The sequence below is a fragment of the Rhodothermales bacterium genome (genome assembly GCA_041391505.1).
In the GTDB taxonomy this organism is placed as follows: domain Bacteria; phylum Bacteroidota; class Rhodothermia; order Rhodothermales; family JAHQVL01; genus JAWKNW01.
This window is the reverse complement of the sequence record JAWKNW010000002.1, coordinates 346029-403699: the sequence shown is the minus strand read 5'-3', so window position 1 is coordinate 403699 and position 57671 is coordinate 346029. Positions and strand designations below refer to the sequence as shown.

Sequence of the window (57671 nt, the reverse complement as noted above, 5' to 3'; positions counted from 1 at the left end):
TAAACTTGACTGCGTTGTTGACGAGGTTGAGGAGGACCTGCCGGATCCGCCCCTCGTCGCCATGGAGCCAGACGGGGACGTTGGGATGCAGCAGACAGGTAAGGGCGACGCCCTTCTCCCGTGCCCGGGTGTGGAGCAGGTCGACCACCCCGCCCAGCAGCCGGTTGAGATTAAAATCCCGGTACTCGAAATCGATTTTGCCGGCCTCGATCTTCGAGAAATCGAGGATGTCGTTGATGATCGAGAGGAGGGCGCCGGCGGAATATTCGATGGTCTGCGTGTAGTCGAGCTGGTCGTCGTCCAACGTGGATTCGAGGAGCAGGCTCGTCATGCCGATGATGCCGTTCATCGGCGTCCGGATTTCGTGGCTCATGTTGGCCAGGAAATCGCTTTTGGCCTGGTTGGCGGACTGGGCTTCCTGCGCCATCTGGTTCGCGATCAGGTTGGCCAGCTCCAGATCCCGGGCGATCCGTTCGGACCGCTCCTGCATACGTCGCAGTTCGGCTTCCATCGCGACGCGGTCGGTGATGTCGAACCCCATGACCATGATCGGGGCCGCCGGCGACGTACGATAGAAGGTCATCGCGATGTACCGCGGTCCCTCGGGCGATTCGAACGCGATGTCGATCCGTTCGCTGAGGGACTCGCCGCCGGCGAAGGCCTCGATGGCGCGCGTCAAGTCGGGCTTTTCGCCGCAGGCCCCTGCTTTATTCCCGATGAACGCCTCCATCGGCTGCCCGTTCAGCTGCGTGAACAGGTCATTTACGTTCAGATACCGCAGATCCTGGCTCAGGCAGAAGGCGACCCAGGGGGCTTCCGCATGAGACCGGTCTTCGCCCGCCGGCGGATCCAGCGGATAGGCGTTCTGCATACCGGCCGCCGTGCAGGTGAGGCACTGCGGGGAGCGGAGTGGGTCGGGTGTGGGCGTAGACATCGGAGGGAAGCGGAATGAGACCGGTTCGATCGTCGGGCGTAAACTACCCGGATATTCACCGCACTGCCAGGTTATTAGCGTGAGCGCGTATGCGATGTCAGTATCGGCCCGAGCCGGCAAACCTTTACGATCCGGCGCGACCCCCCTGCCGGCGTACCGGTTATGCGGATATTGCGGCGATCCTGTGACAGGTTTAACACGGATGCGTGATGATGTCGCCGATCTTTATGCGTAGCGTTATGTGGGAGAAAAGAACATCTGCGCAAACCATCATGACTAACGCACTACCCATCGAAGAAGGCACCCTGCTCGAGGTCGAGGGCGAACGCTATCGGGTGATTGGCGTCACGGATCTCGGGGTTTCCGATCTGGCTTTGCCTGGCATTCAGCGCTGGGGAACGCATATCCTGACGCTGAAGCGCCACTCCGACGGCCAGCGTTTTGCCGCGACCCTGTACGATTCCGGCAAGATCGGCCTTCCATACCCGTTCAAGGGGCACGACTGACGGCCGGCGCGCCCTCGATCACTGCGGTGATCGCCCGGCGCGCTGGGAGGACCCCGCCCTGGCTTCGCGGGACGCCTTGAACCGCCACGGCCGCCATGTTCCGGCCTGCCGATGAAAGCCACGCCGGCGCGAACCCGCCGATCGTTCGCGCAACTTGTCCGGTTTCCACGGCCCGCGCACCCCGCGCGTCCGCCGGGTTTTGCGCCTGGCTATCAGCCAGCTAACAACAGCCTGTAGCCCTGTCTGCCTGCCGGCACGAGGCACGTCTTGCCGGCAAAATACCCCTTCGCGGCGTGTTTTTCCGGTCCCGCCGACGTGCCTGAAATCGCCGTTCCGGATGAAGATTCGATTCACACCATGCGTCCGAAACTGTATCAAAACAGCCGGAATCTTGTGACAACTTCACCATTGATGTGTGATGTGGTCCGTCCGATATAAGGTGTATACTGCTTACGTGCAATCATCAACCAAGTACCAACAATCCGACATGAAGTACAATCCCAATGACCCGTGGGAACGCGCGGCAGTGGGGCTGTTGTTGGGTATCATCGTGCTTCTTTTGGTGACGATCGTTTCTGTGCTCTTTTAGACACTTTCGAAAATGCGCGGCACGAAGGGATTCGGGTCGTCGTCGTAGGATTTGTCGCCGTTAGTTCGTTTGTCTGTTGCACTCCAGAAGGCCATGCGGCTCGGGGACCGGTTCAGCCCGGTGTTCGACACCCGTCCCCGATGCGCATCGTTGGAAAGAGCGTGACGGCGAGCCCGGCGTGAAGAGCGGGAGACAACATCATGGGTAAAGGGTAATAAAACCCGTTCCCGGTGTAATCATGGCTACACCAGGGACGGGTTTTATTGTTTGGTGCCGGGCGTGGTCGCCGGGCCGGGATGCGGGAAGGGCCTGTGGGCAAAGGATGCCGGCGCCGATGGAAAGAATTTCCTCGTTTGCGGCGTCAGGATGCGGTCACGGGCAAAAAAAAGGACATTTTGTACGTGGCATACCGTTCGCTCAAGCCTGATTCAGCTTAATCATGCGAACTCCTGTATACCACGAGCCTGGTCCGGAAACGGAGCGGGCTCGTGTATTTTTGTAGCCTCCGTTCACGCGGCGGGCTTCTTTTCCAGGATCAGATCCAGCAGCTGGATGAGGCGCGCGCGCAGGTGCCGGCGGTCGACGATGAAGTCGATAAATCCGTGCTCCTTGAGAAACTCGGCCCGCTGGAAGCCCTTGGGCAGCTCCTGGCCGATCGACTCGCGGATGACGCGCGGGCCGGCGAACCCGATCAGGGCGCCGGGCTCGGCGATGTTGAAATCGCCCAGCATCGCAAACGACGCCGTCACGCCGCCGGTCGTCGGGTCCGTGAGCAGCGAAATGTAGGGCATGCCGGTCTCATGGAGCTGGGCGAGGTGCGCGCTGGTCTTGGCCATCTGCATGAGGCTCAGCGCCCCCTCCATCATGCGTGCGCCGCCGCTCTGGGAGATGACGAGGAGCGGGACGCGCTCGGTGTACGCGCGTTTGATGGCGCGGCTGATCACTTCCCCCACCACGGACCCCATGGATCCGCCGATGAACGAGAAGTCCATGGCGGCAATCGACATCCGGTGGCCGCCCACGTTGCCCATGGCGCCGCTGGCGGCGTCGCTCAGGCCGGTCTTGTTCTGCGCGGCGGCGATGCGGCCGGCGTACGACTTGCGGTCGACGAAGTCGAGTGCATCGACGGCGCTGAGTTCGGTGTCGTACAGTTCGTAGACGGAATCGTCGAACAGCAGATCGAAGTATTCCCGGGCGCTCATGCTGAGGTGGTGCCCGGAATTCGGGAAAACGAGGGCGTTCTCCTGCAGCACGCGCGCGTTGATGATCTCGCCTGTTTCCGGATCCTTGGCCCACTGGCCCTCCGGCACGTCGTTCTGTTCGCTTTTTGTGGTGCGGATGCCGGCGTCGGTGCGTTTGAACCAGCTCATGCGGTGCGTGCGTTTTGATGAAACAGGTGTGGGTGAGGCGGGCTGCGAACGGGCAGCCCCTAAGGTACGACGTTTTAAGTTAAGACAGGTACCGGGCCGGCGTTGGATTTTGTGTTGAGGCCGTCGCACTGCGACCGCGCGCCCTGGGGCTTGCAGCTACCGGTCAGGTCGCTTTGCCCCCAAAAGGCAATCGATCGAACAGCGTCCCCCTTTTCTCCAAGGGGATGAAGTCTTTCAGGTAAAACGGCTCGAAGGATGCCAGATCCTCGAAAGCGCCCTGTCGCCAGCGCTCGAGTCCGCGCCGCGCCACCGTGACGGGCGACGGCGCAATGCCCGGCACCAGACGCGTCGCGTCGCCGGCGACCGCGCGGCAGCCGGCTTCGATCGCCCGCGCGCCCTCGCCGATCACCCACAGGGCGCCCGGATAGGCGGTGGGCATCACGGCCGGTGTCTCAGCGACGGCGAGCGCGCTCGCCGGGACGGTCTCGGCCATCCCGCCCCCGTCGAGCGCCTCAAAGACGCCGAGATAGACCTCGTCGCGCCGCGAATTGAGCGCCACGGCCATCCGGTCTCCCGGCTGCGTGAAGGGCAGGCACACCCACGCGAGGGCCTCCAGCGTAGGGATCCCGATCAGGGGGATCCCGCGCGCGAAACACAACCCTTTGGCCGCGCTGACCCCGATCCGCAAGCCGGTATACGACCCCGGACCCATCGAGACGGCGACGGCGTCGAGGTCTTCGGGGCGGACGTGCGCGTAGCGGAGGGCGTCCTGGATCAGGGCGGGCAACCACTCGGCATGCGAGCGCGGCGTTCCGAGGGTCTGGGCGACGAGCACCTCCGCGCCGCGGGCGAGCGCCACGCCGCAGCTGTCGGTGGCGGTCTCGAGGGCGAGCAGGAGCGGGTCGTCGGTGGGCACGATGTGCGTGGGATGGATGGCGGGCATGAATGCGGGGGTGCTCTAACGATGCGGGCAGAAAACGGTGCCCTTGCCCCCGGCGCGCGGCGCGGCGGCGCCCGAAAAAAACGCGATTTCGCTGTTCACATAATCTCCTTGATTCTTAGATTCCCTGGCGTATACTTACAACCGGTCGCGGCGTCTATCGGGCGCCGGCGGCATCCCGAATTGACATGCGAGGACAATGAACCGGCCGGCCCGGCGAGGGCGATGCGCCGGTCGTTCCAGCGATATGCCATCAGCGGAAACGGATCGAGGCGCAAAAAAGCGCTTCCCGTTCTTTTTAGCGATACAGCGTGGCTCTTCAGCCGGCCCATCATGCCGGCCGCCTCGCGGGCTGACCGCGGAGCCTGGGCCCGGGGAATCATATGGAGGATGACTATGAAGGTTTACGACGTTGAACACATCCGCAACATCGCGTTGGTAGGGCATCAGGGGAGTGGCAAGACGATGCTGACCGAAGCGATGCTGCTAAATAGCGGCGCGGTCCAGCGCATGGGCTCGATAGCGGAAGGGACCACGGTCAGCGACTATCATCCGAGTGAAAAAGAGCGCCAGATGTCGGTTTTTTCGTCGCTGGTGCATGTCGACAACAACGGCGTCAAGCTGAACGTCCTCGACGTGCCGGGGTATCCGGATTTCGTGGGCGAGATGATCATGGCCCTCAAGGTGGCCGATACCGCCGTTTTTGTGATCAACGCGGCGGAAGGCATCCAGGTCGGCACGGAAACGGCCTGGAAGGAGGCGGAAGAGCATGGGATCCCGGCCATGTTCGTACTCAATCAACTCGACCGGAGCGAGGCGAACTTTCGGGACCTGGTAGGCCAGATCCGGGAACGGTTCGGACGCGGCGCCGCCGTGGTGCAACTGCCCGCCGGCCCCGGCTCGCGCGGGATCATCGATGTGCTCCTCATGAAGCAGCTCACCTTCGGCGCGGGCAAAGGGGAGGTGAAGGTCGGCGAGATCGATCCGGCTTTTAAGGAGGAAGCCGATCAACTCCACAACGAACTGATCGAGAGCATCGCCGAAAACGATGAGACGCTGATGGAGCGGTACTTCGAACAGGGCTCGCTGTCGGAGGATGAGATGCGGCACGGCCTCCATGTCGAGATGCTCAAGCGGCAGCTCTTCCCGATTTTTATCGCGAGCGCCACGGAGAACATCGGGGTCAGCCGGCTCATGCAGTTCATCGCCAACGTGTGCCCCTCGCCGATCGAGATGCCGCCGGCCGCGACGGATTCCGGCGATCCGGTCAAAACGACCAGCGACGGCCCGCCGGTCGCCTTCGTGTACCGCACCATGGCGGAAGCGCATGTGGGCGAGTATTCGTTCTTCCGGGTCTATTCGGGAGTGCTCGAACAGGGGATGGACCTGGAGAACGCCCAGACCGGTGCCACGGAGCGGCTCGGCCAGCTCTACGCCATCAACGGCCACGAGCGCGATCAGGTCGCCAAAATGTTCGCCGGCGATATCGGCGCGCTGGTAAAGCTGAAAAACACGCACTCCAACAACACCCTGCGCGCCAAAGGGAGCAACGTGGCGATCAAGGGCATCACCTTCCCCGAACCGCGGTACGTCACCGCCGTGCGTCCGCAGAAACAGGGCGAGGAAGACAAGCTCGCGCAGGGCCTGCACGCGCTCTCCAACGAAGACCCGTCGCTCGTGGTGACGCTGGATCCCCATCTGAGCCAGATGCTGCTCGGCGGACAGGGCGAAATGCACCTGGCCATCGCCCAGTTCAGGCTCAAGAACCGGTTCGGCGTGGACATGGAGTACATCAAACCCAGGATCTCGTACCGCGAAACCATCCAGAACACGGCGCGCGCGGCCTATCGCCACAAGAAACAAACCGGCGGCGCCGGCCAGTTCGCCGATATCTCGCTGCTTGTCGAACCCTATAACGGCGACTTCAAACCGCCGGCGGACATCTCGGTCCGCGGCGAGACGGTCCTCGAAACGGCCTGGGGGGCGAAGCTGCATTTTGTCGACGCCATCGTCGGCGGCGTGATCGACATGCGGCGGTTCGCCGGCTCGATCCAGAAAGGCATCCTCGAAGCGATGCAGCGCGGCCCGATCGCCGGCTATCCCGTGGGCGACGTCCGCGTGGTGATCTTCGACGGGAGCATGCACGCGGTCGACTCGAACGACGCGGCGTTCAAGACCGCCGGCCGGATGGGATTCCGCGACGCGTTCCGCCAGGCGCAGCCCGTCATTCTCGAGCCGATCTGCACGCTCGAAGTGATGGTGCCCGGCGCCTACACGGGGGAAGTCATGGGCGACCTCAACGTCCGCCGCGGGCGCATCCAGGGCATCGAGGGCGAAGGCGTGTTGCAGAAAATCGTCGCCCAGGTGCCCGAGGCCGAGCTGTACCGGTACGCCACGATCCTGCGTTCCATGACGCAAGGCCGCGGCCTGCACAAGGCGTCGTTCCTGCAGTACGAACCGATGCCCCGCAACATCCAGGACAAGGTCACCAAAGAAGCCGAAGAAGAGGTCGAGGCGTAGGGCCACGCTATTTCGTGTCCCCCCGACAGGGGGATCGTGTCCCGGCCCGCTCCTCATGTCCGGGCAGAACATGAAAAAGCCTGGCAGGTCAAACCTGCCAGGCTTTTTTCGTCAAGTGTGTCATTACGTGGCGCGAGAGAGACTTGAACTCTCGACCTCCGGGTTATGAATCCGACGCTCTAACCAGCTGAGCTACCGCGCCCTGGGCTGCCGAATCGTGCAGCGTGCCTATAATCGCCCGGACGGAGGATTTTGTTTCGTCTCCCACCCATTCCTCGGCATTTTTTGTAATTTCCCGTCGTCACGATCCGCGTCCTGCGGCCGTGCCGCCCGCACATGTAACCCGCACCTTCCCCATTCGCATGGCCTGGAGTTCGATAATCGGTCAGGAACGCGCCGTCGATGTGATGCGGCGCGGCCTGGAGCAACAGCGCCTCGCGCACGCCTATCTCTTTTATGGCCCGGAAGGCAGCGGAAAACGCGCTGCCGCCATCGAGCTGGCGAAGGCCCTGCAATGCGAACGCGATCAGCCGGAAGCCTGCGGGGAATGCCTCCCCTGCCAGAAAGTGGCGCGGCTGATCCATCCCGACGTGCAGGTGCTGTTCCCCTACCCGGGCGACGTCGACGAAACGGAAGTGGCCGAGCGCCTGCGTTTGCTGGCCGAAAACCCGTATGCGGTAATCGATTTTATCCGCCGGCCGTTCCTCAACGACGCCTCCAAGGTGTCGAACAAGCAGGCGATCTACACGGTGGCGCGCATGCACCAGGAACTGCGCCGCTCGATGAGTTTCAAGCCGGTGGAGGGCCGGCACAAAGTGGCGATCCTGACCGACGTCGAGTTCATGCGCGTCGAAGCCGCCAATGCCTTCCTCAAATTGCTCGAAGAACCGTCGCCGCGGACCGTCTTCATCCTGATCACGTCGCGCACGGACAAACTATTGCCCACCATCCTGTCCCGGTGCCAGCGGCTGCGTTTCGACCCGCTCTCGAACGAGGCCATCGCCGCCGCGCTGGAAAGCCGGGCGCAGATGCCGCCCGACGCCGCGAAGATGCTCGCCCGCATGTCGAACGGTTCGTATTCGGCCGCACTCGAACTCGCCGGCAACGAGGAACTCCTCGCCCATCGCGAGCAGGTCGTCGAATTCATGCGGCTGGCCTACACCGGGCACATCGACAAGCTGTCCGACCGCATCGTGAGCCTCGGCGCCCTCGGCCGCGAACGCCTCAAGGGATGGCTCATCCTCCTGATGAGCTGGATCCGCGATTTGCTGCTGTTCCGCCATCAGCGCGAACAGGCCCTGCTCGTCAACAGCGACCAGGGCGAGACGATCCAGAAATTCTGTGATGGCGTGCCGCGGGCAAACCTGGAGGCCATGATCGGGTATGTAGAGGAAGCGATGGCCCTCATCGGGCGGAATACGCACGTGTCCCTGACGCTGACGGTGCTGGCGCTTTCGCTGCATAACGCGATGCACGGCCGGCCCGTCGAGCGCCTCTACGTACCGCTCGCTTCGCCCGAGGAGGCGCTCAGCTAGCAATTGGCGCGGCCAACGGCGATATTGCCCTGCCTGCGTCGCGTCACCCGGCGCGTCGAAGCGCACATCGTGAACCTTGATCCCAATCATCGTGGCTTGTAGTTCTTGCAGCAGTGGAGGTGGATGCGGCAGCCAGGGCGGGTGCGGTTCCGGCAAGGCCGGCTCGTCCTCGTGCCCGTCGATGCAGGCCTACGACTGGCTGACGGATCTCGGGATCGTCACCGCGCCCGTCGTGTACCCGCTCGTCGAAATCGCTTTCAAAGGGGGGCGCAAAGGGGTCTATCGCAACGCCGAGAATCTCGAACTGCAGACCGGCGACTTCGTCATCGTCGAAGCGGATCGCGGGATCGATTTCGGATCGGTGCACCTCGTCGGTGAAATGGTTCGGCTGCGGATGAAATCGAAAGGCCTCGACGAGGAGCACGAATTTCCGGGAATCGCCCGGCTCGCCACCCTGAAGGACATCGAACGGTGGGAGGCGATCAAGGAGGAGGAGGCGGAGGCGTTTCTGGTAGGCCGGCGGACGATCGACCACATGAATCTCCCCATGAAGCTCGTCGATGCGGAGTGGCAGTTCGACCAGAAGAAGATCACGTTTTATTTTACCGCCGACCATCGGGTCGATTTCAGGGAGCTGGTGCGCGAACTCGCGCGGCGGTTCCGGACCCGCGTCGAGCTGCGCCAGATCGGCGCGCGCGACGAAGCCGCGCGGATCGGCGGCATCGGTTCGTGCGGGCGCGAACTCTGCTGCTCGACGTGGTTGCAGGACTTTAAACCGGTATCCACCCAGGCGGCCCGCGTCCAGAACCTGCCGCTCAACCCGGTTCGCCTCAGCGGCCAGTGCGGTCGACTCAAGTGCTGCCTGAACTACGAACTGGAGCAGTACATGAGCGCGCTCCGCTCGTTTCCCGCCGTCGATACCCCGATCACCACGCACCAGGGAGAGGGCATCATCCAGAAACTCGACATCTTCCACGATCGGGTATGGATCGAGCATGCCGACGGCACCTGGGAGGATCTGTCGCTCGATGAGGTGACCGCGATCCTCGGTGAACAGCCGCCTCGCCCGACGCCGGCGAGTCCGCGCCGCGCCGTGCCCGCGCGTCTGCCGCGCCGGCCCCAGGGAGGAGGATAAAGGGGGCTACAGCGTCTCCAGCCCTTCGATCCCGCTCAGGAGGTCCTCGGGGTTATCCCGGATCAGCGCGAGGATGGCGCCGTGGGGGACGATCACGTAGTCTTTTCCGTTGAGCGAGATCTCGATCAACTCCTTCCGCAGGAAAAAGGCCAGGTCGCCCGGGCGGGCCTGCAGGGGGAGATACCGGGCGGCGTCGCGGGACGGAGCCCATGATTCCGTCTCCGAGTATTCCGGGTTGGGGATCACGTAACCCGGACCCGTGCGCACGACGCGGCCTATGCTGACGCGTTCCTGATCGGTAACCGTAGCCGGCAGATACAGACCGGATTGCGTCTGCTTTTCTCCATTCTCGGGTTCGATGAGCACCCGGTCGCCAACGATGATGACCTCTTGCATGGCAGCGATAGAATACGGCTACAGGGATGGTTTGAGGGGGGACCGCCGCGCCGGATGGGGCCGGCGTTGGGGGAAAGGGACGCCATTATACACATCGCGCCCGTCAGTTACCTCCCATTAAACGAAAACGCACAACCCGGATCACAGGTTGTGCGTTTCGATGCTCAGTCCGCAGGATGCCGTTAAAGATGAAAGACTACATAGAGCAGCAAACCAACGACACCCACACCAAACATCATGACTCGGATGAGGCGATCGACAGGGTTTCGCATGTGATTACTTGTGCGTGCGGTGGGTGGTGTACGGTGAACGGGTCGGTGAGGTAGTGCCTACTAATGAAACGGGGTATAGGCATATAGTCAACATTATATGCACTATTTCTTTGTGAACTATTCGCTGAAGCAGCACAAATAGACGCACTTTTACCGCATTCACCCATGCGCCGCCGGCTCAAACGGACCGAGCCGGCCGGCCCGCTACCAGTCGTTCTCTTCCTTCGTGATGTCCATTTCCACGGGCGTGGGGTAGTTGGTCGTGAAACAGGCGTTGCAGTAGCCCTGCGACGTGGAGTGGGCCTGCTGGACGGCCGTCATCATGCCCTCGACCGAGAGGTACGCCAGTGAATCCACGCCCAGCCAGCTCGCCATGCTGTCCATATCGTCGAACTGATTCGCGAACAGCTCTTCCTGGCTCGGGAAATCCATCCCATAAAAACACGGGCTGATCACGGGCGGGGAAGACACCCGGAAATGCACTTCCTTGGCGCCGGCTTCCCGGATCATCCGGACGAGAAACTTGGAGGTCGTGCCGCGCACGATCGAGTCGTCCACCAGCACCACGACCCGGTCCTTGAGCACGCCTTCGACGGTGTTGAACTTCAGCCGAACGCGGGTGTCGCGCCGATCCTGGCCCGGCGCGATAAAGGTGCGGCCGATGTAATGGTTGCGGATCAGGCCGATTTCGTATTTGCAGGGGTATCCGAGCTTCTGGCACTCGGACACATAACCGAGCGTGGCGGTGTTCGACGAGTCCGGGACGGCGATGACGATTGGCGGTTTTTCACCGGGCGCCACCATCGGTACGGGCGTTTCGTGCGCGAGCTGCTTGCCGAACTTGCGGCGCACCTTGTCGACCATCTCGCCGAAGACCTTGGAGTCCGGCCGCGCGAAATAGATGTACTCGAAGATGCACTGGCTGACGCCGTACTTCTGGGGCAGCTGGTAGCTGCTGAACGCGCCCGATTCGCAGCCCTTTCGGTCGATCACGAGGATCTCGCCGGGCTGGACGTCGCGTACGTATTCGGCGCCCAGCAGGTCGAGCGCGCAGGTCTCGCTGGAGACGCAGTAGGCATCGCCGCCCTGGTCCGCCGGCTTGCGGATGATGCCGAGGACGAGCGGGCGGAAGCCGTTCGGGTCGCGCACGGCGATCAGGCTGGAGTCCGTCAGCATCAGCAGCGAGAACGCGCCTTCGAGCTGCGTCAGCGCATCGATGATCTGGTCGATCTGCTTCTTCCGCCGGCTCTGGGCGATCAGGTGCAGGATGAGCTCGCTGTCGCTCGTGGTCTGGAAGATGGTGCCGCGCTCGCTGAAGGCGTTGCGCAGTTCGCGCGCATTCGAGATGTTGCCGTTGTGCGCAAGCGCCAGGTTGCCGTCGCGGTAGTGCACCTTGAACGGCTGGATGTTCGCCCGGTTGTTCGAGGAGCCGCTCGTCGAGTAGCGATTGTGCCCGATCGCCGACATCCCCAGCAGCTTCGTGTCGAAGATGGCGGGGTCGTTGAAGACGTCGAGCACCAGCCCGTGGTCCTTGTGGATCGGCATGATCCACCGCTTCTTGTGCTCGTCGAACGTGGAGGTTACGATCCCCGACGCTTCCTGGCCGCGATGTTGGAGGGCGTGAAGACCGAAATAGGTGAGCTGCGCGGCGGAGGGTGTGTTAAATACGCCGAAGATGCCGCAGGACTCTTTGATCTGTTTCATACAACGAAGGATTTATCCTCGGTGGGCGGTTTAACGTGAACCAGCACGCGGCCAATGCGGTGATTTTCCACCGATTCGATGCGCATGGTGAGGCCGTCGTAGACGATTTCGTCGCCGACGCTTGGGATGTCGCCTGTGAGGTGGAAGATCAGCCCGCCGAGGGTCTCAAAATCGTACTTATCGACGTCGAGTTCAACATGCAGCAGCTCCATTAAATCATCGATGTGGATGCGGGCATCGACGTAATGGGTGAACTCGTCCACCTGCTGGTGCAGCGCTTCCTCCTCGTCGTCGGTTTCGTCGCGGATGTCGCCCACGATTTCCTCGAGCACGTCTTCCATGGTGATCAGGCCGGCCGTGCCGCCGTACTCATCCACCACGATCGCCATGTGGATGTTGTGTGCCTGAAACTCGTTGAGCATTTCAACGAGCGGTTTGGCGTAGGGGACAAAAAGGGTCTTGCGGGCGATGGTCCGCCAGTCCGGCGTCTTTTCCCACTCGCCGGGCTTCAGAAAGGGGAGCAGGTCCTTGACGTAGATGATGCCGAGCATGTTGTCCAGGTGCTCGTCGTAGAGCGGAAGCCGGCTGTGGCCGCCTTCCAGCAGCAGGGCATAGGCCTCCTCGAGCGTCGCCGAAACGGGCATGGCGTTCATGTCCATGCGGCTCGTCATGATTTCGCGGACCGTCGTGTCGCCGAAGTCGAGAATCGAATGGATCAGCTCGCGCTCTTCCTCCTCGATGGAACCCTGCGCCTCGCCCAGGTCGGCCATCGTCTTGAAATCGTCGTCCGAGAAGTAAGGACGGTCGAGATGGCCATAGCCGACCACCTGCTCGAGCCAGGCCGCGAGGGGGCGGGTGATCGGGCCGAGCAGCGCGTAGGCGCCGGACATCAGCGGGGAGACCATGCGCGAAAAAACGATGGCATGGCGGGAAGACGCCCATTTGGGCAGGAGATAGACGCCCACCGCGACGAGCGCCGCGATAATCGGCAGCTGCATGGTGAAACTGAGCACCCGCGGCGCGTTGAGCAGGTGGCCCAGGTAGGTGAGCAGCGACGACGTGGCCAGGACGAGCGCGATCTCGAAGAGGGCGCCCAGGCTTTGCAAGGTGAACAGGACCGGCGTCCGGTTCTCGATCAGGGCCAGCACCCGCCGGCTGGCCGGGTCGTCCACCTCGCGCAGAAACTCACGCGCCGTGCCGTTCAGCGCACTCAGCGACCGCACCGAAGCGGAAATCAACGCCACAATGATCCACACGCCGAAGACGGCGCCGATATTCGCTACAACGACCTCCCATTCCAGATCAGGAGGGAAAACGTGCGGGAAAAAAAGGCCGGCGATCGAAAGAGGGGAAGAATCAGCGTCAGGATCCAAGGCCTAGAGGAAGAAGCTCCTGGGATAGTTCAAAAAACGGCGATGACCCGGTGCGAACAAACCCGTCGACAGGGTCGAGAGAAACGATAGCCGCGGGGTGGGTGTTCCGGAGGAAGCGCAAGGATCGAGGTTCAACGTTCAAGGTTTTGCATGCGGCCACCTCAAACGTTGAACCTCGATCCGTGAACCCTAGAAATATTGCCCCGTCACCACGATGAAAATGAGCACCGCGAGGACGGCGAGGGGGCAGAGGTAGCGGATCAGGAATGACCACGCCGGCGAGGCCGGCAGGCGGTATCCGCCTTCTTCGAGCGACGCGAGGGCCTTCGGGATGCCCCATTTCCAGCCCACGAACACGCAGATCAGGATCGCGCCGATGCTGAGGGAATAGTTGCCCCAGATGTTGTTGTTGATCGTCAGAAAATCCCAGGCGAACAGGCCGCCCGGGTTGGCTTCCGATTTCGCGCTGAGCAACGCGCTGCCGCCCTGCGAGAGGGCGGAGGGCACGGCGAGCAGGAAGCAGATGAACCCGAGGACCCACGACGCCTTCTCGCGCGTCCAGCCGCGCTCGTCGACGAAATAGGAAACGACGACCTCGAGGAGGCTGATGGTCGATGTAAGCGCCGCGATCGACAGCAGGAAGTAGAAGGCGATCCCGAACAGGGTGCCCGCCGGCATGGCGTTGAAAATGGTCGGCAGGGTGATGAAAACGAGGCCGGGGCCGCCCTGCGGATCCATATTCTGGTAGAACAGCGCCGGGAAGATGATCAGGCCGGCCAGGATCGCGATCATCGTATCGAAAAACGCGACGATGATGCCGCTCTGCCAGAGGTTGGTCTTCTCCGGGAAATACGACCCGTACGTGATCATCGCGCCCATGCCGAGGCTGAGGCTGAAGAGCGCCTGGCCGAGCGCGCTCATCGCCACGCCGAAACTGATCTTCGAGAAGTCGGGATGGAAGAGGTAGATGAGCCCGTCCATGCCGCCCGGCAGGGTGATCGAGCGGATGGCGAGGACGATGAGGACGACGAGCAACAGGGGCATGAGCACTTTGGACGCCCGTTCGATCCCCCCCGAGACGCCGCCGCGCACGATGAGGATGGTGAGCACCAGGAAGAGCGCCGTGTACAGGATCGCCGGCCCGGGAGATGCCACCAGCTCCGCGAAGATCGCGCCGCTGGCGGCGCCGCTCGTGGCGCTGGCCAGCCCGCCCGTGAACGCCTTCACCAGATAACCGAGCGTCCAGCCGGCGACGACCGAGTAGAAGGCCAGAATGCCGAAACCGGTGGCGACCCCCAGGCCGCCCACCGCGGGCCACAGCGATTTGGGCACCAGCGCCTTGAAGGCGCCCACCGGGTTACGCTTCGTCGCGCGCCCGACGGAGAGTTCCGCCAGCATCACGGGAATGCCGATCAGCGCCACGAACAGGAGATACAGGAGCACAAAGGCGCCGCCGCCGCCTTCACCCGCCGTATAAGGGAATCGCCAGATGTTGCCGAGGCCGATCGCCGAGCCGGCCGCCGCCATGACGAAGCCAAGTTTGGAACTCCACTGTCCGCGGTCTTCTGATGAGATCGCCATACCTGCTACCTGATAGTGAGGGTGGGTGCAAACGGATGCCGGCGGGGGAGATGGGCCGGCGTTGCTGCGGAAGTGCCTTCCCGGGATGACATCCCAGCGGAAAGCCCCGGGATGTTACTCGCCGGGGGTAGATAAAATCAAGCTAAATCCGTGTGCACCGTCGTCAGGAAGCGGTCAGGCGATCTGCGCGGAGAGTTCGTCCTCGAAAAGCAGGGCGCGCAGGTCGTCCGCGCGGCGATGGGTGCAGAAGCCGGCCAGGGTCCGGAGCTGGGCGTCGAGTTCGCTCCGGCTGCTCGCGGCCGGGCTGCGCAGCCCGATGATGTCGCGATGGGTGGTCGGGACGGGCTCTTCATAGTCCTCCCACAACATCTCCTTGATCTTTTCGCCCGGGCGTATGCCGATGTAGTCGAGCGCGATCGGTCGCGCGCCGGCCGGCGTGAGCCGCTCGATCAGCCGTTCGGCGAGCCACTTGATGCGCACCGGCGGGTCCATCCGCAAGGTGTAAACGGGCGCGTTCTCCAGCAGCAAGGTCTCGAGGATGAGGGTGCACGCGTCGTGCACGCTCATGAAGAAGCGCTCCATGGCTTCGTGCGTGACGGTGACCGGGCCGCCATGCAAAATCTGCTGCACGAAGACGGGCACCACGCTCCCCAGGCTGCCGAATACATTGCCGAAGCGCACCGTCTTGGTCCGCACCGCGCCGCTGGCCGCGCGCATGTAGCGCTCGGTCCACCGCTTGGTGGCGCCCATGAAGCTGGTCGGCTGGACGGCCTTGTCGGTCGAGATGAAGATGAATTGCTCGGCGCCGTACGCCTCGCTGAGGCGGAGCAATTCCACGGAGGCGAGGGTGTTGTTCTGGAAGGCCTCGATGGGATGGGCCTCCATCATCGGGACGTGTTTGTAGGCGGCCGTGTGAAAGACCACGTCCGGCCGAAACGTCTCGAACAGATGGGTCATGGGGCCGGCCTGCCGCACGTCGAGCAGGTGGTACGACAGGTCGGAACGGTGGCGAACGCCGTGAACGGTCTGCTCGAGCTGGAACAGGTTGTATTCGCTAAAGTCGACGAGGGCCAGTTGCCGGGGGGCGAGCTGGAGCAGCTGGAGCGTCAGTTCCCGGCCGATCGAGCCGCCGGCGCCGGTCACGAGAACCCGGCGGTTGCCAAGGTACTCCCGGAGCCGCGCCGCATCGCAGGCGGCCGGCGGGCGCTGGAGCAAGTCCTCAATCTGAACCGGTGAGGGCAGGTAGAGATCGGCGAGATGTACGGTCGACATGCTGGCGGGCGCTCGATGGCGCATATGGGGGATGCAGTTCGCGCAGACAAGCTACGCAATATGTCGGTCATCCGACAGAGAGGAACTTCAGGGAGACGCCGGAACGATCCGGGCCGATCGGGTGCCGTACCCGCGGCGACGCCTCAAACCCTCACCGGGGCGTGGATTCGATACGATCCAGGGGATGCCTGGGGGCGGGTCGGTCCGAACGGCTACCGGCATCGACGCGCCTCGTGTGGTCGCTTCACGTGCAAATCATGTTCCTAACTGACGGGTGGTGGATGGATGATGGGATGTGGGATTTGGGGATGCGGGATGCGGGATTTGGGGATGCTGGATGCAGGATGCAGGATAGTTGCCGACAAGCGATGCTTTTGACAGGAGATCCCGTATCCCGCATCTTGCATCCCGCATCTTGCATCCCGCATCTTGCATCCCGCATCCCCCATCCCCCCTAACGGATCCTGGCATTCGTGCGCTCCGGGTCGCCGGCGGCCTCTACGATCCGGGTGAAGGCCTCGGCGAGGACGCTGCGGTCAAACAGGTCTGCCGCCGCGCGCCGGCCGCGGGCGCCGGCTTCGGCGAGTGCCTCCGGGCGTTGCAGCGCGCCCTCGATACAGCGGGCCAGCGTCAGCGGTTCCGCGGGGCCGGCGTACCAGCCGCAGCCGTGGGTTTCGACGAACGCGCGGGTCCAGCCGGGGTTCGTGACGACGACCGGGGTGCCCATGCCCAGGCTGTCGAAGAACTTGGCGGGCGAGTTGGCGGCGAGGACGGGCAGGTCGTTGAACGTGACTACCGACAGGTCGGCCAGGCCGAAATACGCGAAGATCGCATGGCGCGGCGCTGCCGGCAGCACGCGAATCGCGTCGGGGTGCCGCCGGCCGGCCTGCTCGAGGGCCGACCGGTAGTAGCCATCGCCCAGAAATACAAAGCAGGTGTCGCCCCGCGCCGCCAGCTGCTCGGCGGCGCCCAACAGGGCGGGAATGCCGTTCGCCCGGCCGAATGTGCCGGCATAAAGCACCACGCGCCGCTCCCCGATGCCGAGCTGCCGGCGCAGCGCCGCGACCGCCTCCGGCGTGGCCTCGGCGGCGAGGTCGAAGTCGGTCCCGTTGAGCAGCGTCGTGAGTTTCGACGCGGGGATGCCGACGCGCTCGATCGCCGTCTGCATGTCCGGCGACAGGGGGATGATGTGCGCGGCGGAGCGGTACATCCGTTTTTCGAGGCCGTAGAGCCGGCGTTGCAGCCAGCGATTCCGGATGGCGCCCATCTCGATGGGAAACGCCGGCCACAGGTCGCGCACCTCGAATACCCACGGCACCCGCCGAAGGCGCGCCACCTGACCCGCCACCCAGGCGGCGGAGAGCGGGGTGGAGGTGCCTACGATGACATCCGGTCGCGGGACGCGCAGGCCCCGGGCGAAGGCGCCGACCGCATACGAAGCGTAGGCGCTCAGGCGGGCGCGGATCCCCATGGCGTTGTGGTAGGGGGCGTGGATCCGGTGGATGGTCACGTTGTCCGGCGCCCAGGGATATCGCCGGGTCTGGCGACGCTGGTCCCAGACGTCGGACGTGATGACGTGGACCTCGTGATCCCGCGCGAGCCGGCGGATGAATTGATAGTGCCGTCCGGTGGCCGCGCAGTCGGGATTGTGGTAATACTGGTAAAAAATGAGGATGCGCATGGCGTCAGCCGGGGAGGGGGCGTGCCGGCACGCCGACCGCCGTGCGATGGGGAGGCAGGTCGGCGGTCACGACGGCGCCGGCGCCCACGATGGCGCCCTCGCCCACTTGCCGGCCGGGAAGCACGACGGAGCCCGTGCCGAGTTCGGCGGCTTCCCCGATGCGGACGTGGCCCGAGACGTGGCATCCCGGGTGCAGCGTGGAAAAGGCGGCCAGGGTCGCGTCGTGCCCGACGGTGCAGTTGACATCCACGATCGCGTGCGGTCCGAGCGTCGTGTTCAGCATGAGCACGGCTCCGCGAAACAGCAGGCAGCCCGGGCCCAGGCGAACGGAAGGGTGCAGGTGGACCGAAGGATGCGCCAGCGTGGCGGCGCGGGTGTCGGAAAGGCGGTGGTCGTGGTGGATGCGCCGGCGCGTCTGCGAGGCGCCGAGGGCGAGGACGTAGTGGACGTCCGGGTGCTGCGCCAGCCACGCGATGTCGCCGAGGACGGGCAGCCCCAGAACGGTCTGCCGCTGCAGCTCCGGGGCGTCGTCGAGAAAGCCGAGGAGGTCAAACGTTCCGCCGGCGGCACAAATTTCCTGCGCCAGGACGGCCGTCTCGCGACCGAGTCCGCCGGCGCCGACCACGACGAGGGAGGGCATACGCGGGTAGACAAACGAGTGAAGCGCGCCCGGTTGGCGCGCCGTCCCTCTACGCCGCGCGCGCGCCGGGGTTCGCCCGGGGGGTAAAATCGCCGTTTTTCCCGCCGATGCCATACGCGTCGTCGGCCGACAGGAGGGCCAGCGGGGTGCGGAACAGGATGCACAGATCGAGCGCGAGGCTGGTGCGGCGCACGTACTCGACGTCGATGGCGATCCGGGAATCCCAGCTCAGCGCGTTGCGGCCGCGCACCTGGGCCCATCCGGTCAGTCCGGGGCGGACATCCAGACGCACCCGCTCGGTCGGGCCGTAGTGCGCCACCTGGCTCGGTACCGTGGGTCGCGGGCCTACGAGGCTCATGTCGCCGCGGATGACGTTCCAGAGCTGCGGCAACTCGTCCAGCCCCCAGCGACGCAGGAAGACGCCGGAGCGGGTTACGGCCGCCAGCGGATCCGTCAGCGCGTGCGGGACGGCGTGCAGGGTGCGGAATTTAAGGATTGTGAAGGGCCGGCCATGCAGGCCGATGCGCGTCTGGCGAAACAGGATCGGTCGGCCGCTATCAAGCCAGACGACGCCGGCGATAAGGGCCAGAAGCGGCCATAGGAGAAGCAACAGGGCCGACGCGATCAGGACATCCAGCGCGCGTTTGAAAGGCGCGTACAACGAGGTGCGATTCACGGAGGGTACGACAGAATCGGGTGACAGGAGAGGGACAGTTCGATATGATGTGAAGTCGGGCAAGGATTGAGCCGGGATTGGTTCAGCTTCTGGGCCCTGAGCGGTGCTGCGGCTGTTTTACATTTTCTTTACAACGCCGTGCGTTGCGGCCGCCGGCACGCGCCGTGACTGTCCAGTTCATCCTTTGTTCGTCCGGTTTTTACGAGGCTGCTGAAAACGCGTTTTTCAGCGCGCGGGCAACGTGTTCGACCTCGCTTTCCCGCAGGGTCGAATAAAAGGGGAGGGCAAGCGTCCGCGCGCTGATCGATTCGCACCGCGGGAAAGCGCCGGGGCGGTAGCCGAAGCGCTCGCGATAATACGGTTGAAGATGGATCGCTGGAAAGTAGGGCGCGCAGCCGATGCCGGCTTCCTGCAGGTGCGCCATCACCCGATCCCGCAACCCCGGCTCCGAATCGGGTCTCAGTTCGATGACATAAACGAACCAGCTGCGCGTGGAGCCCGGCTGCTCGGCAGGCCGGCGAAAGCGGTCCGCCAGGCCGGAAAGGGCGTCATCGTACCATGCCGCGACCTGCCGGCGCCGGCCCAGCAACGCGTCGATCCGCTCGAGCTGCGCGCAGCCTACCGCGGCAGACAGCTCGTCGAGCCGGTAATTATACCCGAGGCGGACATGCTCCATGTGCGCCGGCGTGCGCCGGCCCTGGTTGCACATCGAGCGGCACGCCTCCGCCAGCGCCGCGTCGTCGGTGGCGATGCAGCCGCCTTCGCCGGTGGTGACGGGCTTGTTCGGATAAAAGCCGAACGCCGCCGCATGCCCCCAGGCGCCGATGCGCCGGCCCCCGATCGATGCGCCCGGCGCCTCGCAGGCGTCGTCGATGAGGAGCAGGTCGTGTCGCGCGGCGAGGGCTTCGAGGGCGGGCCAGTCGGCGGGCTGGCCGAACACATCCACCGCGAGGATGGCGCGCGTCGCCGGCGTGATCGCCGCCTCGATCTGGTCGACGTCGATGCCGTAGGTGTCCGGGTCGATGTCCACAAACCGCGGCGTCACGCCTTCGTAGAGCAGGCAGTTCGAGGAGGCCACGAAGCTGTAGGGCGTGGTCACTACCTCGTCGCCGGCTTCGAGGCCCAGGCCGCGCACGATGAGGTGCAGCGCCGCCGTCCCGCTGCTGACGGCCACCGCATGCTTGACGCCGCACAGGGCGGCCATTTTTTCCTCGAAGGCGGACAAATAGGGCCCGAGGGCGAGCCGGCCGCTATCCAGCACGTCGGCCACATACGTTTTTTCCAACGCGGAGATGTCGGGCCGGGAGAGGGGGAGCATGGGGCGGAGCATGAGGGGGGAGGTTTAAAGTCCAGGGGGAAGGTACCGCAATTCTATCGCCGCAGTCTCATGGAACCATTGATCTGAAACGTTGAACCCGTCTTTGAACCCCAAACCGTGGACGTCAAACCTTCAGGCTGAAACCATTCCGCCCCGGTGCTGCTTGAAATCCCGTTTCGTACCGTCAGAACCCCGCGCGGTGCCGTCGGATTCCATCCGCGCCGATTGCGGTTCATCCCGTTTAACGTTTCAGCATCCATGGCCACCTCTCCTGCGTTCCTTTCGGCACTCGACGAACACCGCCGCGTCATGGAACGGCTCGCCGATCAGGCGGCCTTTATCGAGCGTATCGGCCGGGATGTGGCGGAACGGGTCGGGCGTGGCGGGAGGGTGTTCTGGATGGGAAACGGAGGCAGCGCGGCGCAAAGTCTTCACTTCGCGGCGGAACTGGTAGGGCGTTTCAAGCGTGAACGGGCGGCACTTCCCTCGCTCGCATTTTCGGCAGACCCTTCCGTGGTTACGGCGATTGGGAATGATTATGGTTTTGATCAGTTGTTTGCGCGGCAAGTGCGTGCATGGTGCCGAACGGGGGATGTCCTGATCGGTTTATCGACGTCAGGCCGCAGCCCGAATATTCTGGCTGCCTTTGAGGAGGCGGCCTCCCGTAATGTGTATACCGTTGGCATGACGGGGCGAACCGGAGGCGATCTGATCGACTGTGTAGATGCCTGTCTGATGATTCCATCCGACGATACGGCCAGAATTCAGGAGGCGCACCTGCTTGTCGGGCATTATTGGTGCGATGTGGTCGAACAGGCCGTGTCCGACGCCGTGCAAACACCTTGACACGGATACCTCGATGTGTTTGCCGTTCCAGGTTGCCCGTTTATGGTCCAGGGATTCTTTGCCTGAAACGTTGCCCGATGCGCGTTGAACCGTTCGCGGCGTCCGACAGGATGGCCACGAACGCACTCAGGGCCTGCTCTCCAGGATGATCCGGGGCGCTGCAGCAGGTGCAGCGCGCCCCCTTTTTTTATATCGTTTATTGATAACGCTTTACTTATGTACAACGGAATGTCCCCGATTTCCTCTGTTGTATCCACACTCGCCGTGATGGCGGGGTGCGTACTGCTTTCCCTGAGTACGCCCCGGCAGGCCACCGCCCAGAACATCCCGCAGAGCGTGCAGCGGGAGTTGCAGGACCGCGGCATCACGGCGGATGAAGCCCGGCGCGAAGCGCTGCGTCTGGGCATCGACCTGACCAACCCCGAGGCGGCGATCCGCCGCGCCCGCGAGATCGGCGTCCCGGAGGCGCTCGTCCGCCAGATGGTGCAGGCGGTGCAGGAAGAGGAGCGCCAGGAACAGGCCAACAGCACCCGCAGCTCCGTGGATCGCGAGGTGCCGATCATGTTCGGGCCGCCGACGCTGAGCGCGGAGACGCTCGTGTTGCCGCCCATCGATCCGTTTTTTATCGCGCCTAACACGAGCGAGGAGGATGTCGAGGAGGCGCAGCGCCAGCGCGACCGCAAGATCCAGAACGACACCCTCGTCGTGCGCGTGCCGCTGCGCGACGAACTCTCCGGCATCCGGGTCGTCGAGATGATGCTCCTCAACGACATGTCGGCCGATACGCTGTTTGCCTTCGAGGTACGCCGCGTGCTGGGCAGCAAGTTCGAGGGCAGCTGGCAGGGGCTCTTCGCCGTGCCGCACGACGCGGCGAACGGCGACTGGGGGCTGTACGTGCTGGCCATCGACGAGAGCGAAAACGACAACATCATCGAGACCGGGGGCATCGTGCGCATCACGCGCGACGCGACGGAACTCGTCCCGCAGGACTCGATGGCGGTGAGCGACAGCCTGCCCTATTTCGGCTATGACCTGTTCGCGCTGCGGCCCGAGAACTTTCAGCCGCTCTCGATGGGACCGGTGGATGAAGGGTATCTCATCGGCCCGGGCGACGAGTTGCGCCTCATCATCTTCGGGTCGACCGAGTTTCAGCAGGATCTGGTGGTCGACAACGAGGGCCGCATCTTTGTCCCGAACGTGGGGCAGCGCACCGTCGCCGGCACCCGGCTCGACGAGCTTCGCGAGGACCTCCGCGTCTGGCTGTCGAAAAACTACGCCGGCCTGACCACGGAGCCGCCGGAGATGCTGATGGACCTCAGCGTCACCCGCCTGCGCCCGGTCAGCGTGTTCGTCCTGGGCGAAGTGCCGAGGCCGGGGCGGTTCCCGCTGCCGAGCAGCTCCTCGGTGTTCAACGCCCTGTACGCCGTCGGCGGGCCGCTCTTTTCGGGGAGCCTGCGCAACGTCCAGGTGATCCGGCGGGGCAAGGTCGCCTATGAGGTGGATCTCTACGACTATCTCCTCAAGGGCTTCTCCGACGCCGATGTCCGGCTCCAGACCAGCGACAACATCTTCATTCCGCCGCGCGGCGTCACCGTGTCGCTGTCGGGCGAGGTGCATCGGCCGGCGATCTACGAGCTCCGCAGCGGCGAGACCTTCGCGGACCTGATCGGATTTGCCGGGGGCCTCAAGCCCGAAGCCTACACGCGCCGGTTCCAGGTGGAGCGCGTCGTGCCCTTCGCCGAGCGCGAGGACCCGATGATGGTGCGGAGGGTGCTCGACTACAACCTGGGCGACGTGCTCGCCGGCGCAGAGAACGTCGAACTCGAGGACGGCGACCAGGTCACCATCTTCTCCATCCCCGAAGCGACCAACGTCGCCGCCCGCAGCCGCGTGCGTTCCGTCAGCGTCGGGGGCGCGGTCTTCAACCCCGGCCGCTACGAGCTCTCCTCGGACCTCCAGACCGTGCGCGACCTGATCATGGAAGCCGACGGCCTCACCGGCGACGCGTACCCGGACAAGGTGGAACTCATCCGGCTCACGCCCTCGCTGAAACAGGAGGTCATGTCGCTGAGCCTCGCCCAGATCCTCCAGGACGCGCCGACCCAGAACCTGGTCTTGCGGCCGCAGGACAGCCTCTATGTCTTTGCGCTGTCCGAGCTGCGCGTCAACCCGATGGTCAAGATCTCCGGCCAGGTGCGGCAGCCCGGCTCCTATGAGATGCTTGAGAACATGACGGTGACCGATCTCCTGTTCAAGGGGGGCGGTCTGGCCGATCCCGAATACCTGAAAACGGTCTTCACGGCCCGCGCCGACATCTTTCGGAAGAGCCCCGACGGGCGGACGGAGCAGATCATCCCGTTCGACCTCGGCGAGGCCCTTCGCGGCGGTCCGGTCGCCTCGATGCCGCTGGAGCCGGAAGACGAGATCCGCATCTATCCCCTCGAGGTGGAAGTGGTGCGCGACCGCTACGTGCAGATTTCGGGAGCCGTGAAGCAGGAAGGCCAGTTCCGCTTCCGCGACGGGATGACGCTGGAAGATCTGATCCTGCAGGCCGGCGGCTTCGAGGACAACGCCTTCTTCCAGGCGGTGGAGGTGACCCGGCTCGACAAGGAGCGGCAGAACGGCGAACTCGCGATGGGCATCGAGGTCCCCCTCCTCGCCCCGGGCGCCGTCCAGGGCGATTTCTACAGCTTCGGCGTGGTGGACACGCTCCAGGCCTTCAACGAGGCCCGCAAATTCAAGCTGCAGCACCTCGACCGCGTGTATGTGCGGACGAACCCGGTCTACAAGCCGCAACAGACCGTCATCCTGACGGGCGAGGTGCGTTTCCCCGGTGAATACACGCTGCTGCGGGAAAACGAGACGCTGGCGGAGGTCGTCCGCCGCGCCGGCGGCATCCTGCCCACCGGCTACCCGAAAGGCGGCCGGCTCTACCGGGACAACCTGCAGGTGATCGCGCGGATCGACCGGGCGCTGAGCGGTTATCGCGACGCCGACATTGTCCTGCTGCCCGGCGACCGCATCACGATCCCCGCCCAGCCCAACACCGTGGCCGTCCGCGGCAACGTGGCGATCGAGGGGTTGATCAAGTACGAGCCGGGAAAACGGGTCAAGTATTACCTCAACCGCGCCGGCGGCCTCCGTCCGGAGACCGAGGCCGTCCTGCTCACGCAGGCGTCGGGCGCGACGTTCCGCGTCCAGCGCGGGCTGTTCAAGTCGAACCCCGTGGTGGACGAAGGCGCGCAGATCTTTGTGACGAAGAAGCCGCCCCGTGAACCGGGCGAGCGGATCGACATCGGCCGGACCATCGTTGACACCGTAGGCATCATTTCCAGCACGCTCACGATCGTCGTGCTGGCCCGTCAGGCGTTCAAGTGACGCGCACACCCGACGCCGGTGAACCGGACATTCCTATGACTTCCCCAACCCATCCGACAAACGGCAGCGCCGCCACGCCGACCCCTCCTGCCGAGCAGGAGGTGTCGATGCTGGACATCCTCCTGGTGCTGACGCGTCACCAGCGGATCATCGTCCGCTCGGTGATCGTGTGCGGCGCCCTCGCCCTGCTGTTTGCCATCTTCGCGCCGTCGCAATACACCGCGTGGTCGAAGGTGATTCGCGAAGTGGAGAACGATGCGATGTCGCGCAACATGGGTTCGCTGTCGCTGCTGCGCGGGTTCGGCCTGAATCTGGGCGGCGCCACGACCGGGCTTACCGCGACGGCCTATCCGGAAATCGCGATGAGCCGCGAGGTGCGGCTCGCGGTGGTGCGGGACACGTTCTACTTTCCCGATGTCGATGCCCGCATGACGTTTGCAGCCTACAGCGAACTCGAGCCGGGCATCGGGGAGATGCTTTTCGACTACACGATCGGGCTCCCGCGCACCCTGAAGCGGTTTCTCCGCCGGTATCTGATCCCGTCCGCGGCCGGCACCGGCGGGGCGGTGCTCGAACACTACCCGACGCGCGAAGAGGAGGAGGCGATGAAGGAGATCTCCGAACTCGTTTCCATCGGGGTCGATGAAGAATCCGGCCTGATGACCCTCGCGGCGCGGACCGACAATCCGCTGCTCTCCGCCCAGCTCGCCCAGAGTTTCGTGGATCACCTCGTCACACGCGTCCGGGAGATCCGCACCAAAAAATCGCGCGAAGACCTGCTGTTCATCGCGCAGCAATTCAAGGCCGCCGAGGATTCGCTGAAGCAGGCCGAGAACGCCCTCGCCGCTTTCGACGACCGCAACGTCAACCCGCGCAGCGCCCGCCTCCGTACGGAGCGCGACGGGTTGCTGCGCCACGTGTCGTTCAAGTCCGAGCTATACAGCGACCTGCAGGCCCAGCTGACGCAGGCGGAGATCGACCTGCAGCGCAGCGAGCCGGTGATCACCGTGCTCGAGCAGCCGGTGCCGCCGATGGAATCCTCCGGGCCGCAGCGCACGTTGACGTTGATCCTCGGGCTGGTCGTCGGCTTCATCGCCGGCATCGGGCTCGCGTTTTTCCAGTCTTTTCTCGAACACCAGCGCGCCGACGCTTCCGAACGCGGTAAGCTGGAAGAAATCCAGCAGACGCTGCGTCCCGGCGCCTGGCTCCGCCGGCTGCCCTTCCGGACGCGCCGCAAGGCGATCGACCGCTGACCGGATCGCGTCGCTTTCGGGCGCGCATCCACGACGCTTCACGCACCTCTCGCGTCATGAAATTAAGGACCCTCAGTAAGATCGTTCAGGGCTACCAGGCCGCCGTGCCGCATCCGAAACAGCGGCTGCCCCGGGTGATCCAGTTTCCGGTCAACGACATCTGCAACTCCCAGTGCCAGATGTGCCACATCTGGAAGCAGAAACTCGACCGGCAGATCACGCCGGACGAGGTGCGGACCGTGCTCGGCAACCCCCTCTACCGGGAGGTGACGTCGATCGGCATCAACGGCGGCGAGCCTACGCTGCGGAAGGACCTGGGCGAGCTGGTGCGCGCCGCCATCGAAACCCTTCCCCGCATCGAGCGGATCAACCTGATCACGAACGCCATCGTCAAAAAACGCGTCAAGGCCGCCATCGACGAGCTGGCCGGCGTGTGCGCATCGCGCGGCGTCCATCTCGACGTGATGGTCTCGCTCGACGGCATCGGCGAGGTGCACGACCGCGTCCGCGGCATCAAGGGGAATTTCGAGGCGGCCGTCGACGTGCTGGACCATATCCGGGGGCACGCCGGCGTGCATTCGTACCGCATCGGCTGCACGGTCATCCGCGAGAACGTGTACCATGTCGAGGACGTGCTCCACTGGTGCCGGCAGCGCGACCTCTACGCGCGGTTCCGGATCGGCATCCCGCATCAGCGGCTGTACGGGACCGATATCGTCGACCCCTTCGCGCTGGGGTGGGACGAGCGGTTCCATTTCGCCAACTTCCTCGACTACCTCTACCATCACTACGAGCAGCACGAGGGGCGCCGCGCGTTCTACCGCAGCCTGCGCGACCAGATCATCTACCAGAAACCCCGCACGGCCGGCTGTAGCTGGAAAAGCGAAGGCGTGACCCTGCTCTCCGACGGCGGGCTGGCCTACTGCGCCGTCGAGAGCGACACGCTCGGCGACGCGATCACCGGCGACTCCGAAGCCCTGTACTGGTCCCATGCCGACCACCTGAGCGCCATCGTCGAGACCAAGTGCGCGACCTGCCTGCACGACTATGAGGGCATCTCGGACCGCGCGACCTACGTGAAGGCCGTCGGCAAATCGGCGATGAAGTCGCTCCCGGGGATGCTGCCCGTGGCCGCGCGCGCCACGGCGGGCCGGCTGCGCGCCCAGGACGAAAAACGACGCCTGCAGCGCGCCCTGGCGACGGCCGGCGGACCGCGCGGCACGACCGCCTCGCAGCGCGTGCTCATCTGCGGATGGTACGGCACCGAAACGCTGGGCGACAAGGCCATCCTCGGGGGGATCGTCGATACGCTGCGCCGCACCCACCCCGAGGCCGAGGTGGATGTGGCCGCGATAGAGCCCTACATCACCGAAAACACCCGCCGGCAGATGCCCGAGTTGCGGCTGGGCGAGGTGCTGTCGCTCCCGGAAGCCCGCGCGAAGGTTCGCGACGGCCGGTACGGGCTCGTGGTGATGGGCGGCGGCCCGCTGATGGCCGGCGTGACGCAGTGCATCGACATGCTCGAACTGTTCGCGCTCGGCCGCGCCGCCGGCGCATCGACGCTGGTGGCCGGATGCGGGATCGGACCCCTCGGCGGCGCCCAGCGCAACGCCGTCATCCGCGCCCTGCTGGATACCGCCGATCGGGTGGTGCTGCGCGACCGGAAGTCGCTCGCCACGGCCCGCGAGGCGCTGCGCTGGGATGGGGAGGCGAGCGTGATGCTCGACCCCGCCTTTTTGTGGATCGACGCCCGGCAGGCCGAAGCCCCCGCGACGCCGGGGGACGACGTCCTGCTCGCGCTGCGCGAGTGGCCCGTCAACGAATACGCGGCGGAGCTGTCCGCCGAGGAGGCCGAGCAGGCGCGCGCCGGCTTCGAGCACGAACTGCTCCGGTTCGCCGATCTGGCCGCCGAAGGCATGCCCGGCGCGGTGCTCACGCCGTTCTGCATGCACAAGCAGGCCGTCGGCGGCGACGACCGGATGTTCTTCCGCCGGCTTCTGGCCGACCGACCCGACGTGCTCGGCCGGCTCGACGACCGCCACCGCGCGCCGGCGGACGACCTGGCCGCGTTCCGGTCGAGCCGGCTCGTCGTGGCCATGCGGTTTCACAGCGTCGTGTTCGCCATCGCCTCGGGCCGGCCGTTTGTGGCCATCGACTATACGCTGGGGGGGAAGATCGCCGGCCTGCTGGACGACCTCGGGATGTCCGACCGCCTCATCCCGCTCACCGCATTCAAGGCGGAGTACGCGCTGGAAGCCGCCCGCAACGCGGCGCCCGCACCGTCCATCGCCGCGCACATCGAATCCTCGCGTCGGGCGCTGTCCGACGCCTTCGTCTCCCTGATCTCGTGAACGTAGTCCTGGTCAATGCCGATGACGGAATCGGCGGCGCCGCGCGCGCCTGCTACCGCCTGCATCGCGGTCTGCTGGCGCAGGGCGTCGACTCCACCCTGCTCGTCCGTATCAAACGCGGCGACGACGACACAGTGCGCGGCCCAAAAGGGTTTTTCCGGACCAGCGCGGCGCGCCTCCGTCCGTATGCCGCCGCGCCGCTGCTCCGGCTGAGCAGCCACGAGATGTCCGGCGTCCACTCGCTCAACGTCGTCCCGACAAACATGCTGCGCCGGATCACCGCGCAGCGCCCCGACCTGGTGCATCTCCACCTGCTCAGCAAGGAGACGCTCAGCATCCGGGAAGTGGGGCGGATCGCCTCGCCGGTCATCTGGACCCTGCACGATATGTGGACCTTTTGCGGCACCGAGCACTACACACGCGACGATCCGGGCGCGCGGTTTCGCACCGGGTACGAGCGCGGAACGCTGGAGCGCGTCCGGCGGGGCATCGACCTGGACCGGTGGACGTGGAAGCGGAAGCGCCGGCACTGGGACACCGAGCGCATGACCGTGATCACCCCGAGCCGCTGGATGGCGGACTGTGCGCGGGAGAGCGCCCTGTTCGGCGCGTCGCGCATCGAGGTCATTCCGAACGGCGTCGACACGCAGGTTTACAAACCCATCGATCGGCAGGTCGCCCGCCATATCCTCAACCTGCCGGCCGACCGGAAGCTCATCCTCTTCGGCGCGATGCGGGCGACGAGCGATCGCCGCAAGGGGTTTCAGTACCTCAAGGCCGCACTCGAGCGCCTGGCGGCGACGCCGGTCGGGGGCGAGGTCGATCTCGTGATTTTCGGATCGTCCGCACCGCAATCTCCCGACTCGTTCGGGCTGCCGGCGCATTACACCGGCCGCGTCAGCGACGAGGTGACGCTTTCGCTGCTCTACGCGGCGGCCGACGTGTTCGTGGCCCCGTCACGGCAGGACAATCTCCCCAACACCGTCGTGGAGGCGCTCGCCTGCGGCACGCCGTGCGTGGCCTTCCGCATCGGCGGGATGCCCGAGATGATCGCGCACGAGGAGAACGGCTATCTGGCGGAGCCCTTCGATCCGGACGACCTGGCGCGGGGCCTGGGATGGGTGCTGGAAGATGAGACGCGCGCCGGCCGGCTGGCGGAGCAGGCGAGGGCGACCGTGTTGTCCACCTTCACGATCGAACAACAGGCGAAAGCCACGAGCGCACTGTATCGCGAACTCATCTGACGGCCCGTTCTGATGGCCCGTTCTGGCGGCCCGCCCGCCATCCGGGCACATTTTGCCGTTCATTTTCGCAGCGCAACCTCTTTACGACGACATCATACTGGATCCTGGCACCATTTTTTCAGGCCATTCGCCTACCCCATCGCCGGCGGCTTTGCACTTCCCCCGTCCTTCGTTGAGCCGTCCGCCTGCCCTGATCGTAAGCTGTTGTGATTGTGTTCGATATGCCGCTGAAAGCCCAGTTGCGCCGCCATCTGCGCAAACCCTTGATTGCCATCGCCAATACCATCGATCCGCTCTACGTCGATGTGTACCGCGTCATCAACCGGTATCCCGGCGCCATTCCGCCGCTCGAAAACCGGCGACGGATCGGTGGCGGCTCCATCGGGAAATTTATCGGCGCCGGCCTGCGGTGTTATCTGCCGATCAAGGAAGCGCTGGCTACCCATCTGGAACCGCCGGCGTGCGAGCGCGTCGTGTTGGACTTCGGCGCCGGCGTGGGGCGCACGCTGCAGTACACGGCGCGCGAATTCAAGCACCTGCACGCTACCGATGTCGACGCCACGGCGATTGCCTATCTGAAACGCGCCTTTCCGGATGTCGTCGTGTCAGTGAACGACTATACGCCGCCGCTCGATTACCCTGGCGGCTTCTTCGACGCGATTTATTCTGTCTCATTGTGGACGCATCTCCCGCTTCGGGACCAATTTATGTGGCTGAAGGAGTTGTACCGCCTCGTAAAACCCGGCGGCATCGTCCTGATCACGACGCACGGCCTTCGCGGCCTGGCCTCGCTGCGCCGCAAGTCCGAGCAGTGGGCGGGGGTATCGGACGCCGAACTCGAGAAGTACGGGACGATGTACAAGGAATATCCGGACTTCGACACGAACATCGCGCATCATCCCGGAGTAACGTCGAGCTACGGCATGTCCGCGCATTCGCCGGCGTACATCCGGCGTGTGTGGTCGCGGCTTTTCGAAGTGCTCGAGATCCGGGAGGGCGTCATCGACAACGTGCAGGACCTCGTCGTCCTGCGCAAGCGCGATCCGCGCCGCATGTATCAACACCGTCTGGAAAGCGGTCGACCTCGGTACGCGCTTTCCGACTGAAAAAGGCTCTTCTACCTCAACATGTCCGCCTCCCCAGCACCGACCCTATCGATATGGACCCCGCGTGACGATGCGCGCGCCCTGTGGTTGCGGGGACTGGTGTTCATGATCGTGCTGCTGCAGCTGAACCAGCGGCCGGCGATGCTCCAGGCGATCGGCGAGGTGATTTTTCTCGCCGCGTTCGGGTGCATGGCGCTGTTCGTCCTGCTCCGGTATCCGTTCACGATCACCCCGCGGAAGCGTTCGTTCATCCTGCTGAGCGGGCTGTTCTGTTTTTACCTGCTCGTGCAGGGGATCATCCTGCAGACGGGCGTCTCGATCCCGACGATCAACAACCTGATCTTCATCATGATGTCGGCGCTGGTCGTCCTCTTCGTAAACGCGGAGAACTGGACGGTCATGCTCAAGGCCTTCATCTACCCCGTCCTCGCCTTCAGCATCTCGTACGCGATCACGGCGGTCCTGCTGCTGGGCCTGGGCCGGCCGCTGCCGAGCCTCGCCATCGCCTCGTTCACGCTGGCGCAGGTCCAGTCGCACTACGACATGACGATCTACTTCCCGTTTTCGCCGGCGCTGGGGCTGGGCGACGTCAAAGCGCTCGGGTTTTCGCTGGCCCGCGCGACGGGGTATTACCGCGAGCCCGGCATCTACCAGATCCTGGTCTCGATGAGCTTCTTCGGGTTGAACTACCTCGACATCCGGTACAAGCGGATGTGGAAGACGCTCCTGCTCTTCAGCCTGCTCTTCACGTTCTCGACGGCCGGCTTCGGCGCGTTCATCGCCACGGCGTTCTGCTACTACGTGCTGGCCGGGCAGGGCGAGGGGAAGCGCGCTCGCTGGTGGGCCTCCCTGGCCGGCGCGGCGGCGCTGGTGCCGCTCGTGCTGTGGTTTGTGTTCACCGACAAGTCGTTCGGGTTGCTCCGCAAGCTCCAGTTCGCCTCGGGCACGGTGCGGGTGGAGCGGGCGTCCAACGCGATGGCCTACCTGATCGATCGCCCGCTCGTCGGCGGCGGGTACATGAACGCGGACATCTCGAGCATCAACTTCATGAGCGTCGTCGGGCAGATCGGCGCGATCGGCGTGCTGCTGTTCGCCGTCCTCGTGATCGTGCCGAACTGGAATTTGCTCAAACGGCGGGACCCTGTGCTGGTTTTGCTGGTTCCTGTGTTCCTGACCATGCTTTTCTCCCAGCCGCTTTTCGACAAGCCGCTATTCTTTCTTACGCTGGCGCTCGTCGCCGCCTATCCGCGTGACGCCACGCCGTCGCGGCCGCGCTGGTTGAAGCCGGCGCCTGCATCCTCATGAGTCCGATCCGGTTTTCGATCATCACGGTCACGTTCAACGCCGCCGCCACGCTCGAGCGCACGCTCCGCAGCGTGCTGCGCCAGACGCCCCCGCACGATATCGAGTATCTGATCGTGGACGGCGGCTCGAAAGACGGTACCCTCGACCTCGTGCGGCGTTACGCGGACCGGCTCGCCGGCTGGACGTCCGAGCCCGACCGCGGCATCTACGACGCCATGAACAAGGGCATCGCCCGCGCCACGGGGGACTGGGTGGGCCTCGTCAATGCCGACGACTGGCTCGCGCCGGACGCGCTCTCGACCGTCGCCGAGGCGGTCGCCCGGCGCCCGGATGCCGGCGTCATCGTGGGCGGACTCGTGCGCGTGACGGAGGACGGGGCGATGGGCACGGTGGTGCCGCCGCCGGCCCGCTTTTCGTGCCTCCAGCCCAACAATCACCCCGCCACGTTCGTCCGCCGCGACGTGTACGAACGCCTCGGCGGCTTCGATCTGCGGTACGCGATCTCGGCGGACCTCGAGTTCATCCTCCGCGCGCAGCGCGCCCCGGATGTCCACGTGGAGACCATTCCGACCGTGCTCGCCTACATGACATCCGGCGGGGCCTCTTACGGTTTTTCCGGGGTGATGGAGGCCTGCTCGATCGAGCGCACGTATTTCGGCGCCGGCAACGCGACGCGCCTGTTTATCCGCAAGATGGTCCAGAAATCCAGAGCCCTCGCGCTCAAGGGGCTGCTGCCCGCCTCCGCCTTCGAGCGTCTCCAGCGCGTCTGGTGGCAGCAGCGCCACGCCACCGCCTATCCCCTTTCCGAGGACGAACGATGCGTGTGAGCCATGCCGGCCCGCCGCACGAGTAGCCTATGTCTGATCCTTTGCACACCGACGACGCGCCGCGCGTCCTGTTCATGGGGCCGCTGCCGCCGCCCATCGGGGGGTACGTCTCGCTCTTCGTCGCGCTGCTCGCCGCCTGGAAGACGCGGACGGGCGCCGAGCCTTCCGTCGTGAACACCTCGCCGGGCCGCGTCAAAAGCCACCCGGGCATCGGCAACGTCTACGACGTGATGCGCGGGTTTCAGATCGCGATCAAGCTGTTCGAGGCCGCGCGCTCGCACGATGCCGTGGTGTTCGTCACCACGACGGGGCTTTTCCAGCGGATGATGCCGGTGATCCGGTTTGTCCGGCGCCGATTCGATATCCCGTTTTTCCTCTGGTTCAGCGGGGGCGTGGTGCACGATGTCATCCGCGCGTTGCCGCCGGCACGGCAGCGCCGGCTGCTGGCCGATCTGGGCGAGATCGACGGCGTGATCGTCGAAACGGGCCAGGTGCTGGCCGGCATGCGCGGACTGGGGCTGGAGCGCGTCATCGCGATCCCGAATCCGCGCGTCGTCGACCGCGACGCGTTGCCGGCGCCCCGGAGCCATCCCGCATCCCCCGATGGCCTGCGGCTCGTCTTTTTCAGCCGCATTGTGGAGGACAAGGGGATTTTTGTCTTGCTCGACGCCGTGCGGCGTCTTGCGTCCGAGGGCGTGGCGCTGGCGCTGGATATCTACGGCACCATCGACCCCGAGTACACGATGGCGTTCGAGGTGGCCTGCCGCGACACGCCCGGGGCGCGGTACCGCGGCGTCCATCAGGGCGACGCGCCGGCGCTGCTTTCGAGCTACGACGCGGTGGTGCTGCCGACGTGGTTTCCCCGCGAAGGCCACCCCGGCGTGCTCGTCGAGGCCATGATGGCCGGCGTGCCCGTCATCACCACGCGGCACATGGCCATTCCGGAGCTGGTCGACGACGGTGAGAACGGCGTGCTGGTGGCGCCGAACGATGTGGCGTCGCTCGCTGACGGCATCCGCCGGATGGCGGCCGACCCGGAGGCCCGCTTCGCGATGGGCGCCGCGCACCGGCGCCGGCTCACGCGGCACGACGCCGGCGAAGCGGCTGGCAAGCTTCTTGAACAGATCGATCGTGCGCGGAGTGTGAGGGCGCTCGCGGGCAGATAAACGTCACGGCAGTACGGTGCGGGCCATGGAGCCGGCGCCTCATTCGGCATGAGAATCCTCTTTATCGGAAATAATTTCCCACCGGAAACGGCGCCGCTCGCCCAGCGCCTGTTCGAACATGGCCGTCAGTGGGTCGATGACGGACTGGATGTCACGGTGATGACGGATGTGCCGAATTTCCCCGAAGGGGTCGTGTACGAAGGCTACCGCAACCGCTACACCCGGGAGACGATGGCCTGCATCGACGTGGTGCGCGTGCCGCTTTACGTGACGAAAAACGCCGGCACCCTGAAGCGCATCGCGAGCTTTATCAGCTTCATGCTTTCGGTCATCTGGTACAGCCGCAAGGTGGAGGAGCGGCCCGATGTGGTGGTCGCCAGCTCGCCCCAGTTTTTTTCGGCGATAGCCGGCCTGTTCGTCGCGCGGTTCAAGCGGGCGCCGTACGTGCTGGAGATCCGGGACCTGTGGCCGGAATCGATCGTCGCGGTCGACGCGATGTCCCGCAATGCCGTCATCCGGTTTTTTGAGCGCATCGAGGCGTATCTGTACCGCAAGGCGGATCATATCGTGGTGGTGACGAACGCCTTCAAACGCTTCATCGTGAACAAGGGCATCGACGGCGGCAAGATCACGGTGCTGAAAAACGGCGCCGACCTGGAGGCGTACGGCCGGCCGCTCGACGCGGACGAGCTGGATCGGATACGCACGGAGTTCGATCTGCACGGGAAGTTCGTCGCCTCGTACATCGGCACGATCGGGATGGCGCATCGCGCCGACCTGCTGCTCGAAGCGGCGCAGCGGTGCACGGATCCCGACATCGTCTTCCTGGTGATGGGCACCGGGGCCGAGCGGGAAGCGCTGGAAGCGCGCCAGGCCGAGCTTCAGCTGCCGAATTTTCGTCTGATCGCGAAACAGCCCAAGGAACGCGTCGCCTATTTTCTGGCGTTGACCGACGTCAGCGTGGTGCATCTCAAGGCTACGCCGCTCTTCCGAACCGTGATTCCTTCGAAGCTGTTCGAGGCGATGGCGATGAAAAAGCCGATCCTGCTGGGCGTCGAGGGTGAGTCCCGCGAGCTGGTGGAGGAGGCCGACGCCGGCATCGCGTTCACGCCCGAGGATGCGGACGGATTGCTCGCCGGCGTGGAGCGGCTCCGCCGCGATGCCGCGTTGTACCGCCGCCTCGCCGAACACGGACACGCCTACGTCCATGCGCATCACGACCGTCGCGTGCTGGCCCGGCGCTATGCCGAACTGCTGGCCGATGTCGCCGGCGTGGACATCGGCGCGCCGGTCGAAGTCGCCTGAGTTTCCCTGTACGCTCCCCATATGCGCCGGCTCAGGGCCAACCTGACCGCCTGCGAACCAGCCAACCTGTAACCCGTCACCTTTCCATGAAAGTTTTTAATGTTGTCGGCGCCCGTCCCAATTTCATGAAAATCGGTCCGCTGCACCGCGCATTCGAGCAAAACGGCGCGTTTGAGTCGATCATCGTCCACACCGGGCAGCATTACGACGAGCGGATGAGCGACGTATTCTTCACGCAGCTCCAGCTGCCGGAACCCGATATTTATCTGGGGGTGGGAAGCGGGTCCCACGCGGCGCAGACCGCGCGCATCATGATCGCGTTCGAGGGCGCGCTGATCGAGCACAGGCCCGATCTGGTGCTCGTCGTGGGCGACGTAAATTCGACGGTGGCGTGTACCCTGGTGGCGGCGAAGAGCGGCGTGCCGGTGGCGCACGTGGAAGCCGGCCTGCGGAGCGGCGATCGGACGATGCCCGAAGAGATCAACCGCATCGTGACGGACAGCATCTCCGATTATCTGTTCGTCACGGAGCAGAGCGGGCTGGATCACCTCCGCCGCGAAGGCATTGCCGACGAGAAGGTATTTATGGTCGGGAATGTCATGATCGATTCGCTTGTCCATTTCAGGGAGACCGCCGCCGCGAGTCCGATCCTGCAGGATCTGGGGCTCCGCCGGCGCCATTACGCCCTGATGACGATGCACCGGCCGTCGAATGTCGACGACGAGCAGCAGCTGGCCCTCGTGGTGGAGAGCATCGAGCTGCTGTGCGCCGTGCTGCCGGTCGTGATGCCGATGCATCCGCGGACGCGGAGCCGGCTCGAGGCCGCCGGCCTGATGCGTCGGCTGGACGCGCTGTCCAATCTGGTGCTCACCGAACCCCTGGGTTACCTGGAGTTCTTGCGTCTGATGGACAACGCGTCGCTGGTCGTTACGGACTCGGGCGGAGTGCAGGAGGAGACGACCTTCCTCCAGATTCCGTGTCTTACGCTGCGCGAAAATACCGAGCGCCCGGTGACGATCGAACTGGGCACCAACGAATTGCTTCCGCTGGATCCGCGGGTTCTGCGTCGTCGGGTGGACGCGATCCTGACCGGCGATGTCAAACAGGGGCGCATCCCGCCCCTGTGGGACGGCAACGCGGCGACGCGCATCGTCGATGCGCTGGAGCAGGTGCTTCGGCCCGTCGCCACGTGAACCGCTGTTCGGGCGCGATCCGGTCGGAAAAAACGTACCTGTTACGGAAGATTTGACCCCGGGAAGCCGGCGTAGGGGCGTGTCCGTCGCACCGGTGTACAAAGGGATACCCTTTCGTACCACGGCGCAAAATAGGCCCGATACTTGATTGACGGCATGCGCGCTATAGGGAAGGATACCGATCCGGGCGCCGGCTATCGATAAAAATGGGGCGTTTTTGACCTGTTCTTTTAATCCTATCCTTATTTCCGCGATACCCTAACAGGTGCTACGAATTCACAACAACCTTCGTGTTGGGATTGCTGGGGTGTCGTCTGTCTAAAGCGCGTGCGCTTGCTAGCTCGTCGGCGAGCCGACTACACTCGACAGTCAATACGAATCTCAAAAATACTGATCATGAGATGTCTTATCACCGGAGGCGCCGGGTTTATTGGAAGTCACCTGGCTGACTACCTGATAGCCCAGGGACATTATGTGCATATCATAGACAATCTGTCGACAGGTCGCCTGGAAAACGTGGATCACCTGTTGCATCACGAGCGATTCGAGTCGACGATTGCCGACATCCTGGATTACGAGGAACTCGAGAAGCACGTCGCCCGCTGCGATCAGATTTACCACCTCGCGGCCGCCGTCGGCGTCCGGCTCATCATGGAGCAGCCGGTGGAGACGATCGTCACGAACGTGCGCGGCACCGAGAACGTCCTCATGCTCGCCAGCCAGTATCGCAAGAAGGTGCTGGTCGCGTCGACTTCCGAAGTGTACGGCAAGTTGATGGAGAACCGGGGCGACATCGAGCAGCTCAGCGAAACGGACGACCTGACGATCGGGTCGACGTCCAAGCGCCGCTGGGCCTATGCCTGCTCGAAGACCATCGACGAATTTCTCGCGCTGGCGTATGCCGACGAGAAGAAGCTCCCGGTCGTCATCACCCGTTTCTTCAACACCGTGGGCCCGCGCCAGACTGGCCGCTACGGGATGGTGATTCCCAATTTTGTGCAGCGCGCCGTAGCCGGCGAACCGATCCAGGTATACGGCGACGGCGAGCAGTCGCGTTGCTTCACCTATGTGGGGGATGCCGTCCGCGCCATCGTTCAGCTGATGCAGACGCCGGCGGCGGAAGGCGAGGTGTTCAACATCGGCGGCAGCGAGGAGATCACGATCAATGCGCTGGCCGAGCGCGTCCGGCAGCTCGCCGGCAGCGATTCGCCCATCGAACACGTGCCCTACGAACAGACGTACGGCCCCGGATTCGAGGACATGCGCCGCCGCACGCCGAACATCGCCAAGCTGCGCGCCGCCATCGGCTATGCGCCCTCGTACACGACCGACGATATTCTGGTCGATGTGATCCGCCACTTCCAGCAGGCGGGTAAAACCAAACCGTCCCACGCCCCTGTCGCGGCGTCGTCGAAAGAGCCGGCTGCCAAGCAGCACGCCGGCGCCACGATGACGCCCGTCGAGCTCTAGGATGGCCGCTCATTCACCCGTTAATCCGTGAGAGTGACCTGAAGATGCTGCCCGACGCTCTGTTGCCCGCCGGACTGACCTGGTCGACCTGGCCCTGGTTCAGCGGTATTGCCGCGTTCCTCGTGACGATCCTCGCTACGCCGGCCGTCATCCGCCTTGCGCACGCGCGCAAGTGGGTGGCGCAGCCCAAGGCGGACCGCTGGCACGAGAAGCCTACGGCGTTGATGGGCGGGATCGCGTTGTACGCCGGTGCGGGCGTTTGCCTGCTCGGTCTGGCGGTATTTTCACTCCCCTGGTCGATCTGGATCGGCGCGACCCTCATGTTCGTCACCGGCCTGGTGGACGATCTGATCAACATCCGGCCGGCGACCAAGCTCGTCGCCCAGGTGCTGGCCGCGGGCGTGCTGGTGATCGACGGCTTCTCGTTCGGCGTGGGTTGGCCGGCGTGGGTGGGCATCCCGGTGACGTTCCTCTGGCTCATCGGCATCACGAACGCGCTCAATCTGCTCGACAACATGGACGGCCTCGCCGCCGGCATCGCGGGCATCGCGGCCATGATCCTCGCGCTGTTTTCGAGCATCTCGGGAGATCTGGTCGGGTTCAGCGCCTCGATGGCGGTGACGGGCGCCGCGGCCGGCTTCCTGGTCTTCAACTTCAAGCCGGCGCGCATCTTCATGGGCGACAGCGGCAGCCTCTTTCTCGGCTACATGATCGCCGCCATGAGCCTGGTCGCCCAGTCGCATGCCGCCACGGAAGCGTCCTCCATCGCGATCACGCTTGTCAGCGTGCTCGTCATGGCGATCCCGATCTTCGATACGACGCTCGTGACCATCGTCCGCAAGATGTCCGGCCGGGCGGTGTCCCAGGGCGGGCGCGATCACAGCTCGCACCGGCTCGTCTTCCTCGGCTTGTCGGAGCGGCGGGCCGTGCTCACGCTGTACGGCATCAGCCTGCTGTTCGGCCTGACGGCGCTGACCGTCCAGTACGCCGACGTCCATGTGTTTTATGCCCTGATGATCGTGCTCGGCGTCTCGCTGGCCGTGTTCGGGGTCTTCCTCGCCAGTGTGGATGTGTACGGGGCGCGCGAGGAACTCGGGTTTTTCTCGACGCGCGCCTACGTGCTCAGCGACCGGTTTTTCGCCGTGCTCCACACGGTCTTCGGGCGCAACTGGAAGGCGTCGTTCGGCGTCGCGACCGACCTGCTGCTGATCGTCGCCGCGTATTTCCTGGCGCACATGCTGCGTTTCGAGGACGGCATCGGCTCGATGGCACTGGCCGAGATGAGCCGGGCGCTCCCGGTCGTGATCGTCGCCAAGATCAGCGTGTTTTATCTGCTGGGGCTGTACAACAGCATCTGGCGGCACGCCGGCGCGCCCGAACTGGTGCGCACCGCCACGGCGTCGCTCGCGGCATCGCTCGCGGCGTATGTCGCCGTGCGCTGGCTGTCCGCCTCCGCCCCCTTCACCCCCGCCGTCGCCGTGATCGACGGCATGATCACCACGTTTTTTGTTGCGGCCGTGCGGTTTGGTTTTCGCGGGCTGCGACACTACCTCTCGTCCAAGCGCGAAGCCGGCAAGCGGGTGCTGCTCTACGGGGCAGGCGACGCCGGCATGATGACACTTCGCGAACTCAGACAGAACGCCGACCTCGGCCTCGTGCCGATCGGTTTTATCGACGACGATCCCCGCAAGCACGGCATGATGATGCAAGGCATCCCGGTCGTGGGCTCCTTTCGGGATCTCGAACGTATCATCTCGGCAAAAAGGCCAGAAGCCGTGCTGATCACCGCACACCGGATGACCCATGCGCGTAAGGCCGAGATCTGCACCGCGTGCACCGATCTCGGTGTTGAGTGCCGGGTTTCGCAGCTCAGCTTTCGGACGCTTGCCGAGCAAGCAAATCACACGACCGCTGTCGATTTCTGATTCGACGGCACCCGCGGAGGTCTCACCAGCTTCCGTTTGACATCATCTCTTGGTCTAAACTACAGGTTCGAGGTATTATCTATGCCTGCGAAAATCGCCGAATACTCGCCCTCCACTGTATCCTTACCGAAAATGGGTCACGCCCGAGATCTCTGGGAAAAAATCGAAACCAAGCAGGCGCGTATCGGGGTTGTGGGCCTTGGATACGTCGGCCTGCCGCTGGCGGTCGAATACGCGCAACGCGGGTTTTCGACGCTCGGCATCGATCTGAATCGCGAACGGGTGTTGCGGCTCAACGCCGGCTCGAACTACATCCAGGACATCCCCGACGAGCAGATTGCCGCCATCGTGGAGAACGGCTCCTTCATCGCGGAGGACGACTTCTCGGCCGCCGCCAGCGTCGATGTGTTCTTCATCTGCGTCCCGACGCCGGTCACCGAACACAAGGATCCCGACACGTCGTACATCGCGTCCGCCTCGGAGGCCATCGCGAAGCATATCCGCCCCGGCCAGCTGGTCATCCTGAAGAGCACGACCTATCCGGACACGACGGAAGGGCTCGTCAAGCCGATCCTCGAACGCGAGGCTGCCAAACAGGGGCTCCAGCTCGGGCGCGACTTTTTCCTGGCCTTCAGCCCGGAACGCATCGACCCCGGCAATACGCAGTTTACGACGGCCAACACGCCGATCGTAGTGGGCGGCGTGACCCAGGCCTGCACCGAAGTGGCCTGTTTCGCGATGAAGCAGGTGGTGGCGCATGTGCACCCGGTATCGAGCCCGAAAGTGGCCGAGATGGAAAAGCTGCTCGAAAACACGTTCCGCTCGGTCAATATCGCCCTCGTCAACGAACTCGCGCGTCTGTGCGACCGGATGGGCGGCATCTCGATCTGGGAAGTCATCGAGGCCGCGGCGACGAAGCCGTTCGGCTTCATGCCCTTTTTCCCGGGCCCGGGTCTCGGCGGCCACTGCATCCCCATTGACCCGTACTACCTCTCGTGGCTGGCCCGCCGGTACGACTTCGAGACGAGCTTCATCACGCTCTCGGCGCGCATCAACGAGGAGATGCCGTTCTACGTGCTCGACGCCGTGATCCGTTGCCTGGCGCACCAGCCTGTGCGCATGGAAGATGCGAAAGTGCTCATCATGGGCGTCGCGTTCAAGAAGGACGTGGACGACACCCGGCATTCGCCGGCGCTCAAGGTGATCGAGCTGCTCCACAACAAGGGCATCACGAACATCGACTACACCGACCCGCATGTCGAGACGCTGCGCGTCGAGACGGGCAAGACGGTGCTCGACCTGAAGTCGGTGCCGCTCTCGGAGTCGATGCTGCAGAAGTACCACACGGTGGTGATCCTCACGCAGCACAGCGCTTTCCCGTACGCGATGATCGCCGAAAACGCCCGCGCCATCGTCGATACCCGCAACGCGATGCAGCACATCCCGCATAACCGCGAGAAGGTGATGCTGCTGGGCGGCGGAGAATTCTAGGACGGGCCGTCGTGGAACGTGAAATGGGGTTCTGCCGGTCACTCGCGTCCGGCAGAACCCCATTTTTTATGGATTACGACGATCGACCGGTCCCCATCGAAAACCATCCCGCCACCTCGTCGGCGTCGTAGCGGTCGTCCTTGTGGAGGAATTCGTTCCGGGAGCAGACGTACGTGTAGTCGCCCTTCCATTCGTCGATCCGCATCACGATCGTTTCGATGGCGTCGAGGATGTAGACGAGCTGGGCGTCGGTCAGGGTGGGATGCAGCGAGAGGCGCACCCAGCCGGGTTTGGCGGACAGGTCGTGGTGGTTGAGGATCTGGTCGAGGATGGCGTTGGACGTGTCCTCGTCGAGGTGCAGCAGGTAGTGGCCGTAGGTGCCGGCGCAGGAGCAGCCTCCGCGGACCTGGATCCCGAACCGGTCGTTGAGCAGGCGGACGATGAGGTTGTAGTGGATGCCTTCGACGTAGAACGAGACGACGCCGAGGCGGTGTATGTGCGCATCGGCGAGGATATGCAGGCCGGGAATCTCGCGGAGCCGGCGGAAGGTGGTTTCCAGCAGTTCCTCCTCACGGGCGCGCATCGCCGCCGTGCCCATCGCCTCCTTCAGCCGGATGGCGAGCGCGGCGCGTATGGTCTGCAGAAACGCCGGCGTGCCGCCGTCCTCGCGGGCCTCGATGTCGTCGATAAAGCTGTGGACGCCCCAGGGGTTGGTCCAGTTGACCGTGCCGCCGCCGGGCTGGTCCGGAACGCGGTTGTGATACAGGCGCTTGTTGAAGATCAGCACGCCGGGCGTGCCGGGGCCGCCGAGAAATTTGTGCGGCGAAAAAAACACCGCGTCGAGCTGCTCCATCGGGTCGGCCGGGTGCATGTCGATATCGACATAGGGCGCCGAGGCGGCGAAGTCCACGAAACAGTACCCGTTGTGCTCGTGCATGATGCGCGCGAGTTCGTGGTACGGCGTCGTGATGCCCGTGACGTTCGAGCAGGCGGTGAACGAGCCGATCAGGAGCGGACGATCGGCATAGTCGCGGATGATGTGGCGCAGCGAGTCGGGGTTGACGAGCCCGTCCTCCCGGGCCGGCATCACCACCACGTCGGCCAGGGACTCGAGCCAGGACGTGTGGTTCGAGTGATGCTCCATGTGCGTAACGAAGACGACGGGGCGTTCGGCGGGCGCGAGGCGGATGCGCGACTGCATGAGGTCCGGCACGCGAAGGCCGAGGATGCGCTGGAACTTGCTGATGGCGCCGGTCATGCCCGACCCCACCATGATGATCGCATCGTCCGGGCCGGCGTGGACATGGGCCTTGATGAGGCGCTGCGCCTCATGGTAGGCGCGGGTCATCGTCGTTCCCGTGACGCTCGCTTCCGTATGGGTATTGCCGACCATCGGGCCGAACAGGGCCGTCATGCGGTCCTCGATGGGCTGGTAGAGCCGTCCGCTGGCGATCCAGTCCGCATACACGAGCGGCTGGTTGCCGTAGGCCGACTCGAACCGGGCGTCGTAGCCGACGATGCCCTGGCGGAAGGGCTCGAAGTGCGCCTCCAGCGACGAGGCGGTTCGGGGCGCTTCCAGGGTTTGCGATGCAGAATGCGGCATAACGTGCGGTGGCCTGTGGCTGAAGGGCGCGGAAAAGGGGGCGCTCAGGGCGCTATCGGAACGCAAGATACGTACGACGGACGTGCTTCGCGTGCGCGGATGAGCGACGGAGCTATGCGTCTTTCGTTTCAATGCGCGTGTCGCGGGGAATATCCGGCGCGCCGGCGACCCGGTTCGGGCACAATTGCTGCTACGAAGGGGAGGCGACGCCCGCCCATGCGCCCAAGCATCGGGAATCATGATGGATCGTCACGCGTTTAGAGGCGGCGCTCGCATATCCATGCCGCATTCTCATCCGGTTGTTCGCCCTTCGTGGTCGTTCTTTTCTGCCGCGTGCCGGCTTGCACGGCGACGCCGGATGCCAGATGTTTTTGCCTGACGTCGTGCGCGGAGCGCGCCGTTTGCAGGCCTCGTTCGGCGGCGAACCGCCGCCTACATCCAGTCTACCCGTTCATGGCGATTACGCACATCATCGACGACGCCGAAGCCCTCGCGGAGTGGGATCGATTCCAGATGGAGTCGCCCCGCGGGCATTATCTCCAGCTGTCTTCCTGGCTGAAGAGCTTCAGCCGGTACGGCTTCGACGCGCACATCATCGCCGAGCGGGACGCCGCGAGCGGGCGCATCGCCGGCGGCATCGGCATGCTCCGGTTTGGCCGGCCGCCGTTTACGCTGATGTCGGTGCCGATGGGGCCCACGGTGGATAGCGACCGCGAAGACGCGGTGGCGCCGCTGCTCGACGAGGCGCTGCGGTATGCGCGGGAAGAAGGCGCCTTTTTGCTTCAGATCAAGTACCCGCACGCCGATGCCCATGCGGATCCGGCCCTGCTGGAACGGATCGAGCGGCCCTCCGGCATGCTGCCGCGCGCCGGCTTCCCGTTCAACCTCGTTTCCGCCCCGAACCAGCTCCTCTGGATCCCCTTCGACACCCTCCCGGCCGGCGACGGCTGGCAGGATGCCCTCTTCGAACAGTTCAACAGCGGCACCCGCCGCAACATCCGGAAGGCGGAAAAGAGCGGACTCGTCCTCTCGGAAGCCCGCACCGAGGCGGAGTTGCAGGCAGCCTACGCGCTGATCGAGCAAAACGGCGTCGAACAGGGCTACAGCACGCGGACGTGGGAGCAGTTCGGCACGACGCTCGTCGAGCAGGTGAACAAGGGCGAGGCCGTGGTGCTTGTGGCCACCCGGGAGGGGGAGCCGCTGGGCACGCATTACGGCGTGGTCGCCGGCCGGCGCTACAGCTATATCATGGGTGGCACCGTGCGCACCGAGCCGGATTACAAGGTCGGCCACTTTCTGCACTGGAACGCCATCCAGCGCGCCCACGCGATGGGGTTGCGCGGGTACGACTTCACCTCGGGCGGCAGCCCGGGCGTCATGCGGTTCAAACTGGGTTTTTCCCCGACGCACGTCCCGTTCGTCGAGCCCGACTATGTCGTCCTCTCGCCGGTGCGGTTTGCCGTGTTCTCGCGCGTCTATCCGTTCCTCCAACGTCACAAATCGTCCGTCGCCCGCGTCGCCTCGCGGCTGCTCGGGCGGCAGACCGCCTGAGCCGATGGAACACCGCAACGCACCCTTCAGCGCCGCGCCCCGGCCGGAGGTCCGGGCGACGATCACGCGCCCGGAGGGCTCCGCCGCCGTCGACGTCGCTGTCGACGTGGCCCCGCTGTCGCTCCGCACCCAGCAGTACCGGTTCCTGCTCGACACGTCGGATGCCGCCCTCGAGCGGGTGGACCTCACGGTGTTCATCCCCTGCGACCGGGCGTTCAGCCTGACGGCCGAGCGGACGCTGTCGCAGCTGCACGACGCCGTCGTCCCGCCGTTTCCGGTGGGCTGTTTTCTGGTCGTCGTGCGCGAGGGCGCTACCTGGCAGGTCGACCTGCCGCGCTGCCCGCAGATGCAGTTCCGCCCCGTGTCCGGCGGCGTCGAAGCCGTCTGCGTGGCGCTCGACAAACGGGGCGCCGGGCTGCATTTCTGGGGGATGGAGAAGCTGGCGACGCACGCCGGCTCGCTCGACCTCGAGGTGCGGATCCATGCCATCCCCGAGGTGGAAGACTGCGTCTGGGTCGAACCCTATCCCAACGGCGCGCTCGCGGCCATCTGCCTGACCGATCATGCCGACTGGGACAGCGCCGAAAAGATGCGGCTCCTGGCCGACCTCTTCGAGCCGCATGGATTCCGGCTGACCAAGACGGTTTTCCCGGCGAGCGATCCCGGCGACCATCCGTACGGTCTAGGGCTCGACGACCCGGCGTATCGCCGGCAGATCGACCGGCTCCATGCGCAGGGGACCGAGATCGCCTATCATTCGTTTTCGCCTTCCCGCCGGCCGCCGCCCATCGAGGCATGCCGCGCCCGCATCGACGTGATGCGTGCTTACGACGCGGTCACCTGGATCGACCATAGCGTGGGGGATTACCTGCTCTCGCGCACGGGCCGGCTTCCCGGGGGGGAAGACCTGGTGGCGCTGTTGAGCGAGGCCGGCGTCGTCAACTACTGGTCCTACAGCGACACGTGGGAGAACCCATCGACGAACCTGGACATCTGGGCGGTTCGGCCTCCCGGCGACGCCTACCGGGACGCGATGGCGCTGGCGTCGCGCAAGGAACGGAAGGGGCCGGCGCAGCTGGCCTATCTGGCCACGATTCCGGTCAAGAATGGCTGCGGCCCCGTGCAGTACAAGGCGGTGGCGCGCAATCCGCTCAGCCCGGGAGCCTGGAGCCGGTTGCTCGCGTACCGGAAGGCCCTGCGGCGCTACCATGCGTCCCCGATGGCGCTTTACGATTTCGGGGGGCAGTCCGTCTTGACCCGTTCCTCCACACACTGGATATTCGACACCGTCCTCGTGAATCATCTCGCCATCCAGCTCGCGACGGAGAGCCTCGAAGATCTGGTCCGCAGGAACGGCTTGCTGCTCGGTCACTGCTACGTGGGGTCGATGCCGTCCTATGGCGGCAGCAACGTGTTCGTGGGCACGGACGATGCGCCGGCGATCCATCCCCGTTTCGCCGAGGCCGTCGCCGAGATCGGCCGGCGCCAGCGCATCGGCGAAATCGTCGCGCTGCCGTTCAACGCGCTGCGCGCCTCGCTCGACGCGTTCGCCAGGACGCGCCTCGTCCATACCGACGAGGGCTGGTCGGCGGAGGGAGGCGGGCTGGCGTTCGCCGGCCGCCGCAATCCGCGTTTCGAAGGCGCGACGCTCTCCCGCAGAGGCGACGTCATTCTGGCCACCCTGCCTGCAGACCAGGCTTTGCAACCGGAACAGAACCCATCATGAGTGCCTCGTTTTTGAAAGGCTTGCGGCGTCTGCGCAGGATGACGCCGGCCAGCGCGTTCCGCCTGCTGCTGTTTCGGCCTATCGATTTTTTACTCTACGAGACGACGAACCCCCTCGATGAGGTGGCGGCCGTTGGGGAACAGCCCGAGATCAAGGTCTTCGCCGGCAGCGCGCCGCCGCCGCTGGCCTCCCGGATGAACGAGCGCAAGATCGCCTACGCCATCTTCGATCAGGGCCGGCTCGTGCACGAGAGCTGGGTGTCCTTCGATACGCTTCTGCCCTCCCAGTTCGGCTTCGATCCCGAGATCCCGGTCATCGGCGATTGCGCCACCGACGCCTCGTACCGCGGCCGCCGCATCTATCCCTATGTCATCAGCCGCATACCGGCGGACCTCGCGACGCGGGGTATCGGCCCCTCCGCCTACGTGCTCGTCGCCCCGGACAACGAGGCCTCGATCCGCGGCATCGAGCGCGCCGGCTACGTGAAGCGCGCGCGGATGCGCGGCTGGCGGGTGCTGGGTTTCATGATGGCGCGCAAGATCACGCGCTACGCCGAGACCGACTCAGCGCCGCAGGAAAATCCCCGCTGAATACGCCGGCGCCGACAGGATATTTTGCCCCCTCGTGGCCCCTTCCACCGACGCCGAAAAGCCCACGCCGCCCCGGATCGCCACCGCCGCTTCGAACGCATAAACCAGATACCGCTGGTTGTTGCCGTAGAGCCCGCCGGTGCCGCCGGTCGTCGCCGCGTCGCCGTTGCGCAATGGCTCCAGACCCCGCAGTTTCGCGATCAGCGTGAGTCGTCCGGCCACCGTATACCCCGCTTCGGCATCGTACCGAAACTCGTCCGAAAAGCCTTTCGTGCGGTTGTTCATGCCGGCCTGGACGGCGACGTAGGCCGGCGCGGGATAAAACGAATGCCCGATCCCGACGGAGAGGTACTGATTGAACTCGCCATCGCCCGTGTAGAGACCGTTCGGCTGGGTATGATCCCCCAGCGGCAGGCCGGCCATCAGGCTGGCGCTGGCCACCGTGTTGCCGATCTGAAAAAGCCCCAGGCGTATGCCGACATCGGCATCGGCGACGCGCGTCGTGGCGGCGCCGTCGAAAAACACGGCGCCCGTCTCCCGACCGATCTGTCGATTCAGGGTGAGCCGCTGGAGAAAGGGGATGTAGGCGACGGCGGTCAGGCGGTCCGACACGCCGTATTCGCCGTAGAGGCTGAAGGTGTAGTCGGACAGCGTGGGGATGGCGATGCGCGTGCCGTCGGGCTCGAAGTAGTTGGTGGCGCGGACGAACCCGAAGCCGAACTTGTAGAATCCCTGGCCTTTGCGCTGCGTCCACGGGCCGGCGGACGCCGGCACGGACGCCACGAGGCTGGCGAGGAGGACGAAACCGATGATGCGATACATGGGCATGGATGTCAGATCAGGCGCGCGAAGCCGAAGGTCACGTTGAAGGGGAGGCAGTGGATGATCACGTAATCGTAGTCGGTAATGCGGATGTTGGGCGGGAGGGCGTACGTCTGGGTGCCGGCGGTGGCCTTGAGCCGGCCCACCTGCAGGCTCGTCGCCGTCACCGCGCTGCTTGTGGAGAGGTAGACATACAGATCCGGACCGCTGCTGCTGGCGAAATTGTCGCCGAAGCGGAGCTGGAGCCCGCCTTCCGGTCTGGGCTCGAGGATGGCGAGGCCGCCCACGTTGTAGCTCGTGCCTTCCCGCGCCTGGAACGAGCCGTTCCGGGCCGGAGCGAGAACCCGCAGGCGCGCCGGCGCGCTCTCGACGCCGTCCACCGTGGCCACAATCGTTGTCTCTCCCGTGCCCAGGGTGCGCGCGTTGCCGCCGAGGTCGATCTCGGCGATGGCGGCGTCGCGGGTGCGCCACGCGACCGTGCGGCCGGCGAGCGGCTGGTCGAGGACATTGAGCACCACGGCCGTGTACCGGATGCCGCCGCCTACCGTCACGCTCGTGTCGGAGGGCGTCACGAGCACCTGCGCCACGGCGTTCGGGTCGCCCACGACGGTGAGCAGCGCCTCGGCGCTCGCTACGCCGCCGGCGGTCGCGACGATGCGCGTCTGGCCAGCGCCGAGGCCTGTCGCCACGCCGTCTGCGCCGATGGACGCCACGTCGGGGTCGGAGACGGACCAGCCGATGGGCGCCGGCGACATCGTTCCGGTGCTGTCGAAGTAGACGGCTTCGTACCTGACTTGGTCGCCTACCACGATGGCTTCCGAAACCGGGGTAAGCGCGATGTACGGATCGACGAATTCCAGCCGCTCGTCGAGCAGGTCCGTGCCGATGCAGCCGGCGAGGAGGCCGACCGGGATCAGCCCGGCGAGGCAGCGTCTGAGAAGGCGGGATGTTCTGGGCATACGGCGATGGATGGCGAAACGGATGGGCCAAGCATACGGCATCCGCGGCCGCAATGAATCACAAAACCATAACATCCGCGGCCCTGGAAGAACTGCCGGCTGGTGGTGGCGGAATGGACCGCCGCAGCCTCAGAGCCGCTGGTTGACGACGTTGTTGTAGATCGAACCGAACGTGAACCGCAGGCCGGCGTCGACCGAGAACGAGAAGTTGGTGGCGAGCTGGCGCCGGCGGAGCAGCACCTCTTCGAGCGTGGCGCCGCCGGCGGACAGAAAGAGCTGATCGTGGATGATCTCGGTCTGGACGCCCACGAACAGCGACAGGCCTCTCGTGATGCGGAGGTCGGCCACCGCCTCGATTTCGATGCTGTTTTTGGTCAGGTCGTGGAGGAACTGGTTGGCCTCGACCTGCGCGAAGATCTCGCCCCAGGGCTGGACGAAGTCGGCCTGGATGCGGAGGCTGTGGAAACCGAGGGTCTCGGAGGAGCGGCCGAAGAGGGTTTCCTCGAAATACGTGTAGTGCTGGACGCCGGCGAAATACGCGATGGCCAGCACGCGGCGGTCGGATTCGAGCCACGGGTACAGGTTGTATTCGATGGCCGGCGCGATGCTCGCCTGCAGCTTGAGGTTGCTGAACGTGGTCGAGCCGATCTCGCCGATGAGGCCGGTAGACCATCGCGCGTTGAGGCTTTTGACGGCGGTATAGTCGCTGTCGAACTCGCGCGAGGTGCTGACGATGGTTTCCTCGTCGCTCTCGAAGCGATCCTGCTGGATTTCCATGTCGAAATCGATGATGGTCTTCCATGCCTCCGTGATGCGCGAGAGGCGGGCGCCGCCCTCGAAGCCGATTTCCTTCTGGCTTTCCTCGGCCTCGACCGCGCCGCCGGCGTCGATGCGGATTACCCAGTGGTTCCAGGGATCGGTGACGGGTTCGATCTCGACGGCGGTCGTGCCGGGCTCGAAATCGATATGGAACTGGCCGGCGATCGGCGTCTGGGATAGATACGGCAGGGCGCCCATCCGGATGACCTGGGCCAGGCCCTCCCGGCGCTGGTCGTCGGTTTCCGCCTGGGAGGCCGTATGGCGCAGCGTCTGGTCGATCCCCTCGAAACGCTCGCGGCCTTCAAAATTGAGCACATACGACCGGCCGCCGGCCGCGGTCTGCTGCGACGTCACCAGGACGTAGATCTCGGCATCGGCCTGGTCGCGCACATGGTTGACGAAATTAAGCTCGCGCCGAAGGTAGTTGCCGTCGCAGGCGTCGCAATCCAGAAAGATCGTTGGTAGCGTCTGGGCGAAGCCCTGCGAGGTCAGCAGGAGTGTGAGGACGAAGAGGCAACAGGTGGCGCGGGGATCAAGCATGAGTCCGGGATTGGGCTGCGAGAGGCGGTTGGTTTTAGTACCCGTATCGGGGATGGAGTAACCGCCGGCAGGATGAAGCGCTCACGGGTCGAGCGGAGCGAGCGGGAATAGCGGGCTGGGCGTGCGTGCGGCGGCCATCAGGGAGTCGAACCGGGCGACGAGGTCGGGATGATCGGCCGAGACGTCGGTGGTTTCGCCGATGTCGTCCTCGAGGTTGTAGAGTTCGATATGGAGCGGGTCCGGGTTGTCCTTCACTCGCATCTGCTGGCGGACCGCCTTCCAGGGTCCCATGCGGGCGACCTGCTGTCCGCCGTAGTCGGGGAATTCCCAGTAGAGCAGGTCGTGCTCAGGCTGCCCGGCCGGGTCGGCCAGGAGGGTGGGGGCGAAGCTGATGCCGTCGATCCCCGCCGGCGCGTGCGTGCCGGCGAGGTCGGCCAGCGTGGGCATCACGTCCCAGAAGGCGGAGAGGTGGTCGGAGACCGATCCGGCGGCGATCTTGCCGGGCCAGCGCGCGATGAGAGGGACGCGGATCCCCCCCTCGTAGAGGCTGCCCTTCAGCCCGCGAAACGGGCCAGCGGAATGGAAGTAGTCGGAATCGGAGCCGCCGAGCCGGTCGTAGGTCGGTCCGTTGTCCGAACTGAAAAAGACGACGGTGTTTTCGTCCAGGCCGAGTTCCTTCAGCAGGGCCATGATGTCGCCGATGCCGCGGTCGAGATGGGTGACCATGGCGGCATAGCCGGCGCGCGGGGCCGGGTGCTGCAGGTAGGCCGTGTGCTGGTAGGGGGCTTCCTCGATGAGGCCGGCGTAGGCCGCCACCTCTTCCTCCGGCGCCTGGATGGAGAGGTGGGGGACGGTGAACGGCATGTAGAGGAAAAACGGGCGGTCCCGGTTTTCGCGGATGAAGGCGAGCCCTTCCTCGATGAAGCGGTCCTGCGAATACGTGGCCCCGGTGAGGGTGCGGTCGTTGCCGGGGAGGATCTCCTTGCGGTCGTTGCGCCAGAGGAATTTCGGGTAGTGGTTGTGGGCGTGGCGCTGGCAGTAGTAGCCGTAGAAGAGGTCGAATCCCTGGCGCGTGGCGTCGCCCGTGGTGCCCACGTGGCCGAGCCCCCATTTGCCGATGGCGGCGGTGGCGTAGCCGCCGGCCCTGAGCATCTCGGCGATGGTGAACTCCTCGTCCGGTATGGGATATTGCCCCGGGAATTCCCACCCGTAGCGCGCCTTGAGGGAGTCCAGGCCTTTCGGGTCGCCGTTGTCGCGGATGAAGGCGTGGCCGGCGTGTTTCCCGGTCATCAGGACGGAGCGGGACGGGGCGCAGACGGCGTTGCCGGCGTAGTGCTGCGTGAAGCGCATGCCTTCGGCGGCCATGCGATCGAGGTTGGGGGTTCGGATGATCTGCTGCCCGTAGCTGCCGAGTTCCGCGTAGCCGAGGTCGTCGGCCAGCAGGAAGACGATATTAGGTGGGCGCTGCGGGGGCGCCGGCGCGCATCGAAGCGAAACGAGGGCGATGCAGAACACAAGGCGGGAAGCCAGTCGATACATGGCGCGAGTCGGGCTGGAAGACAACGGGAAGATTCTTTGGGAGCAGGCAAGATGCGGCTCGGCGCGCCTTTTTGCAAAAAAAGAACGGGCGTCCGCCGTTGCGAGCGCTGGTCATCCGGCCCGCCTCGGGTACATCCTGTATCGAAAACGCGCCTCACCACCCATGCGCAGGATCCCAAAACGTCGCCATGCCCGGCCGCCCTCGATGGAGGCGCGCCGGCGCGTCGCCCCAATCCTCCCCATGCCATGCGTGTGCCTTTTCGCCCCGCGGCGTATCTCGCCGCCCTGGTTTTTGCGTTCAGTCCCCACAGCCTGATGGCGCAGCCGGTTGCCGGCGCGCTGCCGCCCGGCGTCACCATGGCCATGGTCGAGCAAGGCGGCGCGCTCTTCCAGGGGAGGGGCCTCTGCGCCAACTGCCACGGCGAGGGGGCGACGGGGGTGCTCGGGCCCGACCTGACGGATGCGGACTGGCTGCAGGCGAAAGGCAGCTACCTGTCGATCCTCCAGGTGATTCTGACCGGCGTGCCGGAGTCCGAGTCGACGCGCCAGCTGGCGATGCCGCCGCGCGGCGGCGGGGCCATCGACGATGTCGACGTCCAGGCTGTGGCGGCGTTTGTCTGGCGGATCAGCCATCCGGGTGAGCCGCTGCCCGCCGGCGTGAGCGCCGCCATGATCGATCGCGGCAACGGCGTCTTCCACGGCCCGGGCCAGTGCGTCTCCTGCCACGGCGACGACGCGTCCGGTGCGCGCGGGCCCAACCTGACCGACGGGGAGTGGCTCCACGCGAAAGGCAGCTACCTGGAGATTGTCCGCACGATCGAAGCCGGCGTGCCGATCGAGCGCGCTACGCGGGGCATCCCGATGCCGCCGCGCGGCGGCTCGAACCTTTCGCCCGACGAGGTGCACGCCGTGGCGGCGTACGTCTGGTACGTGAGCCACAGGGCGAGGCCGTGAAGCCGGTTCCGTTGACGGGCCGCATCGGGGGATGAAAAGATGATCCGTTTGACGCCGGCGTTCGCCTTCTGGCGCGAGATGCCGTAGTTTCCTGCACCGCATCCCCGACGCCACGCCGCAACGACCCGCATCCACCGGTCCCTTGATTGATTCATCGAGCCCGAAGGCCGTTCACCATCCGCTGCTGGAGACCCGGCTCAATCCTCCTCGCTGGCGCGACGGGATGATCTCCCGCCCCCGGCTCGTGGAGGCGTTGACGCGCGGCGCAGGCCGCAAGGTGACGGTGCTTGCCGCGCCGGCCGGCTTTGGCAAAACCTCCCTCCTCGCCGAATGGCTCGCTGGCACGCCGGCGGCATGGCTCTCGCTGCACCCGGGCGACAACGACCCGACGCTGTTCTGGTCCTACGTCATCGCCGCCCTCCGCACCCGGGCACCTCAGGTGGGCCTCGGTCTGGCGTCGTTGTTCGACGCCACGCAGTCCCGGCCCATCAACGCGATCCTGACGACCCTCCTGAACGAAGTGGCCGCCTTCGGGCGCGATGTGGTGCTGGTGCTGGACGACGTGCATCGCATCGACAATCCGGCCATCCACGACGCGCTGGCGTTCGTCATTGCGCATCAGCCCGCGAATCTGCGCCTTGTGCTGGCCAGTCGCGCCGAGATGCCGTTCCCAACGTCCCTGCTCCGCGCCCGGGGCGAGCTGACCGAGCTGCGCGCCGGCGACCTGCAGTTCACGCCCGCGGAGGCGGCGGATTATCTGCGCGATGCCATGGGGCTTCGGCTGACCGAGGATCAGATCGCCGCGTTGGAGCAGCGTACGGAAGGATGGATCGCCGGCCTCCAGCTGGCGGCGTTATCCCTGCAAGGACGTGAGGATGCCGAGAACTTCGTGCGCACGTTCGCCGGCGACCATCGGCACATCACCGATTTTCTGGTGGATGAGGTGCTTCGGCACCAGTCCGAGGATGCGCGGCGCTTTCTCTTGCAGACGTGCATCCTGGATCAGATGAACGGGCCGCTGTGCGACGCCGTCACCGGGGCGACGAACGGGTCGCGCGTCCTGCAGGCGCTGGAGCGGGAGCATCTGTTCATCGTGCCGCTGGACGAGACGCGCCGGTGGTACCGGTATCACCATCTGTTCGCGGATGCGCTCCGGACCCTGCGCGAGCAATCCGGCGCCGGCGAAACGCCGCTGCTGCACCGCCGCGCGAGCGGGTGGTACGAGGCGAACGGACTTCCGGCCGAAGCGATCCACCATGCCCTGGCCGGCGGCGAGACCGACCGGGCGGCCGGGCTCATCGAGCGGGCGGCCGATCCCTTGTATGCCCGGGGCCAGTCGGCGACCCTGTACGGGTGGCTCGAGGCGCTCCCCGAGCCGACGTACGACCGCTGGCCGGTCCTCGATTTCTGGCGCGGATGGGCGCTGCTCGAGCGGGGCGATCTGGAGGCGGCGAGACCCTGCTTCGAACGCGCCGGGCGCGCCATCGCCACCGAGGCGCCGCCGGCGAACGCGCAGGCGGCGGCCTTGCCCGGGCGGATCGCGACGGCCCGGGCGATCGATGCCCAGGCCTCGGGCGACGTCGAAGGCACCGTTCGCGAGGCCCGCCGCGCCCTCACGCTGCTGCCGGAAGACGACCGTATCTGGCGCGGCGGCTCGACGGTCATTCTCGGGCTGACCGCCTGGTGTGCCGGCGACCTCGACGAGGCCTATCGCGTCATCGCCGGCGGGTTCGAGCTCGCCCGAAAGAGCGGCGACTCGACCTTCCATCTCTCCGGGGCCGGGCTGATGGCTGACATCCGTTTCGCCCAGGGACGGCTGCAGGAGGCGCTTAACGTCTACCGACAGGCCCTGCGCGTCGCGGAGGAAGGGCAGGGCGCCGTCCGGGGGATCGCCGACCTGTATCGCGGGGTCTGCGACATCCTGTTGGAGCTGGGCGAGACCGAGGCCGCGGCCGAGGCGCTTTCGCGGAGCGAGTCGCTGGGCCCCGAGGCGTCTCTGGGCGATTATCCCGACCGATGGCCCGCCGCGCGGGCGCGCCGGCTCGAAATCGAGGGCCAGCTCGATGCTGCCGCCGCGCTGCTCGACGACGCGGAGCGCGCCATGATCCGGGGGCCGGTGCCGCAGCCACGCCCCTACGCGGCCCGGAAGGCCCGCATCCTGATTCGTCAGGGCCGGCTCGAGGAGGCCTGGGCGTGGGCGGACGAACGCGCCCTGTCCGCCGGCGAGCCGCTTTCGTTCATGCGCGAATACGAACACCTCACGTTTGCGCGGCTGCTCCTTGCCCGGGATCGGCACGCCCCGGACCGGGTGGCCCGCGATGCGGCGGGGGTGCTGCTGGACCGTCTGCGCCGCGAAGCCGAGCGCGGCGGTCGCCGGGGCAGCCTCGTCGAAACCCTGCTCCTCGAAGCGCAGCACGCGCGGGATGCCGGCGATGCGCCGTCGGCCCAGACGCGTTTCGAGCGCGCGCTCGCGCTGGCCGAAGGGGACCGCCCGGTGCGCCTGTTTCTGGATGAAGGGGCTGCGATCGGGGAGTGGCTTGCGGCGGCCGTGGCCAGGGGGTGCGGGGGCGCGTTCGGCCGGCACCTGCTGGAGGCCCTCGGCGAGGCGCAGCGTTCCGCCGCGCGGGCGGAGCGGGGAGGCGGCGCGTTGCCCGAGCCGCTGACCGCGCGCGAGATCGAGATCCTGCGTCTCATCGCCGCCGGCAAGCGCAATCCGGACATCGCGGAGCAGCTGTACATCAGCGTCGCCACCGTCAAACGGCACATCTCCAACGCCTACGGCAAACTCGGCGTGTCGCACCGCACCGAAGCCGTCGCCAGGGCCACCACGCTGGGCGTGTTGTAGGCCGCCGGCCTGCAAATTACAACCCCTGAATACAACCCCTCCTGCACCCTTTGGGCGCATCGCGCGGCATCGACCCGCCGTAGGTTCTGTCACAAAAGCACCCCGGTCGGGGGCGAGGCGCAACGCCTTCCCCGATCTTTCCAGCAATCAGACCATCGACGATCATGCAACGTGCACAGACCTGTTACCCGAACCCCGCGACCTCCATGCCATCCCGCACGACGCGGCGCGCCATCCTGCCCCTCATCGCCCTCGTTGCGGTGCTGGCTGGCGGATGCGCCAGCGTCAACTACGTCGGCGACGAGTATACACCTACGGCCGACGTGGACATCTACTACTCCGAAGCGGCGATTGCCCGCGACTACGACCTCATCGGGCACGGCCTGGGGAGCGGGTTCTGGGTCAAGAACCGCAAGATCCAGGGCAAACTCATCGAGGAAGCAAAGGAAAAGGGGGCGGACGCCATCCTGGTGACCGGCCTCGGGAAGTCCAACGTCATCATCAGCAACGGCATCAGCGCCGACGAGAAGCAGATGAACGTGGTGTTTCTCCGCTACAAACAATGACCTCCGCACCTCCCGATGGACGTGCATGGAACGCCGGCCGGGTTCATCCCGGGCCGGCGTTCTGTCGTTGGGATAATTGAATACCCCGGGCCTTTTTCTTATGCTGGATCGTCCATCACCCCGCAACCCAACGCCTCGGCCCCATGCGCGCACCATCTTTGTATGCATTTGCCCTGCTCTTCCTCCTGGCCGGCTGCGCCGGTCCCGATCTGGGGCAGTTCGAGGGTCAGACGGACGTCGGCGTCGTCCGGCACGCCGGCTCGGTCGATTATGACGCGGCGACCGGCGCCTACACCGTGGTCGGCGGCGGCGACAACATGTGGGAGGACAAGGACGATTTCCACTACATCTGGAAGCGGGTGCCAACGAGGGATCTGGCGTTGTCGGCGGATATCGAACTGCTCGGGGCGACGGGCAATCCGCATCGGAAGGCTATCCTGATGATCCGCCAGGACCTCGACCGCGATGCCGCGTATGTGAGCGCGGCGGTGCACGGCAACGGGATATCGGCGCTCCAGCACCGGGAAATCAAGGGCGGGATAACCTACGAGATCATCTCGAACGTTCGGCAGGCCCGCCGGCTGGCGCTGACCCGGGAAGGGGACGTGGCGTACATGTCCGTCGCCGCCGGCGCCGATCCGCTCCAGCCCTCGGGCGGCTCGTACAAGGTGGCGTTCGGCGACTCCGTGTATGTCGGCATCGGGGTCAGCGCGCACGACAACGACACGACGCAGACCGCGGTCTTCACGGACGTACGGCTCGACACGAACCTGCCGGCGGCATCGGGCGAACCGGTTGTCGAATCCACGCTCGAGATCATCCCCGTGGCGGCGTATACCGACCGCCGGGTGGTGTGGCGCGCCATGGAGCGCTTCGAGGCCCCCAACTGGTCGCCGGACGGTTCCTATCTCCTCTTCAATATGAACGGCGGCCTCTACACGATCCCGCCGGCCGGCGGTGAGCCGAAAATGATCGAGACCGACCCGGTCATCCGCGCCAACAACGACCACGGCATCACATTCGACGGGAAAACGCTCATCATCAGCGGGGTCGGCCCCGGTCATACCGCGTCGCGCGTCTACACGGCCCCGATCGCCGGCGGGAAGGCGCGGCAGATCACCCCCCTCGAACCGTCCTACTGGCACGGCGTATCGCCGGACGGCAAGACCCTCGTGTATGTCGGGCAGCGAAACGGCGATTACGACATCTACGCCATGCCCATCGGCGGCGGCCGCGAGCGCCGGCTGACGACGGCGGTGGGCCTCGACGACGGCCCCGAGTACTCCCCCGACGGCCAGTGGATCTATTTCAACTCGGTGCGCACGGGCACGATGCAGATCTACCGGATGCGGCCGGACGGCTCGGGCCAGGAGCAGCTCACGTTCGACGAATACAACGACTGGTTCCCCCACATCTCGCCCGACGGGCAGCACATGGTGTTCGTCAGCTTTGAGCCCGGCGTCGAGGGCCACCCGCCCTACCACGACGTGATGCTCCGCATGATGCCGGCCGAAGGCGGCGCCGTGCGCACCGTCGCCAAACTCTTCGGCGGCCAGGGCACCATCAATGTCAACTCGTGGTCGCCGGACAGCAAGGAGTTCGCCTTCGTGAGCCACCGGCTGGCGAGGCCGTGAGGATGGGGGGCCGGGGGCAGGTTGAGGGATGGGGGATGTTGGATGCGGGATCAGGCGTGTTAACAAAAATAGCAGGGCGTCCTTTTTCAGGTCATCCCCTCCTTTCCAAGGAGGGGCGACCACGACGAACGTCGGGGTGGGGTGGTTTGTTGGATGGCACAGCGGTCTATTTCGGCTGATCCTCCCCGTCGAGCGGCACATGCCGTCGACGACCCTCCTTA

General features: G+C 65.3%; 42 protein-coding genes and 1 tRNA gene (1 of these 43 only partly in view). 25 read left to right on the top strand and 18 right to left on the bottom strand.

Going from position 1 to position 57671, the window contains the following annotated elements:
• Window positions 1–934, bottom strand: the start of a protein-coding gene (locus tag R2834_03620; GenBank protein ID MEZ4699396.1) for an ATP-binding protein. Its footprint begins 1181 nt before the window's first position; 934 of the gene's 2115 nt are visible here — the first part of the coding sequence; the start codon lies at window positions 932–934; the stop codon falls past the left edge of the window.
• A gap of 272 nt (window positions 935–1206) precedes the next feature.
• On the opposite strand from R2834_03620, the gene R2834_03615 reads away from it, so the two are divergent.
• Entirely contained in the window at window positions 1207–1440 is a 234-nt protein-coding gene (locus R2834_03615) for a hypothetical protein (GenBank protein ID MEZ4699395.1), read from the top strand.
• 1098 nt (window positions 1441–2538) lie between these two features.
• Here the strand turns inward: R2834_03615 and accD are convergent.
• Window positions 2539–3399, bottom strand: a complete 861-nt coding sequence (accD, locus tag R2834_03610; GenBank protein MEZ4699394.1) for an acetyl-CoA carboxylase, carboxyltransferase subunit beta — start codon at window positions 3397–3399, stop codon at window positions 2539–2541.
• A gap of 163 nt (window positions 3400–3562) precedes the next feature.
• Window positions 3563–4342, bottom strand: a complete 780-nt coding sequence (tsaB, locus tag R2834_03605; protein ID MEZ4699393.1) for a tRNA (adenosine(37)-N6)-threonylcarbamoyltransferase complex dimerization subunit type 1 TsaB — start codon at window positions 4340–4342, stop codon at window positions 3563–3565.
• A gap of 393 nt (window positions 4343–4735) precedes the next feature.
• Between tsaB and R2834_03600 the strand changes: the two genes are divergently transcribed.
• Window positions 4736–6859 (top strand): elongation factor G, encoded by a 2124-nt coding sequence (locus R2834_03600; protein ID MEZ4699392.1) that lies wholly within the window; start codon window positions 4736–4738, stop codon window positions 6857–6859.
• A gap of 128 nt (window positions 6860–6987) precedes the next feature.
• Here R2834_03600 and R2834_03595 read toward each other — a convergent pair.
• Window positions 6988–7061: transfer RNA gene (locus R2834_03595), tRNA-Met, on the bottom strand.
• Between the two features lie 160 nt (window positions 7062–7221).
• Between R2834_03595 and holB the strand changes: the two genes are divergently transcribed.
• Window positions 7222–8394 carry a DNA polymerase III subunit delta' gene (gene holB, locus R2834_03590; protein MEZ4699391.1) on the top strand — a complete coding sequence of 391 codons (1173 nt, stop codon included), beginning with the start codon at window positions 7222–7224 and terminating at the stop codon, window positions 8392–8394.
• Window positions 8395–8485: 91 nt separating this feature from the next.
• On the top strand, window positions 8486–9529 hold the full coding sequence (gene ricT / locus R2834_03585) for a regulatory iron-sulfur-containing complex subunit RicT (protein MEZ4699390.1): 1044 nt from the start codon (window positions 8486–8488) through the stop codon (window positions 9527–9529).
• Window positions 9530–9535: 6 nt separating this feature from the next.
• Here the strand turns inward: ricT and R2834_03580 are convergent, their stop codons facing one another.
• The 9 genes from R2834_03580 to R2834_03540 all read right to left on the bottom strand — a co-directional run bounded on the left by R2834_03580 (window position 9536) and on the right by R2834_03540 (window position 20442).
• Window positions 9536–9925 carry a co-chaperone GroES family protein gene (locus tag R2834_03580; protein ID MEZ4699389.1) on the bottom strand — a complete coding sequence of 130 codons (390 nt, stop codon included), beginning with the start codon at window positions 9923–9925 and terminating at the stop codon, window positions 9536–9538.
• A 476-nt stretch (window positions 9926–10401) separates the two neighbouring features.
• Complete coding sequence (purF, locus tag R2834_03575) at window positions 10402–11901, bottom strand: amidophosphoribosyltransferase (GenBank protein ID MEZ4699388.1); 1500 nt, start codon at window positions 11899–11901, stop codon at window positions 10402–10404.
• Entirely contained in the window at window positions 11898–13274 is a 1377-nt protein-coding gene (locus R2834_03570; protein MEZ4699387.1) for a hemolysin family protein, read from the bottom strand. The genes purF and R2834_03570 overlap by 4 nt, the downstream gene beginning before the upstream one ends.
• A gap of 189 nt (window positions 13275–13463) precedes the next feature.
• Window positions 13464–14855 carry a sodium-dependent transporter gene (locus R2834_03565; GenBank protein MEZ4699386.1) on the bottom strand — a complete coding sequence of 464 codons (1392 nt, stop codon included), beginning with the start codon at window positions 14853–14855 and terminating at the stop codon, window positions 13464–13466.
• A gap of 174 nt (window positions 14856–15029) precedes the next feature.
• Window positions 15030–16127 carry a polysaccharide biosynthesis protein gene (locus R2834_03560; protein MEZ4699385.1) on the bottom strand — a complete coding sequence of 366 codons (1098 nt, stop codon included), beginning with the start codon at window positions 16125–16127 and terminating at the stop codon, window positions 15030–15032.
• Window positions 16128–16581: 454 nt separating this feature from the next.
• Window positions 16582–17808, bottom strand: a complete 1227-nt coding sequence (locus R2834_03555) for a glycosyltransferase family 4 protein (GenBank protein MEZ4699384.1) — start codon at window positions 17806–17808, stop codon at window positions 16582–16584.
• A 4-nt stretch (window positions 17809–17812) separates the two neighbouring features.
• Window positions 17813–18448 carry an acetyltransferase gene (locus R2834_03550; protein MEZ4699383.1) on the bottom strand — a complete coding sequence of 212 codons (636 nt, stop codon included), beginning with the start codon at window positions 18446–18448 and terminating at the stop codon, window positions 17813–17815.
• Between the two features lie 49 nt (window positions 18449–18497).
• Window positions 18498–19124: a sugar transferase gene (locus tag R2834_03545; GenBank protein ID MEZ4699382.1), complete on the bottom strand. Its 627-nt coding sequence runs from the start codon at window positions 19122–19124 to the stop codon at window positions 18498–18500.
• 199 nt (window positions 19125–19323) lie between these two features.
• Window positions 19324–20442, bottom strand: a complete 1119-nt coding sequence (locus tag R2834_03540; GenBank protein MEZ4699381.1) for a DegT/DnrJ/EryC1/StrS family aminotransferase — start codon at window positions 20440–20442, stop codon at window positions 19324–19326.
• 156 nt (window positions 20443–20598) lie between these two features.
• Here R2834_03540 and R2834_03535 point away from each other — a divergent pair, with 156 nt between their 5' ends.
• The 14 genes from R2834_03535 (at window position 20599) to R2834_03470 (ending at window position 41302) form a co-directional block, all read left to right on the top strand.
• The gene (locus tag R2834_03535) at window positions 20599–21288 is read left to right on the top strand and encodes an SIS domain-containing protein (GenBank protein MEZ4699380.1); all 690 of its coding nucleotides are present in this window, start codon (window positions 20599–20601) and stop codon (window positions 21286–21288) included.
• Between the two features lie 228 nt (window positions 21289–21516).
• Window positions 21517–24666, top strand: coding sequence for an SLBB domain-containing protein (locus R2834_03530; protein MEZ4699379.1), 3150 nt, complete (start codon window positions 21517–21519; stop codon window positions 24664–24666).
• A gap of 35 nt (window positions 24667–24701) precedes the next feature.
• Window positions 24702–25919 carry a GNVR domain-containing protein gene (locus tag R2834_03525; protein ID MEZ4699378.1) on the top strand — a complete coding sequence of 406 codons (1218 nt, stop codon included), beginning with the start codon at window positions 24702–24704 and terminating at the stop codon, window positions 25917–25919.
• Window positions 25920–25975: 56 nt separating this feature from the next.
• Entirely contained in the window at window positions 25976–28270 is a 2295-nt protein-coding gene (locus R2834_03520; protein MEZ4699377.1) for a polysaccharide pyruvyl transferase family protein, read from the top strand.
• Window positions 28267–29514, top strand: coding sequence for a glycosyltransferase family 4 protein (locus tag R2834_03515; protein MEZ4699376.1), 1248 nt, complete (start codon window positions 28267–28269; stop codon window positions 29512–29514). Before R2834_03520 ends, R2834_03515 begins: the two co-directional genes overlap by 4 nt.
• Window positions 29515–29720: 206 nt before the next feature.
• The gene (locus R2834_03510) at window positions 29721–30620 is read left to right on the top strand and encodes a class I SAM-dependent methyltransferase (GenBank protein MEZ4699375.1); all 900 of its coding nucleotides are present in this window, start codon (window positions 29721–29723) and stop codon (window positions 30618–30620) included.
• A 21-nt stretch (window positions 30621–30641) separates the two neighbouring features.
• The gene (locus R2834_03505; protein ID MEZ4699374.1) at window positions 30642–31925 is read left to right on the top strand and encodes a hypothetical protein; all 1284 of its coding nucleotides are present in this window, start codon (window positions 30642–30644) and stop codon (window positions 31923–31925) included.
• Window positions 31922–32752 carry a glycosyltransferase family 2 protein gene (locus tag R2834_03500; GenBank protein MEZ4699373.1) on the top strand — a complete coding sequence of 277 codons (831 nt, stop codon included), beginning with the start codon at window positions 31922–31924 and terminating at the stop codon, window positions 32750–32752. Before R2834_03505 ends, R2834_03500 begins: the two co-directional genes overlap by 4 nt.
• 29 nt (window positions 32753–32781) lie before the next feature.
• Entirely contained in the window at window positions 32782–33918 is a 1137-nt protein-coding gene (locus tag R2834_03495; protein ID MEZ4699372.1) for a glycosyltransferase family 4 protein, read from the top strand.
• A 48-nt stretch (window positions 33919–33966) separates the two neighbouring features.
• Complete coding sequence (locus R2834_03490; GenBank protein MEZ4699371.1) at window positions 33967–35223, top strand: glycosyltransferase family 4 protein; 1257 nt, start codon at window positions 33967–33969, stop codon at window positions 35221–35223.
• A gap of 86 nt (window positions 35224–35309) precedes the next feature.
• On the top strand, window positions 35310–36416 hold the full coding sequence (gene wecB / locus R2834_03485; GenBank protein ID MEZ4699370.1) for a UDP-N-acetylglucosamine 2-epimerase (non-hydrolyzing): 1107 nt from the start codon (window positions 35310–35312) through the stop codon (window positions 36414–36416).
• Between the two features lie 396 nt (window positions 36417–36812).
• Window positions 36813–37886, top strand: a complete 1074-nt coding sequence (locus tag R2834_03480) for a GDP-mannose 4,6-dehydratase (GenBank protein ID MEZ4699369.1) — start codon at window positions 36813–36815, stop codon at window positions 37884–37886.
• Window positions 37887–37930: 44 nt separating this feature from the next.
• Window positions 37931–39811 carry a hypothetical protein gene (locus R2834_03475; protein ID MEZ4699368.1) on the top strand — a complete coding sequence of 627 codons (1881 nt, stop codon included), beginning with the start codon at window positions 37931–37933 and terminating at the stop codon, window positions 39809–39811.
• A 132-nt stretch (window positions 39812–39943) separates the two neighbouring features.
• A complete protein-coding gene (locus R2834_03470; GenBank protein ID MEZ4699367.1) occupies window positions 39944–41302 on the top strand; it encodes a nucleotide sugar dehydrogenase in 1359 nt (452 codons plus the stop codon).
• 73 nt (window positions 41303–41375) lie between these two features.
• On the opposite strand, the gene R2834_03465 is transcribed toward R2834_03470, so the two are convergent.
• Window positions 41376–42905, bottom strand: a complete 1530-nt coding sequence (locus tag R2834_03465; protein MEZ4699366.1) for an aminotransferase class V-fold PLP-dependent enzyme — start codon at window positions 42903–42905, stop codon at window positions 41376–41378.
• 453 nt (window positions 42906–43358) lie between these two features.
• On the opposite strand from R2834_03465, the gene R2834_03460 reads away from it, so the two are divergent.
• Genes R2834_03460 through R2834_03450 form a run of 3 tightly spaced genes read left to right on the top strand, consistent with a single transcriptional unit; the run spans window position 43359 to window position 46772 of the window.
• A complete protein-coding gene (locus tag R2834_03460; protein ID MEZ4699365.1) occupies window positions 43359–44456 on the top strand; it encodes a GNAT family N-acetyltransferase in 1098 nt (365 codons plus the stop codon).
• Window positions 44457–44460: 4 nt separating this feature from the next.
• Window positions 44461–46182 (top strand): hypothetical protein, encoded by a 1722-nt coding sequence (locus R2834_03455; protein MEZ4699364.1) that lies wholly within the window; start codon window positions 44461–44463, stop codon window positions 46180–46182.
• The gene (locus R2834_03450; protein ID MEZ4699363.1) at window positions 46179–46772 is read left to right on the top strand and encodes a hypothetical protein; all 594 of its coding nucleotides are present in this window, start codon (window positions 46179–46181) and stop codon (window positions 46770–46772) included. Before R2834_03455 ends, R2834_03450 begins: the two co-directional genes overlap by 4 nt.
• Here the strand turns inward: R2834_03450 and R2834_03445 are convergent.
• The 4 genes from R2834_03445 to R2834_03430 all read right to left on the bottom strand — a co-directional run bounded on the left by R2834_03445 (window position 46746) and on the right by R2834_03430 (window position 51451).
• Window positions 46746–47594, bottom strand: coding sequence for a hypothetical protein (locus tag R2834_03445; GenBank protein MEZ4699362.1), 849 nt, complete (start codon window positions 47592–47594; stop codon window positions 46746–46748). The two genes, R2834_03450 and R2834_03445, sit on opposite strands and share 27 nt — an antisense overlap.
• An 11-nt stretch (window positions 47595–47605) precedes the next feature.
• The gene (locus R2834_03440; GenBank protein ID MEZ4699361.1) at window positions 47606–48553 is read right to left on the bottom strand and encodes a DM13 domain-containing protein; all 948 of its coding nucleotides are present in this window, start codon (window positions 48551–48553) and stop codon (window positions 47606–47608) included.
• A gap of 129 nt (window positions 48554–48682) precedes the next feature.
• A complete protein-coding gene (locus R2834_03435) occupies window positions 48683–49912 on the bottom strand; it encodes a hypothetical protein (GenBank protein MEZ4699360.1) in 1230 nt (409 codons plus the stop codon).
• An 81-nt stretch (window positions 49913–49993) separates the two neighbouring features.
• On the bottom strand, window positions 49994–51451 hold the full coding sequence (locus tag R2834_03430; protein ID MEZ4699359.1) for an arylsulfatase: 1458 nt from the start codon (window positions 51449–51451) through the stop codon (window positions 49994–49996).
• A gap of 246 nt (window positions 51452–51697) precedes the next feature.
• On the opposite strand from R2834_03430, the gene R2834_03425 reads away from it, so the two are divergent.
• From R2834_03425 to R2834_03410, 4 genes are all read left to right on the top strand, one after another.
• Complete coding sequence (locus tag R2834_03425; GenBank protein ID MEZ4699358.1) at window positions 51698–52405, top strand: c-type cytochrome; 708 nt, start codon at window positions 51698–51700, stop codon at window positions 52403–52405.
• 142 nt (window positions 52406–52547) lie between these two features.
• A complete protein-coding gene (locus R2834_03420) occupies window positions 52548–55250 on the top strand; it encodes a LuxR C-terminal-related transcriptional regulator (GenBank protein MEZ4699357.1) in 2703 nt (900 codons plus the stop codon).
• A gap of 206 nt (window positions 55251–55456) precedes the next feature.
• Window positions 55457–55816 carry a hypothetical protein gene (locus tag R2834_03415; protein ID MEZ4699356.1) on the top strand — a complete coding sequence of 120 codons (360 nt, stop codon included), beginning with the start codon at window positions 55457–55459 and terminating at the stop codon, window positions 55814–55816.
• Between the two features lie 143 nt (window positions 55817–55959).
• Complete coding sequence (locus R2834_03410) at window positions 55960–57450, top strand: biopolymer transporter TolR (GenBank protein ID MEZ4699355.1); 1491 nt, start codon at window positions 55960–55962, stop codon at window positions 57448–57450.
• The last annotated feature ends 221 nt before the right edge of the window (window positions 57451–57671 follow it).

Bases quoted from the DNA above. Each gene is read 5' to 3' on its own strand.
- R2834_03615 (MEZ4699395.1), top strand. From the start codon at position 1,207: ATGACTAACGCACTACCCATCGAAGAAGGCACCCTGCTCGAGGTCGAG.
- accD (MEZ4699394.1), bottom strand. From the start codon at position 3,399: ATGAGCTGGTTCAAACGCACCGACGCCGGCATCCGCACCACAAAAAGC.
- tsaB (MEZ4699393.1), bottom strand. From the start codon at position 4,342: ATGCCCGCCATCCATCCCACGCACATCGTGCCCACCGACGACCCGCTC.
- R2834_03600 (MEZ4699392.1), top strand. From the start codon at position 4,736: ATGAAGGTTTACGACGTTGAACACATCCGCAACATCGCGTTGGTAGGG.
- holB (MEZ4699391.1), top strand. From the start codon at position 7,222: ATGGCCTGGAGTTCGATAATCGGTCAGGAACGCGCCGTCGATGTGATG.
- R2834_03580 (MEZ4699389.1), bottom strand. From the start codon at position 9,925: ATGCAAGAGGTCATCATCGTTGGCGACCGGGTGCTCATCGAACCCGAG.
- purF (MEZ4699388.1), bottom strand. From the start codon at position 11,901: ATGAAACAGATCAAAGAGTCCTGCGGCATCTTCGGCGTATTTAACACA.
- R2834_03565 (MEZ4699386.1), bottom strand. From the start codon at position 14,855: ATGGCGATCTCATCAGAAGACCGCGGACAGTGGAGTTCCAAACTTGGC.
- R2834_03560 (MEZ4699385.1), bottom strand. From the start codon at position 16,127: ATGTCGACCGTACATCTCGCCGATCTCTACCTGCCCTCACCGGTTCAG.
- R2834_03555 (MEZ4699384.1), bottom strand. From the start codon at position 17,808: ATGCGCATCCTCATTTTTTACCAGTATTACCACAATCCCGACTGCGCG.
- R2834_03550 (MEZ4699383.1), bottom strand. From the start codon at position 18,448: ATGCCCTCCCTCGTCGTGGTCGGCGCCGGCGGACTCGGTCGCGAGACG.
- R2834_03540 (MEZ4699381.1), bottom strand. From the start codon at position 20,442: ATGCTCCCCCTCTCCCGGCCCGACATCTCCGCGTTGGAAAAAACGTAT.
- R2834_03530 (MEZ4699379.1), top strand. From the start codon at position 21,517: ATGTCCCCGATTTCCTCTGTTGTATCCACACTCGCCGTGATGGCGGGG.
- R2834_03525 (MEZ4699378.1), top strand. From the start codon at position 24,702: ATGACTTCCCCAACCCATCCGACAAACGGCAGCGCCGCCACGCCGACC.
- R2834_03520 (MEZ4699377.1), top strand. From the start codon at position 25,976: ATGAAATTAAGGACCCTCAGTAAGATCGTTCAGGGCTACCAGGCCGCC.
- R2834_03505 (MEZ4699374.1), top strand. From the start codon at position 30,642: ATGTCCGCCTCCCCAGCACCGACCCTATCGATATGGACCCCGCGTGAC.
- R2834_03500 (MEZ4699373.1), top strand. From the start codon at position 31,922: ATGAGTCCGATCCGGTTTTCGATCATCACGGTCACGTTCAACGCCGCC.
- R2834_03495 (MEZ4699372.1), top strand. From the start codon at position 32,782: ATGTCTGATCCTTTGCACACCGACGACGCGCCGCGCGTCCTGTTCATG.
- R2834_03490 (MEZ4699371.1), top strand. From the start codon at position 33,967: ATGAGAATCCTCTTTATCGGAAATAATTTCCCACCGGAAACGGCGCCG.
- wecB (MEZ4699370.1), top strand. From the start codon at position 35,310: ATGAAAGTTTTTAATGTTGTCGGCGCCCGTCCCAATTTCATGAAAATC.
- R2834_03480 (MEZ4699369.1), top strand. From the start codon at position 36,813: ATGAGATGTCTTATCACCGGAGGCGCCGGGTTTATTGGAAGTCACCTG.
- R2834_03475 (MEZ4699368.1), top strand. From the start codon at position 37,931: ATGCTGCCCGACGCTCTGTTGCCCGCCGGACTGACCTGGTCGACCTGG.
- R2834_03470 (MEZ4699367.1), top strand. From the start codon at position 39,944: ATGGGTCACGCCCGAGATCTCTGGGAAAAAATCGAAACCAAGCAGGCG.
- R2834_03465 (MEZ4699366.1), bottom strand. From the start codon at position 42,905: ATGCCGCATTCTGCATCGCAAACCCTGGAAGCGCCCCGAACCGCCTCG.
- R2834_03460 (MEZ4699365.1), top strand. From the start codon at position 43,359: ATGGCGATTACGCACATCATCGACGACGCCGAAGCCCTCGCGGAGTGG.
- R2834_03455 (MEZ4699364.1), top strand. From the start codon at position 44,461: ATGGAACACCGCAACGCACCCTTCAGCGCCGCGCCCCGGCCGGAGGTC.
- R2834_03450 (MEZ4699363.1), top strand. From the start codon at position 46,179: ATGAGTGCCTCGTTTTTGAAAGGCTTGCGGCGTCTGCGCAGGATGACG.
- R2834_03445 (MEZ4699362.1), bottom strand. From the start codon at position 47,594: ATGTATCGCATCATCGGTTTCGTCCTCCTCGCCAGCCTCGTGGCGTCC.
- R2834_03440 (MEZ4699361.1), bottom strand. From the start codon at position 48,553: ATGCCCAGAACATCCCGCCTTCTCAGACGCTGCCTCGCCGGGCTGATC.
- R2834_03435 (MEZ4699360.1), bottom strand. From the start codon at position 49,912: ATGCTTGATCCCCGCGCCACCTGTTGCCTCTTCGTCCTCACACTCCTG.
- R2834_03430 (MEZ4699359.1), bottom strand. From the start codon at position 51,451: ATGTATCGACTGGCTTCCCGCCTTGTGTTCTGCATCGCCCTCGTTTCG.
- R2834_03425 (MEZ4699358.1), top strand. From the start codon at position 51,698: ATGCGTGTGCCTTTTCGCCCCGCGGCGTATCTCGCCGCCCTGGTTTTT.
- R2834_03415 (MEZ4699356.1), top strand. From the start codon at position 55,457: ATGCCATCCCGCACGACGCGGCGCGCCATCCTGCCCCTCATCGCCCTC.
- R2834_03410 (MEZ4699355.1), top strand. From the start codon at position 55,960: ATGCGCGCACCATCTTTGTATGCATTTGCCCTGCTCTTCCTCCTGGCC.